The organism is uncultured Parasphingopyxis sp. (assembly GCF_937129435.1).
Classification (GTDB): Bacteria; Pseudomonadota; Alphaproteobacteria; order Sphingomonadales; family Sphingomonadaceae; genus Parasphingopyxis.
This window is the reverse complement of sequence record NZ_CAKZNF010000017.1, coordinates 1-56,002: the sequence shown is the minus strand read 5'-3', so window position 1 is coordinate 56,002 and position 56,002 is coordinate 1. Positions and strand designations below refer to the sequence as shown.

The window sequence follows — 56,002 nt, the reverse complement described above, 5'->3', positions numbered from 1 at the left end:
ATTTGCCGAAAAACTCATCCCGTTGTGCATCACGCGGGCGCTGTCGGGCGGCGAGCTGCCGATCTATGGCGACGGGCAGCAGGTGCGCGACTGGATCCATGTCGGCGATCATTGCGCGGGGATCGCCGCGGCGCTCGATCGCGGGGAAAGCGGCCGGACGTACAATCTGGGCGGCGAGGCGGAATGGGCGAATATCGATCTCGTCGAAAGACTCTGCGCCGCCATCGATCGCGCCTTTGCCCGGAATGCCTCGCTAAGTGAACGCTTCCCGGATTGCCCCGCAGCGGGCGGCGATGCGTGCGCGTCGCTGATCCGGCATGTCGCGGATCGCCCCGGCCATGATCGCCGCTATGCCATCGATGCGAAACGGGCGAGAACCGAGATCGGTTTCCGTCCGGCAACCGAATTCGAGACCGGACTGGAAGCAACGGTGGCGCATTATCTCGCCCGGGCCGAATCTCGATCGATCTAACGCAATCGGATTGGCAACCGGTCAGCTGTCCTGCTTGCGCCGTCCGCGAAACTCCCGATTGTACATCGCGACGGACCGGGCCGGCAGGTTGGTGAAATCCGACAGCCATCGCTGCTCGAGAATGTCGATATAGTCGCGGGTCATGGCTTCGATCCGCTCGCGCACCGGCGCTGCCGGGTCGCCGGTTTCGATGGCCGGGCAGATATCCATCGCGATCGCGCCATCTTCCTCGCAATGCATGAAGACCGGCAGGCACCGCGCGCCCGAGGCGATCGAGAGGAAGGCGAAGCTGTCGGTGAAAGGCCGCTCGGACTCCAGAAACGGATAGACGTCCTTGCCTCGGCCGCGCAGCCCGTCGCCGGTGGTGGTCACGATCCCGCCCGCCTGCAATGCCTGTCGTGCCGCACCCAGCGGTGCCAGCCCGGCATTGCCCGCCAGCGCGACGACGTCGATCCGGTCGCCGCAATCGACGCCGATCATCGGCAGGAAATCGTGCGGTGCCAGCGACGTTACCTGCCAGCCGAGCCGCGCCACGATCAGCGGGACCAGCCGGCCCGGTCCGATATGGCTGTTGAGCAGCAGCACGCCTTCGCCCGCCGCAAGGGCATCTTGCACGAGGTCTGCCCCGGTCACCGAGACGCGCGTATCGAATTCGGCATCGGGCATCGCCGATAGCGCGCGCAGCAGATAGAGCTGCATGATCCGGTCGGTCAGAATGCGCCGCGCGGCGAGCGCATCGGCGTCCGGCTCGTCCTCGATCATCGCGCGCAGGGCGCTGTCGTCGATCTCTTGTACTGCCATGAAAGGATAGGCGGGCCGGCCGGCGGCGGCCTCGCGGACGATTGCCGTCACCGCGTCATAGGGCCTATCGAGCAGCGCGAGGAAATCGTCGCGCTCGACGCCCGCGACCTGCATCATGCGATCGAATTCGGGATCGATTTCCTCGGGATCGCGGCCGAGCGGCCGGACCGTAGGCGCGAAGGACGCACGAGGCGTTCGGTTCACGCCGCCATTTTCCCGGATTTCGCCAAAAGGTCGCGCATCAGCCCGACGGCTTCGATGTCGCGGACATTCTCGCTGTAGAGCCGGCCGGAGAAGATCTCGGCGATGTCGCCGCGATGGCTGAAATGGGCGAGGCGCAGGAAGACGAGCGGAAATTCCCAGAAGGTGCGGATGACATATTCGACGACCGCTTGGGCGCGGCTCACCGCTTCGGCATAATCGTCGAGCGGCGCCATTTTCGCCGGTGCGTCGAGCCAGCGATTGAGCGCCGTGGCGGCGAGCTTCGCCTCCTGCAGCGCGATCAGCACACCGAACGAGAAGATCGGATCGAGGAAGCGATGCGAATCGCCGACGCAGATAAAGCCCGGCCCGGTGAAATCGCGGACATGGTAGGAATAGTTGGAGATCGCATGGACGTCCGACACGATTTCGGCATGCTGCGTCCGCGCGATCAGTTCGGGGTTCACGAGCGACAGGCTCTCGGCGAACTGCTCGGCCTTCGACCGGTCGTTCCGGTCAAGCTTTCCCTTGGGCAGCACGATGCCGACGCTGGTCACTTCGTCGTCGAGCGGGATCGACCAGGCCCAGTGATGACGGCGGCCGTAGAAGATATGCGTGCTGCCGTCATTGGGTTCGGGATCGCGGCGCATGCCCTTCACCTGCGCGAACAGCGCGACCTGATTCTCGTATCCCGTCCGGTCCTTCGGGCCGATCACGCCCTTGCGGCAGAGAAAGCCGTGCTGGCCCGAACAATCGGCTACGGCGCGCGCTTCGATATTCCGCGTCGTTCCGTCCGCCTCGCGTATCGTGACGCCGCAGACGCGATTCCCTTCGCGCAGCACGTCGACGCATTCGCCTTTAATGTGGAGCGCACCGCGTTCGACTGCCGTATCGAGAAGCTTCGCGTCGAATTCGTCACGCCGCACCTGCCATGTCGTCGCGGGAAAACGCGTCCCGTCCCCGGCCAGACCTTCGACCGGCACCCAGAATTGCGCCGTCGCGCTGGCGCCGCTAACCATGACGCCGCGTTTCACCGGGAAACCGGCCCCGTGCATGAAATCGCCGAGGCCAAGTTCATCCAGCAGGTTCGCGCATTCGCCCGTCAGCGATTCACCGATATGGTAGCGCGGGAAATCCTCCTTCTCGACGATCAGCGGCCGCCTGCCGAGCGCCAGCAACCGCAGCGCGAGCGAAGCGCCTGCCGGCCCGCCGCCGACAATGGCGACGTCGACGGGACCGTCGGGCGAAAGCGTGGTCACGCGGCCCGCTCACGGGCGCGTTCGACGAGCGCGACCACACGGTTCACATCGGCAAAATTCTCCTCGACCAGTTCTTCAAGCGGAATGCTGATGCCAAAAGCGGATTCCAGCTCCATAACCAGCTGAAGCAGCTCGACCGAATCGAGCAGCTGGCGTTCGAGCAGCGGCGTGTCCGGTGTCAGTTCGGTGTCGCCGTCCACCGCCTTGCCGACATGGCGGACCTTCTCGATCACCACGGGTTCGATCGTATCGCTCATGCGTCTGTCCCGCCGGCGCATTCCGCAAGCGCTTGCATGTCGACCTTGCCCGACGAGGTTGTCGGAAACGCTTCGTGCATTTCGACACGGTCGGGAAGAGCATAGCGGGGCAGGCGTTCGGCGAGCGCCCGGGTCAGCGCCGATGGGGCGAAGGCCTTCGGATCGTGCGCGACCACGTGGAGGCAGAGCGCGCCGTCCGCGACCGTCGCCGCGGCGCCTTCGACCAGTCCGGTGTCCATTGCCGTCAACTCCACTTCCTCCAGCTCGACGCGATAGCCGCGCAGTTTCGCCTGCCGATCGCGGCGGCCGAGATATCGTAAATCGCCCGCTTCGTCGAAATAGCCATAGTCGCCCGTATGATACAAGCGATCCGGCGCATCGGAAAAGGCCGATGCGGTCAAATCGGGACGCCGCCAATAGCCCTGCGTTACCGTCGGCCCGGCGACGCAGATTTCGCCTGTCTCGCCCGTGGCAAGTTTGTTCCCATGCTCATCGCGGATCGAAATATCGCTGTGTGGGCACGGCAACCCGACATTCGGCTTCTCGCCAAGTTCTGGCGCGGCGTCCAGCAGCTTGCACGACACGACATTGGTTTCGGTCGGGCCGTAGAGATTGGCGTAGCCCGGCTCCGGCACCGCCTCCATCAGCGCGGCGAGTACCGGGGCGGGGAAGACCTCGCCCGCGAAGAGCAGCCAGCGCAGCGCGCCGAGGTCGCGATCCGCCAGCCCGCCATGGCTGAGCAGCCGTTGGAGCGTGGTCGGGACGCTATAGAAGACGGTCGCGCGCTGCCGCTCCAGCGCCATGGCGACGGGGCCGGGAAACAGCGCCTCGGTCTCGCCGACGAGATAGACGGACGCGCCGAGCCGCTGGCTCGTCAGCACGTCGAGCAGCGACAGGTCGAAATGCAGCGGCGCGAGGCTGAAGAAGCGATCCTCGCGCGTCAGGCCGAATTGCCCGATCGCCCAGTCGGAAAAGGCCGCGAGATTGCCATGGGTGAGCACGATGCCCTTGGGCGTTCCCGTACTGCCCGACGTCATCAGGATCATCGCGGGATCGTCTTCGCCGATGGCTTTGCGGGCCAGCGGATCGCCGCCGGGTTCGCTCCCTTCCATCGCATCGGTCACCACGACGCGGCTCCGCTCGACCGCGCCGCCCGCCAGCATGTCGCGCCGCTTGCCATCGGTGACGAGCATCGCCGGTCCGATCTCTCCGAGGACGGCGGTCGCCCGCGCGGCGGGAAAGCCGGGATCGATCGGGACGGCAATCGCGCCGTTGATCATCACCGCGAACAGGGTCTCGACGGTGGCTGGCCCTTTGGGCAGCCAGATTGCGACACGGTCGCCTTGGGCGACGCCGGACCTGCTCAGCGATTCGGCGCGTCCTGCCACGCCGTCCCAGAAGCGGCGGCCCGGGATCGCGCCGTCTTTCCAGGCCAGCGCCGCCTCGTCCCCCGCCGCCTGGGCGCGGGCGATCAGATCGTCGACGATCCGGCTCACAGTTCGCGCTGGAGCTGCGAATAGATCATGTTGAGCTGCGCCTCGCTCGTGCCCGAAGCGGAGAGCGTGCCGATCGCATCGTTCAGCGCTTCGGCAAGCCCCAGCCCGCCTGTCCAGCCATGGCCGGCGGCGAGCCGCTGCAGTGCCAACCCGCATTCGACGAGCGTCTCGCTTGTCGCCAGCTTGCTCATCGCCGCAAAGATCAGCGATCCGCCATCGCCGTCGAGCTCCGCCGCCGCCCGGTACATCAGCCAGCGCGCGCTCTCGATCTCGACCCGGACGCGCGCCAGCGCATGCGACACGGCCTGGAATTGCGCCGCCGCCTTCTCCGCACTGCCACGGCTTTCGAGATAGCCGGTCGTCGCGACGAGGTCGCGTTCGAGCGCGCCGAGCAGCCCGGCGAGAATGCAGCTGCGTTCCCAGCGCATGATGTCGAGCAGCACGGCCATCCCGCCGCCGACGCGCCCGAGAACGGCATCCGCGGGCAGACGGCAATCGGTCAGTGTAATCCGCGCGGGGTGCGTCTGGTGCAGGCCCGTGACCCCCTGCAGCGGCTCGATGGCCAGCCCGTCCGTGTCGCGCGGCACCAGTACGACCGACAGGTTGAACGGCGGCTTGCGGTCATCGGATGCGGCGAGCACGACAAAGACATCGGCATGGGCACCGTTGGTGACGAAGGTCTTGCTGCCGTCGAGGCGCAGTTCGTCGTCCTCGACGCGGATCGCCGTTGCGCATGCGTCGAGATTGGAGCCGCCGCCCGGATCGGTAAAGGCCAGCGCGCCGACCGCCTCGCCGGCGGACAGGCGGGGGCACCAGTTCTCGCGCTGCGCGTCGCTGCCGTGCCGGGCGATCCCCACCGTGCAACCGAACAGATGCGCGCCGACGGCGAAAAGCTGCCCGCGCGGCACACCGGCCCGGCCCATCGCCTCGAACGTCAGCACCGTCGACAGCGCATCATGGCCCATGCCGCCCAGCGCCTCGGGGATGCAGGCACCCAGCCATCTCTGCTCGCCCCAAAGCGTCCAGAGGTCGCGGGGCATATCGCCAGCGTAGTCGGTCTTCGCCGACAGCTCGGCGGCGAAAGCATTGGCGGCGCCGACAAGCGCCTTTTGATCGTCGGAAAGCCGGAAATCCATCGCCTCGCCCTGTCCTCCCGCGCCACCGTTGGCAGATGTGCCTACCCGCTGTCGATGCCTTGCGTTTAAGCGCGTTGGCTTTCGGCGAAGGCCATGGCGGCGCCGTAGAGGCCGGGCTCGGGATGAGTGATGAGTTTGACGGGCAGCGACCGCATCAGCGACTGGTAGCGCCCCTTGGCCGCGAACCGTTCGGCAAAGCCCGATTGCGGTAGTGCGTCCGCGAGCCGCAGGCCGAGCCCGCCGGCGATGACCACGGGCCCCGGCCCCTGCGTCAGCGCGATATCTCCGGCGACCGCGCCGAGGCATTGGCAGAAGCGTTCGAGCGCGGCGGCGGCGAGGCTGTCGCTCCCATCGAGCGCGGCCGTCCAGAGCGCGCGGTCGTCGCCCTGCGGCATCTCCCGCCCCTCGATTTCCGCCAGCACGGCATAGATCGTCCGCAAGCCCGGTCCGGCAACGACGCGTTCGACCGACACGCGGCCATGCTGTTCGCGCAGCCGCGCCAGCACCCGGTCCTCGATCCCGTCGAGCGGGGCGAAGTCGCTATGCCCGCCCTCGGTCGGGATGACGATGTTGCGCCCGCCGCGCCGGACGAGCTGCGCGACGCCGAGCCCGGTGCCCGGCCCGATCACGCTGACGACGCCATCATTGGGCAGCGGCTCGTCCGGCCCCGTGACGGGGATGAAATGCTCCGGCCCCGCGCTGCCCACGGCATGGGCGACGGCTGCGAAATCGTTGATCAGGACATGGCTGTCGAGGCCGAGTTGCCGGTCGAGCTGCGCCGGCTGCACCGTCCAGGGGTTGTTCGTCATCTTGATGACCGTGCCGCGGATCGGCGCGGCGATCGCGATGGCGGCGGCGCGGGGAAGGTCGCGGCCGAGCGTCCGGCCGAATGCCTCCCAGGCGGTCTGCAGGCTGGCATGATCGGCCGTCGCGAGCTTGACGGGTTCGCCGAGCGCCGCCACGCGCCCGCCCTCGATCGTGGCGATCGCGAAGCGGGCATGGGTGCCGCCGATATCCGCCGTGACAATCTCCATCGCGTCCTTATTCCATCGCTGTAGGCAAGCTCTGTGCGGGCCATATCACGAATCCCCGGCTGGACAATCGAGGCGGCCGGTGGAGCGGGCGTTCGTGTCCGGTCCCAAAACTGTTGGGGCACCAGTTTCGCGGTCAGGCGCTAGGCCAGCCCGATCTCGCGCAGCCGCTGCTGCAGATAGTCCTGCGCGGTGACCGGTTCGGGATAGCGGTCGGGCTGCTGCGGGGCGATACATTCGGGCAGCGTCTCGATGAGGTAATCCGGACGGAAATGCAGGAAGAAAGGCATCGAATAGCGAGCGCTTCCGCGCCGCGCCTCGGGCGGATTGGCCACTCGGTGGGTGGTCGAGGGGAGGCGGTGGTTGGTCAGCCGCTGCAGCATGTCGCCGATATTGACGACAAGCTCGCCCTCATCGGGCGATACGGGGATCCAGCGTCCGTCGCGGGTCCGCAGTTCGAGCCCCGCCTCTTCCGCGCCGAGCAGCAGCGTGATCGGATTGATGTCCTCATGCGCCGCCGCGCGAACCGCCTCTGCGCCGTCGGGCACGGGCGGATAATGGAGCAGGCGCAGCACCGAATTGCCGTCCTTCACCGTGTCGTCGAAGAAATCGGGCGCGAGGCCGAGATAGCGCGCGATCGCGGTCAGGATCCGCAGCCCCGTCTGCTCGAACGCCGCGTACAGCGCCAAGAACGTTTTGCGAAAGCCCGGCACCTCGCCGGGCCATATGTTGGGGGGCATCACGCTCGCGAACCGGTGCCCCTCGGGCAGCGGGCGGCCGACATGCCAGAATTCCTTCAGGTCGCGGGTCGTCGCGTCCCGGGCCTGCTCGATGCCGAAGGGCGTATAGCCGCGCGCGCCGCTTCCGCCCTCGACATGATAGGCACGTTTCGCCGCTTCGGGCAGCGCGAAGAATTTGCGCATCTTCGCCTCGGCCTCCTCGATCAGCGCGGGATCGATGCCATGATCGGAAACCACGGCGAAACCGTAACCGGCGAATGCGGACCCGATCCGGTCCGCAAATCCCTGCGGATCGTCATCGGCGGAGGAAAGCGGGACGGCGGAGAGCATGTCGGTCATGCGGCCATCCTAGCGGCGGTAGATGATGGGGTCATGACAGATCGGTCCGGGCGAGATGGGTTCGGACGGGTAGGGACACGAGGATCCGGTGGCGGTCCCGGCGGAGCGGCCTTGCAGTTGAGTTTGCGCGAGAAAACCCCATATATCGGCAGTCTCCACTCCTAGCACAAAGCACCGACCCCCATGGCTCGACAACGGCGTCTCCCTCCCCTGAATTCGCTCAAGGCATCCGATGCCGCCGGGCCAGGTGGCGGATTGCCGGCTGCCGGGTTGGAGCAGTCGGCCAGGCCAATATCGTCATGGGCGGGAACGCCATGGTGAGACAGCCGATGCTGCACCAGGTCCGCAAGATCGAGCCGGATGCACGATATGGTCGAGACTGATTTTCGTCTGGCGATGCGCCGGCTTGCGGCCACGGTGACGATCCTCACTCTCGAGGATCAAGGGCGGCCTATGGGCATGGCCGCCACCGCGGTCTGCTCGCTGTCGATCGATCCTCCCAGCATTCTGGCGTGTATCAACCAGGCGGCGCGGTTGCACCCGCTTTTGGTCGGGGCCGATCGGTTCGGCCTCAACATCCTTGCCGATGACCAGGACGACATCGTTCGCCGCTTTTCCGATCCCCGCTTTCGTAAAACGCGGTTCGACGATGTCGACTGGCATTTCGAGAGCGGCGATGTTCCGGTCATTGCCGGCTCGCAGGCGTCGCTGGTCTGCGCGCGGAGCGAAGTCCTCCAGCATGCAAGCCACTCCATCGTGATCGGCGAAGTCATCAGTGCGAACGTGTGCACCGACATCCGCCCCTTGCTGTATGTCGACGGCGGTTTCGCCCGCCATGTGCGTGCCGATAGCTAGGCCGGTGCGGAAGCGCCTGGGCGCCGAGGGTTCCCGGGGGGTGTCCAGCATAGACCATCTCGCCGTTCAGCTTCGCCAATATCTCGTCGAGATGTCAGCGCCGCTGCCGTAAGCCGCGCATCCCAGGGTTTTGCTATCTTTTGTCGCTGATGGGTTCTCGCCAGTCCTGATTTTCGCGGTCAAAATGCTCTGTTTGTCCAGCTGTCAGGTTCGGCAGATTGTCCCAGCCGTGCAACCGCTATGAAGCCCCGATAAGCAATGGCTCCTGCGACCGTTTCGGGCGGAATCCCGAGTTCCTGCTGGCGCTTTTCAATCGTGTTTCGAATATCGGCGTCACCGATGGTTTTACTGAAACCGGTTGCGACAAAACCAGGCGACACTTCAGTAACCCGAACATTGGGACTTTCTTGTCGCAACGCCTCACTCACCGTGCGGACCGCGTTTTTTGTTGCGCCATATCCTGCCAAGCAGCTCGATGAGCTGCTGCCGTGGAACTGGAAAGCTGAGAACACCGTCAAGCGATAGCGATGTGCAGCGGCCGTACGCTTACGGGAGTGATGCTGTGATGAGCGGGGTGCTGACGGTCATTGATGAGTATACCGTACGCTTCGGGCCGCTCAGTCGGGCGACCACAACTATCGGAACGCTAACCTAACCGGTGGACCACCCAAATGGGGAGGTCCCAAAAATTGGGGATGTCAGAAGTCTCTCAATGCTTTTCCTTTCGACAGTAGGGTTTCGTGTCTCGCGCTCCAAAGCGGGCGCATTGGTCTTATTGTCTGGCCGCCCCGATCTCGGGCCAGTAGAGCGCCATCGGGTTGTCTACGAGGAGCAGCTCTTGCGCCTCTTCGGTCGGAGCGATGCGCGGAATGATGTCGACGAGGCTTCCGTCGTTGGGCAGCACGTCCTGCTGGTTTGGATGCGGCCAATCGGTGCCCCAAAGGACGCGCGTCGGATAGTCGGCGACGAGCGGGCGGACCGCTTCGACGAAGGCGTCATAGGGCGGGCCGGCGGGGTCGAGCCGGTCGGGGCAGGTGACCTTGGTCCAGATATCCTCGCGGCTGCCGAGCAGCGCCCGGAAGGCGCGCATATCGGCGCCGTCGGGCCCCTGCGTCACGTCGGGCCGGCCCATATGATCGATCACGATCGGAACCGGGATCGCGTCGACGAAGGGGCGCAGTTCCTCGAGGATATCGGCCTCGAAATAGATGACGACGTGCCAGCCTTCGGGCAGCCGTCGGCTCAGCGCGAGGAAGCGGTCCTTGGGCGCATCGTCGACGAGGCGCTTCAGGAAATTGAAACGCACGCCGCGCATCCCGCCCTCGTGCAGCCGCGCGAGATCGTTTTCCGAAATCGCCGGGTCGACGACGGCGACGCCCCGCGCCCTGCCGCCGGACCGCGCGATCGCATCGAGCGTCGCGGCGTTGTCGGTGCCGTGGCAGCTCGCCTGGACGATGACGTTGCGCGCAAAGCCGAGCTTATCGCGCAGCGCGAAGAGCATCTCCGGCCCCGCATCTTTGGGCAGATATTTTGCCTTGGCACTGAACGGGAAGCGCGCCATCGGGCCGAAGACATGGCAATGCGCATCGACCGCGCCCGGCGGCGGCGTGTAGCGGGGTGTCGACGGGTCGGCATGCCAGGAGACGATCCGCTCAGGCATAGACTTCTCCGGTCATCAGCTTGCGTGCGGTGCGCAGCAGCGCAGCCGAGACGACATCGCCGGCATCGCCCACTTCGAGGATGCAGCTCATCTCGCCGCTCGGATGTTCGATGCTGATCGTCTTGCGCTTGCCCTCGGGCAATATCGCGACCCCGGCGGCGGGCGATCCGTCGATCAGGCAGGCGGTCGCGGCGGTGACGGCGCCGAGAACGCCGATCGAGGCGTGCGCGCGGTGCGGGATGAAGACGCGCACGCTGATCGCGCCGCCATCCCTGGGCGGGGCGACGAGCGTCATCTTCGGCACCGAAGCGTCGGCGACATCGCCCAGCTTCATCATCGGCCCGGCGGCGAGGCGGATCGCCTCGATCCTTGCGCGGATCGGCGCATAGGCTTCGCTCTCGAGCTCCTCGCGGGTCTCATGGCCGGTGGCGCCGACATCGCTCGCCCTGAAGACGGCGCAGGGCATGCCGTTGTCGATCAGCGTGCAGGCAACGCCCTCGACCTCATCGACCGGATTGCCCGTCGGCAGCAGCGCGCCGCAGCTCGATCCCGCCGTGTCGCGAAATTCGAGCGGGACGGGCGCGTGCGTCCCGGTCACCCCGTCGATCCGTGCATCGCCCGCATAGGTGACGATGCCGCCCGGCGTTTCGACCGTTGCGATCCCGGTCTGGCCGGTATTTTCCATGTGGATCGCGACGCGCGTTCGATCGCCGGTCGGCGCGACGAGGCCGCGCTCGATCGCAAAGGGGCCGACCCCGGCGAGGATGTTGCCGCAATTCTGCTGGTCCGAGACGATCGCCTGATCGACGAAGACCTGGAGGAAGAGATAATCGACATCGATGCCTGCGCGCACCGATGGACTGACGATGGCGACTTTGCTCGTCAGCGGGTCGGCGCCGCCCATGCCGTCGATCTGGCGCGGGTCGGGGCTGCCCATGATGCGCAACAGGAACGCGTCGCGTTCGGCCCGGTCGGTCGGCAGGTCGTCGGCGAGGAAATAGGCGCCCTTCGACGTGCCGCCGCGCATCCAGATCACGGGTGCCGAGGCTTGCATCAGACGTATTTCAGCCCTTCGGCCTCGAGCCGTTCGCGCATCGCGTACATGTCGAGACCGAGGACGCCCGAGGCGAGCGTCTCGCGCTTCTTGGCCTCGTTCGCCGCGCGCGCGCGGGCCCTTTCGAGGACCGAGGCCGCATCGGCGCATCTGACGACGCACACGCCGTCATCGTCGGCGACGACGACATCGCCGGGTGAGACCGTCGCGCCGGCGCACACGACCGGCACGTTGACGCTGCCGAGCGTGTTCTTGACCGTCCCCTGTGCGAAGATCGCCTTCGACCAGACGGGGAATTGCATTTCGGTGAGGTCGCGCACGTCGCGCACCCCGGCATCGATGATCAATCCGCGACAGCCATGCGCCTTGGCGCTCGTCGCGAGGAGATCACCGAAATAGCCGTCCTCGCAGGGGCTCGTCGGCGCGAGCAAGAGCACATCGCCCGGCTGCAGCTGCTCGATCGCGACGTGCAGCATCCAGTTGTCGCCGGGCGGGGCGCTGATCGTGACGGCGCTTCCGGCAATTCGAGCGCCGGGGTAAATCGGCCGCATATGGCTGGCGAGCAGACCGGCGCGGCCCTGCGCCTCGTGCACCGTGGCGACGCCGCATTCGGCCAGACCGTCAATCACGGCGGCGTCGGCGCGCTCGATATTCTGCACCACGATGCCCATTCGTCCTTGCCTCCGATCGGCCGTTCCGCGTTCGGATCGCTGCATGCGACGACCGCGCGAGGGCCGCCAATGCAAAGATATGCCGGGACATAAATATTTGCTAATCGAACCGCGTGATCGACCAGCTTCCGAATATCCGGCACATCGCCGCCGTCGCCGCGACGGTGGCGCACGGATCGGTGACGCGCGCGGCGCGGGCGGTCAACCTGACGCAGCCTGCGCTGACCCAGGCGATTGCGCGACTGGAAAAGGATCTCGGCTGTCAGCTCTTCGATCGCGAGCCGGGGGGCATGCGACCGACCGAGTCGGCGCTGCTGCTCGCCCCGCGCGCCGAACGAGCGATCGCCGAGATCGGCTCGCCGCGCGTCACCGCAACGCAGATCCGCGCCTTCCTGTCGCTGTCGCGCGCCGGCAGCTATGCGTCCGCCGCGCAGCGAACCGGGCTCAGCGCCGCCTCGCTGCACCGGGCTGTCAACGATTTGTCGCTGGCGCTCGGCGAGCGGCTGGTCGAGCGCCGGGGCCGGCATATCGCGCTGACGCCGAAGGGCGAAGCGCGCGCGCGGCGCTTCGGCATCGCCATTGCCGAGCTGCGCAGCGGCTTTGCGGAGGTTTCGCTCTGGCTCGGCAAGGCGGGCGGCAAGATCGTGATCGGCGCGATGCCGCTGTCGCGCGCACGCTGGCTGCCGCTGTCGATCGCGCGCTTCGCCGCCGATCGGCCCAATGTCGACATCGCCGTGATCGAGGGCAGCCATAGCGAGCTTGCCGGGCCGCTGCGCGATGGCGAGATCGATTTCCTGCTCGGCGCGCTGCGTGAGGAGGAGGCGCTCGACGATCTCGAACAGGCGGCGTCGTTCGAGGATCGGCCGCAGCTCGTGATGCGTCAGGGCCACCCGCTATCCAAGGCGCGAACGATCGGCGTCGCCGACCTGCACCGATATCCCTGGATCCTGCCGTCGCTGCACACGCCGCTGCGCGGCTATTGGCGCGGCATGATGGGCGGAGAGCACGCCGATCTGCCGCATGTGTCGATCGAGTGCGGATCGGTGCTGACGATCCGCGAGCTGATCCGCGAAAGCGATGCGCTGACCTTGCTCTCGCCCGATCAGCTGCGCGTCGAGATCGAGGCCGGGCTGCTGATCGGCCGGGCGCCGCCGGTGCCTGTCCGCCGTACGATCGGCATCACGACGCGGCGCGACTGGCGGCCGACGGCGCCGCAGCGCGAGATGATCGCCATCCTGCAGGATATCGCCCAGCAGATTTCGTAAAAAATTATCGCATCGCCGCGCTATTCATTGGAGGCCGGCCGGGGCGCGGGGCAAGAGGGCCGGATGAACAAGCAACTGGCGCTGATCGGCTTCGGCGAGGCGGGCGAGACGTTCGCGACCGCCGCGCAATGGGGCAAAACGGCGGTTGCGTTCGACATCGATCGCGCGCGCGAGCACGCGATCGAGGCTGCTGGACTGTCGGTGGCCGGCGATCGCGCGGCGGCGCTCGGGGGGACGCCGCTCGCGTTTTCGTTGGTGACGGCGGACAGCGCGCTCGCGGCGGCACACCAATGCGCGGCCGAAATGGGAGCGCAGGCCCTCTGGTGCGACATGAACTCGGTCGCGCCCGACACCAAGCGCCGCGCGGCGAAGGCCATCGAGGCGGCGGGCGGACGCTATGTCGACGTCGCGATCCTGGCGCCGGTGCGGCCCGGCGCGCTGCAGGTGCCGCTGCTCGTATCGGGGGCTGCGGCGGAGGATGCGTGCGCGCGGCTGTCCGATCTCGGCTTCGCGAATGTGCGCGCGGTCGGCGATGCGGTCGGCCAGGCATCGGCGATCAAGATGATCCGATCGGTCATGGTCAAGGGGATCGAGGCGCTGACCGACGAGATGATGGCCGCGGCCGAAGCGGCGGGCGTTGCCGAAGAGGTGCTCGCCTCGCTCGACGCGAGCGAGCGCGGCGATGGCTGGGCGACGCGCGCGGCCTATAACCGCAAGCGGATGCGCGTCCACGGGGCGCGGCGCTCGGCCGAGATGGAGGAGGCGGCGGCGACGCTGAGCGCGCTCGGCGTCGATCCGGTGATGACGCGCGGCACCGTGGCGCGTCAGCGGGCCGCGGCCGGCGGCAAGCGCGAGGAAAGGGACGCGGCATGACGCTCGTGATCGATTGCCACGGCCATTACACGGTGCTGCCAAAGGCGCATGACGCCTGGCGCGAAGAGCAGAAGGCGGCGTACGACGCGGGCCGCGAGCCGCCGCCCTATCCCGAGATTTCCGACGACGAGATCCGCCAGACGATCGAGGACAACCAGCTGCGGCTGATCCGCGAACGCGGCGCCGATCTCACCATCTTCTCGCCGCGCGCATCGGCGATGGCGCATCATGTCGGCGACCAGCAGGTCAGCGCGACCTGGGCGACGCATTGCAACGACCTTATCCATCGCGTGACGCAGCTGTTCTCGGAGACCTTCGCGGGCGTGTGCATGCTGCCGCAGAGCCCCAACGCCGATCTCGCCGCGAGCGTGACCGAGCTGCGCCGCTGCGTCGAGGAACTGGGCTTTGTCGGCTGCAACCTCAATCCCGATCCAGGCGGTGGCCGGTTCGATCATCCGCCGCTCACCGATCCCTATTGGTTCCCGCTCTACGAAGCGATGTGCGATCTCGACGTGCCGGCGATGATCCACGTGTCGGGCAGCTGCAACCCGGCGATGCACGCGACCGGCGGCTTTTATCTCGCCGCCGACACGGTCGCCTTCATGCAATTGCTGCAGGGCGACCTGTTCGCCCGCTTCCCCACACTGCGCTTCATCATCCCGCATGGCGGCGGCGCGGTGCCCTTTCACTGGGGCCGCTATCGCGGGCTCGCCGACATGCTCGGCCAGCCGAGCCTCGACACGCATCTGATGAACAATGTGTTCTTCGATACCTGCGTCTATCACCAGCCGGGGATCGACCTGATGGCCGAGGTGATCGATACCAAGAACATCCTGTTCGGCAGCGAGATGGTCGGCGCGGTGCGCGGCATCGATCCCGAGACCGGCCACTATTTCGACGACACCAAGCGCTATATCGACGCGCTCGACATCGGCGACGAACAGCGCCACGCGATCTTCGAGGGCAATACGCGGCGCGTCTTCCCGCGGCTTGATGCGCAGCTGAAGGAGAGGGGGCTGTGAGCGGCCCGCGCGACATCCATTCCTATCTCGCCGAGTTCGAGGATATCCCCGGGACGCGCGTCTACACCGCCAAGCGTGCCCGCGCGGGCTATCACCTCAACCAGTTTGCGATGAGCCTGATGAAGGCGGAGAACCGCGAACGCTTCAAGGCCGATGAGCGCGGCTATCTCGACGAATGGCCGATGAGCGAGGCGCAGAAGCAGGCCGTACTCGATCGCGACTATAACCGGCTGCTCGATCTTGGCGGCAACATCTATTTCCTCGCCAAGGTCTTCTCGACCGACGGGCTGAGCTTCGTCGAGGCGGTCTCGACGATGACGGGGATGAGCGTCGAGGCCTACCAGGCGATGATGCAGGCCGGCGGCCGTTCGCCCGAGGGCCAGCGATCGAAGAAGGAGGGGCGCTGACATGGCGCGGATCACCGCAGGCATCGCCTGCAGCCACATCCCCGTGCTCGGCTATGCCGCCGATCAGGGCAAGGCCGACGAGCCCCCTTTCAAGCTCGCTTTCGACGGGTTCGAATGGACCCGCAAATGGATCGCCGAGGAGGGCCGGCCCGATGTCGTCATCCTCGTCTACAACGATCACGCCTCGGCGTTCGACATGAACATGATCCCGACCTTCGCCATCGGCTGCGCCGAGCGCTTCGGCATCGCGGACGAAGGCTTCGGACCGCGACCGGTGCCCGATGTGATCGGCCATCCCGATCTTGCCTGGCATATCGCGCAGAGCCTGATCCTCGACGAATTCGACATGACGATCATGAACGACATGGCGGTTGATCACGGGCTCACCGTACCGCTGACGATGATGTTCGGCGCGGGTGTCGAGGCTTGGCCGGTCAGGGTCGTCCCGCTTGCGGTCAACGTCGTCACCTATCCGCCGCCCTCGGGCAATCGCTGCTGGCTGCTCGGTGAGGCGATCGCGCGCGCGGTGGCGAGCTTCGATGAGGATCTGAAGGTCCATGTCTGGGGCACGGGCGGGATGAGCCACCAGTTGCAGGGGCCACGCGCCGGGCTGATCAACCGTCAATGGGACAATGACTTCCTCGACCGGCTGATCGGCGACACGCAGGCGCTGCGCCACGTCCAGCATATCGAATATCTGCGCGAGGCGGGCAGCGAGGGAATCGAGCTCGTCATGTGGCTGATCATGCGCGGCGCGCTGGGGCGCGAAACGCGCGCGCTGCACCGCCATTATCACGTCCCCGTCAGCAATTCGGCGCTCGGCCATCTGGTGCTCGACCCGGTCGATCCGACCGTCCCGCCCTCGCCGACGCTCGAAGGCAATAACGAAGCCGCGCAGGCGGCCATCCGGTAAGCGCAGCGCGCCCTAGGGCGCCGCGCCGCACGCAACAGACACAGGAGAATTCACATGGTTCGCATCGCACTGGCCGGGGCAGGCGCCTTCGGGGAAAAGCATCTCGACGGGCTTGAAAGGATCGACGACGTCGAGGTCACCTCGATCATCAGCCGCACGCGCGACCAGGCCGAGGCCGCGGCGAAAAAGTACGGCGCTGGGCATTTCGGCACCGAACTCGGCGAGGTTCTCGAGCGTGACGATGTCGACGCGGTGATTCTGTGCACCCCGACGCAGATGCACGCCGAGCAAGCGATCGCCTGCATGGATGCGGGCAAGCATGTCGAGGTCGAAATCCCGCTCGCCGACAGCTGGGCCGATGCGCAGGCGGTGATGGACAAGCAGCAGGAGACCGGTCTCGTCTGCATGGTCGGCCACACCCGCCGCTTCAACCCGAGCCATCAATGGGTGAAGAAGCGGATCGAGGCCGGCGAGTTCACGATCCAGGCGATGGACGTCGAGACCTTCTTCTTCCGCCGCCAGAACATGAACGCCAAGGGCCTGCCGCGCAGCTGGACCGACCATTTGCTCTGGCACCATTCGGCGCACTCGATCGACATCTTCCAGTATATGACCGGCAGCAAGGTCGTGAAGGCGAACATCCTGCAGGGGCCCAGGCATCCCGATCTCGGCATTGCGATGGACCAGTCGATCCAGATGAAGACCGAGGACGGCCAGATCCTGACGCTGGCGCTGTCGTTCAACAATGACGGGCCGCTCGGCACCTTCTTCCGCTATATCGGAGACACCGGCACCTATATCGCGCGCTACGACGACCTCGTCGACGGGCGCGAGCAGCCGATCGACGTGTCGGACGTCGATATCAGCATGAACGGTATCGAGCTGCAGGACCGCGAATTCGTCGCCGCGATCCGCGAAGAGCGCGAGCCGAACAGCTCGGTCGCACAGGTGCTCGATTGCTACCGGGTCATCGGCGAACTCGCCGAGAGCCTCGAGGCGCAGGACGGGTGGAGCTGATGAAACGCCAAATGGCGGGATGCGCGGTCTGGCCGGTCCGGCTGCGTTACCCGGCTGGTTCCTGAGCCGTTGCGGCTGGCGCCTCCGTACCGGAGTCGCGAGCAGCGCGCTCCTCGGCGGAAATATTGCGATCCTTCCAATCCTCGCCCTTGGGCACCATGCCCTGGAACGACATCAGCGTCGCTTGCGGGACCACGCTGCCCACCGTGCCGATGGCTGGCTCGCCCTTTTCGACGGCCTGCGCGGCGCGATACATAAGCGTGCGGAAGGTGAAGATCGCCTTGTCGCTGGTGCCCAGATTGTCCTCGCTGCGATCGGCGATCGTGCCCATCGATTCCCACATCGCCATGTCCTGCGCGGGGATGCCGTAGATGCCGGTGAAGTCGCCGGCCTTCATCGCCGCGCGATCCTGCAGATAGTTGTTCTCGTAATTGCGCATCTTCTTGAAGGTCACGGGCTCGACATCCTTGCCGATCTCGGCGCCGCAGAATTTGCGCCACGCGTCCTGGTCGATGCCCTTGTCGGCATCGCTATGCCAGGCGATCCAGTAGAAGGACGTGTTCTCGTCGTCGATCGGGATCAGCAACTGGCTGAGATGATATCGGTCGTTCGACGGGATGACGACGGTGAACGGCGCGATGAACAGCGTTGTGCGGACATAATCCTGCTTGTCGGCATCCTGGATCGGCTTGCGGATCGCGGCATAGCGGAAGCCGAAAGACGTCTTCTGCACCTCGATGCGCGGCGATTTGTCGGCCGAGGGGCGCAGCCAGGCGGTCTCGGTCGCGGTCGATCCGCTAACAGTATCGGCGGTCGGCATGTTGGTCGAATGCAGGCTCGAACTGTGCGAGGAATCGATCGATCCTTCCAGGATCTGCGCCCAGTTGCACGCGCCGTGCATCTTCACGATCGCGATCTTGTCGGCCGGTGCGCTCGACCAGTTGGGCGCATTGAACGCGCCGACATCGTCGGGATCGCCCATCCAGACCCAGACGAAGCCCGCCGATTCGATCGCCGGGAAGGCGCGCGCCTTCACCTTGCCGCGCATGTGCGAATCCTCGGGCTCGGACGCCATTTCCAGCACATTGCCGTCAACGTCGAACTTCCAGCCATGATAGAGGCAGCGCAGCCCGCATTCCTCGTTGCGGCCGAAGACGAGCGAAGCGCGCCGGTGCGGGCACAGCTCGTCGAGCACGCCGATCCGCCCCTCGCTGTCGCGAAAGACGACCATGTTCTCGCCGAGCAGACGCACGCGCAGCGGCGTGCAATCGGGATCGGCGACCTCCTCGATCATGCAGGCCGGGATCCAGTGCTGCCGCATCAGCTTGCCCATGGGGGCATCGCCCTCGACGCGGCACAGGAGGTCGTTCTGTTCAGGCGTCATGCCGGCCTTTCCCGTTCACATTGCCTGCGGGTCGGACGCAGGCTTCATACCATCGGGACCGGGAAAGCCCCAGTTGCAATTACTTCTATACCGAAGTATCTTTCGATGCAAGCGAGCATCTCGGCCTTGAGCCCGAGCGGATGAATGGCGGGCGATGGAAACGATCAACCTCGGAATTGTCGGCCTAGGACGCGGCTTCATGCTCACGCTGCCGGCGCTGCGCGACAATCCGGCGATCCGGCTGCGCGCGGCCTTCTCGCTACGGCCCGAGCCGCGCGCGCACTTCGCCGAACAGTTCGACGCCCTCGCCTACGACAGTTTCGACGATCTGCTGGCCCGCGGCGATATCGACGCCGTCTATGTCGCCACGCCGCATGAGCTTCATGCCGAGCACACGATCGCGGCTGTGAACGCGGGCAAGCATGTGCTCGTCGAAAAGCCGATGGCGATCGGCCTTGAAGACTGCATGGCGATGGACGCCGCGGCGCGGCGGGCGGGCAAGGTCATCATCGTCGGCCCCAGCCACGGCTTCGATGCGCCGGTGCAGAAGGCGGCCGATCTCGTCGCTTCGGGCGATTTCGGCGCGATCAGGATGATCACGACCTTCAACTTCACCGATTTCATGTATCGCCCGCGCCGCCCCGAGGAGCTCGATACGGCGCGCGGCGGCGGCGTCGTCTACAGCCAGGCCGCGCACCAGATCGATCTCGTCCGCCGGATCGCCGGCCTGCCGGTCGCATCGATCCGCGCGACCGCCGGAAACTGGGACGAACGCCGCCCGAGCGAGGGCGCCTATTCGGCGCTGATGACCTTCGAAGGCGGCGCCTGGGCGACGCTCAGCTATAGCGGTTATGCGCATTACGATGTCGACGAACTGGTCGGCTGGATCTCCGAACTGGGGTTCGAAAAGGACCCGGAGGCCTATGGCGCGGCGCGGCGCAAGCTTGCCGGCATGACGCCGGAGGACGAGATCGCCGCGAAGATCGGCCGCACCTACCGCCCCGGCAGCGAAACCGACAGCCCGCCGCGCGCCCCCCATCACGAACATTTCGGCTTTCTCCTCGTCAGCTGCGAGAAGGCCGATTTCAAGGTCTCGCCTACGCAGATCACCGTCTATGGCGATACCGAGCGGCGCACCGTCGCCATCGCGCCGCCCCGGCTGCCGCGTGTCGAGGTGATCGACGAATTCGTCGGCGCCATCGCCGGCGACCGGCAGCCCGTCCATGACGGGCGCTGGGGCGTCGACACCATGGCCTGCTGCGAGGCCCTGCTGCAATCGAGCCGGACGCAGCGCGACGTCGCGCCGGCATCGCTCATCGACGCCATATTGGAGAAGAACCGACCGTGACCCGCCTCAACCTTTCGCTCGCCTGCTGGGCCTATGACCGCACCGAAGCGCTGCAAACGGGCGCGGTGCGGCCCGACGGCATCGATCTCAATTTCCAGGCGCTCGAGGTCGAGGAAACCTTTTTCCGCATGGCGAAATTTCAGGAATTCGACGTCTCCGAAATGTCGATGTCCTCCTATTGCGTCACGCTCGCGCGCGACAATCCCCCCTTCATCGCGATCCCCGTCTTCCCGTCGCGCTTCTTCCGCCATTCGTGCATCTTCGTCTCCGCGAAGAGCGGCATCGAACGGCCCGCGGATCTGGTCGGCAAGCGGATCGGCGTCCCCGAATATCAGATGACGGCGCCGGTCTGGATCCGCGGCATCCTGCAGGACGAATATGGCGTCGATCCGTCGTCGGTAACCTATGTGACCGGCGGCGAGGAATCGCCGGGACGCGACGAGAAGCTCAAGCTCGACCTACCCGACAAGTTCCGGGTCGAACCGGTCGGCCCGACGCAGACGCTGACGCGGATGCTGGCCGATGGCGGGATCGACGCGCTGCATACCGCGCGCGCCCCCTCGACCTTCTACAGCGAGCCCGACAAGGTCCGGCGGCTGTTCCCCGACTTCGTCGATGTCGAAAAGGCCTATTATGCGAAGACCGGCATCTTTCCGATCATGCACGTCGTCGCGATCCGCCGCGAAGTGTATGAGCAGAACCGCTGGATCGCGCAGGCGCTCTACAAGGCGTTCGTCGAGGCGCAGCAGCAGACCTATGAACAGCTCAAGGTCTCGGCCTCGCTGAAGACGATGCTGCCCTGGCAGATCGCGATGGTAGAGGACACGATCGCGACGATGGGGTCGAACTGGTGGCCCTATGGCGTCGAACCCAATCGCGCGGTGATCGAAACCTTCACCCGCTATCACCACGAACAGGGGCTCTCCGGCCGGCGACTGACCGTCGAAGAGATGTTCGCGCCAGAAACCTTCGCCGAATTCGTGATCTGAGGCGATGGCCGATCGAGTCCGGACAATACCGCCGTCGTCCAGCCCCACGCCCGTCAGCCCGGAAGCGAGTGCGGGATATCAGGTCCGCCGGGCGCACCGGCGCTTCGACCGATTTCTCAATGCCTGTCTTTCGCGGCAGGGGGTCAAGAGCGGCTTCTGGTATTATCTGCGTGTCTTGTGGATTCGCGACGGCGTGAGCCAGAAATATCTGAGCGATATGACGAACGTCGCCGAGAACACCACCGCGACGATCGTCAATTCGATGGTCGAGGACGGACTGGTGACCCGCAAACGCGATACCGAAGACCGGCGCCGCTTCAGTGTCCTGCTCACCGATCGGGGAAGGGCGCTCGAAAAAAAGCTGATGCCCTATGCCGCAGAGATCAACACGGTCGCGACCGAGGGCATCGCCGAGGCCGATCTCGAGCTGTGCCTGTCGGTGCTGAAGCGGATGTCCGAGAACCTTGCACTGGGCTTCGACGAGCACGACAAGCGGCCGTCCGAAAAGGCATAGCGTTCGCCGCGCCGGTCAACCGTCCGTGGTCCAAGGCTGGCTGGATCGCGCGAAGCGCTACTGTTTCAGTTCCTCGCGCACCAGCGCGGCGCCCTCGGCCATCGCGGCCAGCATGGCGAAGGCGTTTTCGCGGCTGTGATATTTCATGCCGCAATCGGGCGCGGCGATCAGCCGCTCGGCATCCATGTGGTCGAGAGCCTCGCGCAATCGCGCGGCCACCTGTTCGGCCGTTTCCACTTCGGGGTCGTTGAGATCGAGAACGCCGTACATGATACGCTTGTCGGGAAGCTTCCGCAGGATCGAAGGATCGAGATCGGGCTGGGCGGCCTCGATCGAGATGATGTCGATGCGCGACACGTTGAGTTCGGGCAAAAAGGCGTAACCGCCCGGTTTTGCCGCGCCACGATGGACATGGGCATAGCCGAAACAGATGTGCAGCGCGGACAAGCCGTCGGTACCTTCAAGCGCGCGGTCGATGGCGGGAATGGCATATTCGCGGGCGGCGTCGGGCCGCGCCTGGAGATACGGTTCGTCGAGCTGGACGATATCGATACCGGCGGCGAACAGTTCGCGAATTTCCTCGTTCAACGCTTCGGCATAGGCCATCGCCAGCGATGCTTCGTCCGGATAGTGATCGTTCTGCGCCTGCTGCGTGAGCGTGAAAGGGCCGGGGAGCGTGATCTTGATGACCTCGTCCGTGCGAGCGCGAAGCTCCCGCGCCTCGTCGACCTCGATGGAGCGGGCGCGGCGGATTGCGCCGGTGACACGCGGCACCGGATTTTCGGCACCGGTCCGGTCGATCGCGGTCCCCGGGTTGTCGATGTCGATCCCGTCGAGCGCATTGGCGAGCCTGTTCGAATAGCTTTCGCGGCGAATTTCGCCATCGCCCAGAATATCGATCCCGGCAGCCTTCTGGTCGCCGATCGCAAGCATCGTCGCTGCATCCTGGGCTTCGGCCAGATCTTCGCCTTCGAGCCGCCAGAGCTCGTCCGCGCGGGTGCGCGGCGGCAGCCGTTCGCCCAGCCGCTGCCGGTCGATGAGCCAGCCGGGCTGCGGATAGCTGCCCACAATGGCCGTCGGGATTTGCGGCAGGGACGAAAAGCGCGAGGCCATTGATTTCTCCAGAATCCTTAGTGTTCTAATCTATTGTCGTTGCTTAGGCGCTGGTCAAGTGCGATGCAATGCGCTTCGACACACACAAACGGGCGACGTAAAACGGACGCCCTTGTCACAGGAGAGACGTTGGTGATCGATCATTCCAGGATCCGCTTTTTCGGGGATATTCCCTATGCACAGGAGGAACTGCGGGGCGACAGGCCGGGGCTCGAAAGCGGCGACCGGCGCTGGACCTTCGCGCAACTCGCCGATCGCACGCGCCGGACGATTACCGCCCTGAAGGCTGTCGGCATTGGAGAGGGGGACCGCGTCGCGTGGCTTGGTGCGGGCGGCCTGCACTGGTTCGAGGCCTTTTTCGCCACAGTGGGGCTGCGCGCATGTTTCGCGCCTCTGAACTTGCGTCTCGCGCCGGCCGAACTGGCATTCATCCTGGACGACAGCGAAGCCTCGCTGCTGCTCGTGACCGAGGATCAACTGGCGTTGGCGAAGGCTGCGGTGGCGGAAATGGAAAGCCCGGTCCGCATCGTCACGATCGGCTTCTCGCATCCCGATCATGACCGGCTCGGCAATGACGACGCCGCACCCTCAGAGCCGCTCGCGCAGCGGCCCGAAGACGACATCTTCCAGCTTTACACCAGCGGCACGACCGGGCTGCCCAAGGGCGTGCGCCTGACCAACGCCAATTACGAGGCGTTCCTCAAATACAGCCCGCAGGTCGAGGGGTTCGATTACGACGCCAGCGAAACCGCGCTGATCGTCATGCCGATGTTCCATGTTGCGGGGACGAACGTGTCGCTTGCCGCGCTGGCGCATGGCTGCCGCACGATCATCGAACCCGCCTTCGATCCGGCGAGCGTCCTGCGCAGGATCGGCGAGGAGCGGGTTGCGCAGATATTCCTTGCGCCGACGCTGATCCAGATGCTGCTCGATGCGCCGGGCGCCGGCGATGCCGATTTTTCGAGCCTCCGCACCGTCAGCTACGGCGCATCGCCGATCCCCGAAGCGCTGCTGCGCCGCGCGCAGGAGACGATGCGCTGCCAGTTCGTGCAATATTACGGGATGACCGAGAGCGCGGGCGCGGGCACCTATCTCGCGCCGAGCCAGCACCAGCCCGATCTATTGCGGTCATGCGGCAAGGCCTGGCCCGGCATGGAAGCCCAGGTGCAGCGCGACGACGGCAGCGAGGCCGATGTCGGCGAAGTCGGAGAGATCGTGCTGCGCGGTGCGATGGTGACGCCCGGATACTGGAAGCGCGAAGAGGCGAGCGCCGATGCGCTCGAGGGCGGCTGGCTGCACACCGGCGATGCGGGCTTTCGCGACGCCGACGGCTATTTCTACGTCCATGACCGGATCAAGGACATGATCGTGACCGGCGGCGAAAACGTCTATCCGGCCGAAGTCGAGAACGCGATTTCGGGCTGCCCCGGCGTCGTCGAGGTCGCGGTGATCGGCGTGCCGTCCGATCGCTGGGGCGAGGAGGTCAAGGCGATCGTCGTCTGCGCCGGCGATCCGGTCGATCCCGACAGCGTCATTGCCTGGACGAAGGAGCGGATCGCCGGGTTCAAGGCCCCCAAATCGGTCGACATCATCGATGCGCTGCCGCGCAACCCCTCGGGCAAGATCCTGCGGCGCGAACTGCGCGCGACCTATTGGGAGGGCCGCGACCGGACCGTGGGCTAGGGCTGCTCGTCCGAACCGTCATTGCGAGGAGCCGAAGGCGACGCGGCAATCCAGGGCCACAAGCGTTGTCCTGCTTGGCTCTGGATTGCTTCGCTCCGCTCGCAATGACGCAGAGGGTCGATTCGCGTCTCAGCCCGTCTTGACCGCAGGCCCCGCAAGGCCGCTGACCGGCGTCCCGTAGTGCGCCGGCTCGAGCAGCATCGTGTCGCCCGCGAAATGCAGCGGCCCGCCATAGGTCTGGCGTTCGTGCAACCGCTGGTGGCCAATATCGGGGTCGCGCTGATAGGCGCTCATCGCCGCATCGCGCGCGTCGAAACTGTCCCAGGCAAGGAAATAGACGAGCTGCGGCGTCGTCCAGCCGAACCAGACCTGGAACACGCCGAGCACCTCGGCGCCGCGCGATGCGAGGAAGGGCAGGTCGATCTCGCCGAAAACGCGCTGTCCCTCGGCCGCGTCCTGCGTGTTCAGGGGCAGGAAGCAGAGCTCGTGCAATCCGCCGACGGGTTCGGGCTCGCCCTCGGGGCGATGCGCGTCCCAGGCGGGGGAGGGGCGCAGGAACATGATGTCGGCGCGGTCGATCATGTGCTCGCCCGCGTTGCTCGCGATTCGCTGCGCATTCCAGTCGGGGTCGGCGTAGAATTTGCCGAACGCCTCGAACCGTTGATCGAGGCTGTCCCAGCGATGCAGATAGACATAGGCCGGCGCGAACGGCCCGGCATGGCCTTCCCAATAGCCGAGCGGCCGGGTGGCGCCGTGCTTGTCGAACAGCGGCCGCGCCTCGAAGCCGAACCGGTGGTGGAGATCGGCCATGCGGCCCGGCGTGCCGCGATAGATGCGCAGCTCGTAATAATCGTCGAAGCCGCTCATGCCGCGACTCCCTCGGCGGCGAGACCGAAATTGGGCAGCGGCTTGCCATAGTCGAGCGGCTTGAGCAGCGTCTGTTCGACATGGCGGATCGGCGAATCGCCGAGTTCCTCGCGCCATTGCCGCCGCCGCTCGCGCACCCGCGGCTCGAGCTCGAGGCGCCGCGCCGCGGCCTGCTGCGTTTCATAGTCGGGCCAGCCGATGAAGCTGATGATCGCGGGGATGTCGGGGCCGATCTTGACGTCGAACACGCCGATTACGCGCCCGCCCATCACCTCCATCTGCCGGTGCTCGATCTCGGCGAGATAGGCGGTGACGTGATGGCCGTCGCCGGCCATACAATGGTGGATCCGCATCTCGTGCAGCCCGCCGATCGGCTCGCCCTCGCACCCGCCCGACCGGTCCCAGGCCGCATTGGGGCCGATCACCCAATTGTCGAAATGATCGACCAGTGTGAAGCCCGCATTGGTCCGTTCGCGGACCTCGGCCCATTCGGGCCCGGTCCAGAAGGCGGGAAAGGCGGTGTCGCGCTGCGCGAAGCTGTCCCATTGCAGGATATAGCCGAAGACCGGCTTGCGCCGTCCGGCGACCGACGACCAGGCGCCGATCGGGCGCGGGATGCCGTATCTGTCGAAGACGCTTTCCTCGCCGCCCTTCCAGCCGGCGATCGCGACCTCCTCCATCCGGTCGATTTCCTCGGCGAGCCGGCCGGGCGCGCATTCGTACCAGCGATATTCGAAGAACATCGGCGCTACTCGCCGGCGCGCACGACGCGGTTCTCGCCGGCGCACGCATCGTCCTCGACCAGCCCGACGACGCCTGCGGCCAGCGCCGAGGGCGGCAGCGCCTCGTTGTCGCGCAGGATGCGCTCCATCCAGTCGGCCTTGCCGCCATCGCCGGTCGTGTTGACGATCGGCGTGTCGACGAGCCCGGGAAGCACGCTGCACACGCGCACGCCATGGCTCTGCTCGAGCTGCGCGCAGGCTGCGGTGAAGCCGAAGACTGCGGCCTTGGTCGCGATGTAGAGGATGTCGGGGAAGGTGGTGCTGTTGTACGAGGTCGAGCCGGTGTTCACCACGACCCCGCCGCGCCCCTTCATATGGTCGATGGCAAAGCGGGTTCCGGCAAAGACCGCGTTGATGTTGATGTCGGTCATCGCCTCGATCCGCGAGACCGGGCCGTCGGGAAACAGCGGCGCGCCGGTGACGATGCCCGCATTGTTGTAGACGATGTCGAGCGGGGTTGCCGCATTGGCATCGGCGAAGGTGGCTTCGAGTGCGGCGAGATCGCCGACATTGCAGACATGGACCGTGCACTCGGTGCCCTTGTCGCGGCACAGCCGGGCGGTCTCCTCGAGCCCCTCGGCATTGACGTCGACGAGATGGATATGCGCGGCGCCCTTGTCCGCAAAGGCCTCGCACGTGGCGCGTCCGATGCCGCTTGCCGCGCCGGTGACGAGCGCGTTCTTTCCCGCGATATCCATAGTCTCTCCCTTTCGAATGATCGGCGTTGCGGTGCTACTCCCGCGGCCCGGAAATGACGGCGGGCGGCGGCAGGTCGTAATCGGGCAGCCGGTCGCGGATCAGCTTCTTGTCGATCTTGCCCGTCGCGCCGAGCGGCACCTCGTCGACGAAGACGACCGCGTCGGGCATCCACCAGCGCGCGATCTTGCCTTCGAGGAAATCGAGGAATTCCTGCGGCTCGGCCTCGACCCCGGGCTTGAGCTCGACGAGCAGCACGGGGCGCTCGTCCCATTTCGGGTGGGTGACGCCGATCACGGCGGCGAGATGCGCCTTGGGGTGGCCGACGGCGATATTCTCGATATCGATCGAGCTGATCCATTCGCCGCCCGACTTGATGACGTCCTTGGCGCGGTCGGTGATCTGCATGACGCCGTCGGGCGTCAGCGTCGCGACGTCGCCGGTATCGAAAAAACCTTCGGCGTCGAGCGCGTCCCCGTCCATGCCGTAATAGCCCGACGCGATCGTCGGCCCCTTGATCATCAGCTTGCCCGGCGTCTGCCCGTCGTTCGGCAGGCGGTTGCCCTCGTCGTCGACGATCTTGAGGTCGATATTGGTGATAAGGCGGCCCTGCTTCAGCTTGAAGCCCATCTGCTCGTCGAGGCTCTTGCCGTACAGTTCGGGCCCCGGCGCGGCGAGCGTCGCCAGCGGCGACGTTTCGGTCATCCCCCAGCCCTGGATCACGTCGACGCCATATTGCTCGCCGAAGACGCGGATCAGCGATTCGGGGCAGGCGGCGCCGCCCACCGTCACGCGTTCGAGCGTCGTGAAGGTGTTGCCGCTTTCCTGCAGATAATCGAGCAGCATCTGCCAGACGGTCGGCACGGCGGCCGAATAGGTGACGCCTTCCTGTTCGATCAATTCGTACAGCGATTCGCCGTCGAGCCGCTGCCCCGGCAGCACGAGCTTCGCGCCGACCAGCGGCGCCGAGTAGATCACGCCCCAGGCATTGGCATGGTACATCGGCACGACGAGCAGCACCGTGTCGCGCTTCGCCAGGTTGAGCGCGTCGGGCTGCAGCGTCTGCATCGCGTGGATATAGTTGGAGCGGTGGCCATAGAGCACGCCCTTGGGATTGCCCGTCGTGCCGCTCGTATAGCAAAGCCCCGCCGCGCTATGCTCGTCGAAGTCGCCCCAGGCGCATTCCTCGCTCCGATCGGCGATCCAGCTCTCGTAATCGCTCGCGTCGTAACCGTTGTCGGGCATCCCCGCGGCGTCGGTCAGGAAGATCACCTTCTCGACGCTCGGCGTCTGCGGCAGGATGTCCGCGAGCAGCTCGGCGCAAGCCGGATCGGCAAGGATCATCCGGTCTTCGGCATGGTTGATGATATAGACGATCTGCTCGGGAAACAGCCGCGCATTGAGCGTGTGATGGATCGCGCCGATGCCGACCGTGCCGTAGCAGGTTTCGAAATGGCGCGAGCCGTTCCAGGCCATCGTCGCCACGCGGTCGCCCGCCACGACCCCTTCGTCGATCAGCGCGTTCGACATCTTCTTCGCACGCGCATGGAGCTCGCCATAGGTCGATCGGACGATCTCGCCATTGTTGCGGCGGGTGACGACCTCGCGATCGGCGTGCCATTTGGCGGCGTGATCGAACAGCCGGTCGATCGTCAGCGGATAATCCTGGATCAGCGCTTTCATTTGTGTTCGCCCGTCAGTCCTGGTTCCAGGCGCTGCCCGCCCAGTCGGCCGCGAGACCGCCGCCATCGGGCGCCGGCACCTCGCGGATCCGCTCCTCGACATTGTCGTATTCGAGCTTCAGCGCGCGGCACATCGTCGCATGGCCGACATAGCCGATGACGTGATAGGTGAATTCGAGGATGTTCTCGTCCGACAGCGCCTTCTTCACCGCCGCGAACAGCCCGTCGGACACGCGGCCGCGCTCGAGCACGATCGCATCGGCATAAGCGAGCAGCGCGCGCTCGTTCTCGTCATAGACGTCCGACACCTGCCAGTCGGTCACGTCGCGTATCTTCTCTTCGGAGAGCCCGTTCTTCCGCGCCGCCTTGCAATGCTGCGAGAAGACGAACTGACTGCCCGCGACGTAGCCGGCGCGCAGGATGCCGAGCTCGCGCACGTCGCCGGGCAGCGTCGAGACATTCTCGTTCGAAAACATGCCGAACATGCCGAAATGCGACACCGCATGCTCGAAGACATGCGGGGAGAGCGCATAGGTCGTCCACCAGTCGCCCGGCGTGCCGGTGGCCGTGCCCGGCTCGGCGACCGGGTCGCGATCGCCGAACAGCCGGTCGTAATAGGGAAGCACGCTCTCATCGGCTTCGGCGCGCGAAACCTGTCTCAGCCTCGGCATGATATCTCTCCTTTTCGGCCGCGGGCGTCAGGCCCGTTCGGCGATCCAATCGGCCATCAGATCGGCGACGGCGTCGCGCTCCTCGACCGAATCCTCGAAATAATGCTGACCCTTGACCATCTCGAGCTGCTTGTCCTCGCAGCCGAGGAAATCGTAGAGCGCCTGCGCATCGCTCGGGAAGACGCCGGCATCGCCGAGCCCCTGCACCACGAGCGACGGGTTATCGAACTTGGCGAGCTGCCCGCCGCCCTGGCATTTCGAGGTTTCCAGGCTCCACATCGACAGCCACGCCTTCAGCATGTTGAACCGGCCGATGCTCGGCGACTTGTTCGCCTGGGGCGGATAACCGCGATAGCAATGCTGCGGCTTGCGCTCGGACGGGTCGATCGCGGGATCCATGAAGCGAAGATCGCCCCAGCATCGGAAGAGCGGGAAGAGTCGATCGGGAATGCCGGCGTCGTTGACGCGCTTCAGCTCGGCCTTGGCCCAGTCGGTGATCTTCTGGTTCCGCGCGCGCTGCGCCTTGCGATAGCGGGCGATGAATTCGTCCGAATAGGGCGGGCCGTTGTCGGGGTTGAAGGGGTTGAGCGATTCGTCGGTTTGCACCGGGTCCCACTCGTCGACCACAGAGGCATCCATCCACGCGGTCAGCACTTCGGGCCGGCCCTGGTGCGCATTGAGCGCGATATAAAGGTCGGCCTTTCCGAGATTTGTGATAACCTCGGCGCCGGGCCCTTCCATATCCTTGTCGAGCGTCGGTGCGATCGCCTCGGCCTGATAGGCGCCCATCAGCGATCCGCCGCCCGAATTGCCGAGGATGACGAGCGTCTCGACGCCCTGCTCGCGCAGCCAGTCGACGCCGACGCCGATATCGATCAGCGCATGTTCGAGCGCGAACAAATCCTCGAACCCGCGATAGCGTGTGTTCCAGCCGAGAAAGCCGTAGCCGCGCGCGGCGAAATAGGGGGCGATATAATGTTCGGTGAAATCGACATTATAATGGGTCGCGATCAGCGCGACCTTGGGATTGGGGTTGCCCTTGGGCGTCCAGTAGATGCCCTGGCACGGATGGCCGCCGGCCTGGATCCGCGGCGCGGTGGGCGAGGGGAAACCGATGAAGCGACGCTCCACCTTGTCGAGGACGTGGCTTTCGTCGAGCATGTGCCGTCTCCTGTCTGGTGTGTTGGGCTCAGTCGAGCGGCTTGAGCAGGTCGATCTCGGGCGCCTTGGCGAGATGTTTACCGAACAGTTCGGCGAGCGGCTGGAAATGCGCGGTCTCGCGGTGCGCGGCGAGCGCGGCCTGGTCCTCATAGACCTCGAACACCTTGAACACATTGGGATCGTCGGCAAGCTGCGTCGGCTGGTAATAATGGCAACCGGGCTCGGCATCCGAACGGCAGGCCGGCGCGGCCTTGTTGAGCGCCGCGGCGACCTCGTCGGCGGCGCCGTCCTTGACGGTCAGGGTGGCGATAATCGCGATCATATGCTCTCCTCTCCTCCGGGCTGTGTGCCGCGTGATTTCAAAAACGCCTAGAATACTAATTATTTTGGCGCAACCTTGTCCCGCGGCTGGTGCGACGATAAAGTTAGAATGCTAAGCATGGGAGGAAGGATGCTCGATCGGCCGAGGCTCGAAGCGGCGTTGCGGACGCAGGGGCTGGCGAGTCCGGACGAGGAGATCGTCCTCGAACCGCTCGCCGGCGGGGTCTCGTGCGACGTGTTCCGCGTCGCGCTCGATTCGGGCGACTATTGCGTCAAATGCGCGCTTCCCAAGTTGCGGGTCGAGGCGGACTGGTTCGCCTCGCCGCGCCGGGCGCATGTCGAGGCGCAATGGATCGACACCGCGGCGCGGATCGGCGTGCCCGCGCCCGCGCTCGTTTTCGAGGATCGTGAGGCGAACTGCTTCGTCATGCGCTTCGTCGCCGATGCGCCCGTCTGGAAGGCCGAGCTCATGGCCGGCCGCGTCGATCCCGGATTCGCCGAAGCGCTGGGCCGCGTGCTGGGTCGGATGCACGCCGAAACCGCCGGCGACCTCGCCATCGCCTCGCGCTTCGCCAATGCCGACCTGTTCGAGGATCTCCGGATCGCCCCCTTCATCCTGTACTGCGCCGATCGGCATCCGGCGCACGCCGATCGGCTGCGCGCGATCGCAGATCTGACTCGCCAAAGCGCTGGCGCGCTGATTCATGGCGATTTCAGCCCGAAGAACATCCTCGTCACCGATGAGGGGCCGGTGATTCTCGACGCCGAGTGCGCGACCTGGGGCGACCCGGCCTTCGACGCCGCCTTCTGCCTTACCCACTTGCTGCTCAAGGCGCGGGCGCGGCCCGATAGCGCGACCGATCTCGTCGCGGCGGCGCGCCGTTTCGCATCGGGCCATGCGGCGGTCGCGGGCGACGACCCGGCGCGCGAGGCGCGCACCGTCGATCTCGTTTCGGCGCTGTTGCTGGCGCGCGTCGACGGCAAATCGCCGGCCGAATATCTGAATGAGCCCGCGCGGGCCGATGTCCGCGCGGCGGCGCTTGCCATGCTCGATGCGCCGCCCGCGAGCCTCGACGCGCAGCTGGCGGCATGGACGATCACCGAGGAGACTGCATGAAGACCGAAATCACGAACATCGCCGCGCGGCAGATCTGGGATTCGCGCGGCCGGCCGACGGTCGAGGTCGATGTTACGCTCGCCGGCGGCGGGCAGGGCCGCGCCGCGGCTCCCGCCGGCGCATCGCGCGGCGATCATGAGGCGATCGACCTTCGCGACGGCGGCGAACGCTTCGGCGGCAAGGGCGTCGACAGCGCGGTCGAGGCCGTGCGCACGATCCTCGCCCCGGTGCTGCTCGGCGCCGATGCCCTCGACCAGGCGGCAATCGACGCGGGGATTTCAGAGGCCGACGGCACGCCGAACAAGGCGCGCTGCGGCGGCAACGCCACCGTCGCGCTCTCGCTCGCGGTCGCCTGGGCCGCGGCCGCTGCCGAGGGGCTCCCGCTCTGGCGCTACCTTGCCGGCGACCGCCCCGTGCGATTGCCGATGCCCGAGATCCAGATTTTCGGCGGCGGCGCGCATGCCGGGCGGCGCACCGACGTGCAGGATTTCATGGTGATGGCGCCGCGCGCCGGTTCGGTTCGCCGCGCGCTCGAGATCACCGCCGACGTCTATCACGAGGCGGGCGCGCTGATGGAGGAAGCGGGGCTGCTTGCCGGCACCGCTGACGAGGGCGGCTGGTGGCCCAATTTCGACAGCAACGAACAGGCGCTCGACATGCTCGTCCGCGCGATCGACCGGTCGGGGCACGAACCCGGCGAGGACGTCTTCATCTCGCTCGATATCGCCGCCAACGAGCTGCGCAACGGCGATGGTTATCTGCTGCCGCTCGACGATGCGCGGCTCGACGGCGCGGCGATGGTCGATCGCGTCGTCGACTGGGCCGAACGCTATCCAATCCTCTCGATCGAGGATCCGGTCGGCCAGGACGATCTGCCGCACATGGCGCAGGCGACGCAGCGGCTCGGCGCGTCGGTGCAGCTGATCGGCGACGACATCCTCGTCACGAGCGCCGATCGCGTCGCCACGGCAGCGGCGGCCGGCGCCTGCAACGCGCTGCTCGTCAAGGTCAACCAGGCCGGCACCGTCAGCGAGGCGAAGGCCGCCTTCGATGCCGCACGCGCGCGCGGCTGGGCGACGATTGTTTCGGCGCGCTCGGGCGAGACCGAGGATCTGTCGATCGCGCATCTCGCGACGGGCTGGGACGCGGGGCAGATCAAGGTCGGCTCCTTCGCCCGCTCCGAGCGGATGGCGAAATGGAACGAGCTGTTGCGGATCGAAGAGGCGATGGGCGGCGAGGCCCGTTTTGCCGGTGCCGATGGGCTGCCGGCATCGGTGGCGGCGGCGCTGCGGCGATGAAGGCGCTGCTCCACTATCGGGCGAGTCCAGGCTTTCGGGCGGCAATCGAACGTGCCGCGCCCGATTGGCTAGAGGTGGCGATCGTGGATGAGGACCATACCGAGAGTTTTTCGGAGGAATTGCCGGACACCGCTGTGTTGCTGCACGTTCTCGAACCGGTGACGGCGGACATGATCGCCGCCGCACCCGAGCTCAAGCTGATCCAGAAAATCGGTGTGGGCGTGAACACCATCGACCTCGACGCGGCCCGATCGACGAACGTTGCGGTCGCCAACATGCCCGGCACCAACAGCCGGGCCGTGGCGGAAATGACGCTGGCGCTGATGCTCGGCGTCTTGCGGCGGCTGACTTATCTCGATCCGTTGACCCGTGCCGGCGATGGCTGGTCCCCCGATCCCGAGCAGATGGATGGCATCGGAGAGGTGGCGGGGCGCACCGTGGGCCTCGTGGGATTCGGCGAGATTCCGCAAAGGCTCGCACCGATCCTCGAGGCAATGGGCGCCGAGGTGATCTTCGCGGCTCGTGAGGACCGGGAAGGCGATCAGCGGCAGGTCGATCTGTCCGAACTCGTCGAACGGTCCGATATCGTGTCGCTCCATATCCCGCTGACCGCGGAAACCGAGCGGATGTTCGATGCCGAGATGCTCGCGCGGATGAAGCCCGGGGCGGTCCTCATCAACACGGCGCGCGGCGGGCTGGTCGACCAGCCGGCGCTGACCGAGGCGCTGGTCGAGGGCCGGCTCGGCGGCGCGGGGCTCGACGTGTTCGCGCGAGAGCCGGTCGAGGCCGGCGATCCCCTGCTGACACTGCCCAATGTCGTCGTTGCACCCCATATTGCCTGGCTGACTCCCGAGACGCTCGAGCGGAGCATGGGCGTCGCCTTCGAAAATTGCCGGCGCGTGCGCGACGGCGAACCGCTGCTGCACCGTGTCTGCTGAGGCGCTGCCGCTGGTGCTGGTGCATAGCCAGCTGCTCACGGCCGAACTGTGGCGCGCGGTGCGTCCGGCGTTCGAGACGCGCGGGCCGGTTCATTGCGCCGACGTGACCCGGGACGAAACGATCGGAGGGATGGCGGAGCGGTTGCTCGCCGATGCGCCGGAACGATTCGATCTCGTGGCGCTGGGCATGGGCGGATTCATCGCCTTCGCGGCTCTCCGCGAGGCACCCGAAAGAATCCGGCACCTTGTCCTCACCAGCACGCTGCCGGAAGCGGACAGCGACGCGCAGACACGGCGCCGCGCCGGCTATTCGGCGATGGTGGAGAGAGGCGAATTCGACGCGGTCGCCGAGGAGCGTATTCCGCTGCTCCTCGGCAGGGAGGCGCGCGATGGCGATATCGCCGCAGCCGTACGCGAGATGGCGCGTGCGGTGGGGCCGGAGGCGTTCTTACGGCAGCAGAGCGCGATCATGGCGCGGCCGGACAGCACGCCGATGCTTGCTGGCATTGTCCAGCCCACGCTCGTCCTGCGCGGCGAAGAGGACGGCATCATGTCCGACGCGCATTTCGAAATCCTGAGCGGCACGATTCCGAACGCGCGCGGTTTCGTCGTCCCGCATTCGGGCCATCTGATTCCGCTCGAGCGCCCCGAGGCCTTTGCCGATGCCGTGATCACGTGGCTCGATCGCAAGGATCGTGTGTAATGCACTGGTCAAGACGGTATCGGGCCGACTAGTCTGACCCTGAAGGAGTTCGAGCGCGCATGGCAAAAAGAAGAAAGAAGAAACCGGCATCCTATTACTCCGATCCCAATAACAGCATCGGCTACCTCGCGCGGGTCGCGTTTCGCTCCTTTTCGCGTCTGCTGGAAAAGAAGACACTCGAACACGGAGTCTCGGCCGGGCAGTGGCGTTTCTTGCGCCAGCTGTGGCAGAAAGGTGGCGTGACGCAGCGTGAGCTCAGCGAGATGGTCGGCATGCGCGAGCCGACGACGGTCATCGCGATCAAGAGCCTCGAAAAGAGCGGCTTCATACGGCGCGAGAAGAGTACGACCGACCGGCGCAAGATCCACGTCCACCTGACCGACAAGGCCAAGGGGCTCGAGGGTCGGCTCAATCCCTATGTCGAGGAAATTCACGCGATGGCGACGCGCGGCATGTCGGACGAGGAGGTCGAGCAGTTGCAGGCGCTCCTGCGCCGCGTGATCGACAACCTTGCCGAGGAACAGGAGAAGCTGACCGAGCTTTCCAACCCGACCGCCTGACGCGCCTTTACCCGGTGCCGTGCGCGCCCTAAATGCATAGCATGCTAAGAAAGTGGAAGAGGGCGAGATGGCGGTGAAGATCGGAATCATTGCGGGCAGCCTGCGGGAGGGGTCGTACAACGCCAAATTGGCGAATCTGGCGGCCGAAGATGCCCGGACGCTCGGCGCCGATGTCACGGCGATCGACCTCGCCGAATTCGATCTTCCCATCTATCATCACGCTATCGAGACCGACGCCTTTCCCGATGCCGCGCTGCGGTTGAAGGAGACGTTGAAGGCGCAGGACGCACTGCTCATCGCATCGCCGGAATATAATGGTTCGATTCCGGGCCTGTTGAAGAACACCATCGACTGGGCCTCCCGCCCCACCGACGGGGAAGGCCTGGTGGCGCTGAGCGCTTTTCGCGACAAGGCCGCGGGCATCATGTCGGCATCGATCAGCCCGTTCGGCGGCCTGCGCGGGCTTGCGCATCTCCGCCAGATCCTATCGACGATCCAGATGGTCGTGCATCCGGCCCAGGTCTCGGTCCCCGTCGCGCATCAGGCGTTCGACGGCGATCGCCTGGTGGACGATCTGCCGCGACAGCTGCTTGCCGACATGGTGGGCAAGGTCGCCGCGATGGCCGAGGGCCTGCGCGCCTCGAACTAGCCAGCGGGCCAATGTGCGCTATCGTTGGCAAAGTTGCGGTTGCCCCGCCCGGCCAAAACTGCAATAACTTAGAAAGCTAAGTAAATGAGCGGGCCGAAGTCCGCATGGGAGGTAGCGGTGCCGGGACCGTTGGCAGGACTTCGCGTCATCGAATTCGGTCAGCTTATAGCTGGACCCTTCTGCGCACAGCTGCTGGGCGACATGGGCGCCGATGTGATCAAGGTCGAGCCGCCGGGAGCGGGCGATCCGATGCGTCAATGGGGTCGCGGCGATCCGCCGGTCTGGTGGGAAGTGATCGCGCGCAACAAGCGCTCGGTCTCGCTCAACCTGCGCGAGCCCGAGGGGCAGGAGCTGGCCCGCCGCCTCGTCGCCGATGCCGATATCCTCATCGAGAATTTCCGCCCCGGTACGCTCGAACGCTGGAATCTCGCGCCCGAGACGCTGATGGCCGACAATCCCGGCCTCATCGTCGTGCGGATTTCCGGCTATGGACAGAACGGTCCCTATGCGCAGCGTACGGGTTTCGGCGGGATCGGCGAAGCGATGGGCGGCTGGCGCGGCCTGGTCGGCGACCCCGATCGGCCGCCTTCGCGCCTCGGCGTTTCGATCGGCGACAGCCTTGCCGGGACGTTCGGCGCGCTTGGCGCGCTCGCGGCGCTTCGGGAGAGGGAAAGCAGCGGCAAGGGGCAGGTCGTCGATTCGGCGCTTTACGAGGCGGTGTTCCAGATGATGGAAAGCCTCGTGCCCGATTATGACGCAACCGGGTTCGTGCGGGAGCGATCGGGCCCGATCCTGCCGGGCATCGCGCCGTCCAATGTCTATCGCTGCAGCGATGGCGAATATCTGATCGCGGCCAATCACGACCAGGTGTTCGCGCGGCTCGCCGCGGCGATGGGTCGCCCCGATCTTACCGACGATCCGCGCTATGCCACCCATGCCGCGCGCGGGCAGCATCAGGACGAGCTCGACGCGCTGATTGCCGACTGGACCCGCGACAGGACGGTTGCCGATGTCGAGGCGGTGATGACCGAGCACGCCGTACCCGCAGGCCGGATATTCACCGCCGAAGACATGCTCGCCGACGCGCATTTCAAGGCGCGCGAGGCGATCGTTTCGGTCATGACGAAAAACCATGGATCGCTGCAGATGCAGTCGGTCTTTCCGAAGCTGTCGCGAACGCCGGGCGCGGTGCGGGCGGCGGCACCGGCGAGCGTGGGCGCGGACAATGCCGAGATCCTCGGTGCGCTCGGCCTCGACGACGACGAGCGCGAGGCGCTCGCCGCCAAGGGCGTCATCTGAGGCCGTGTCCGGCCGGACGCTCTACGACAAGATCTGGGACAGCCGCATCGTCGCCGAGGATGCGGGCGAGACGCTGCTCTATGTGGATCTCCATCTGCTCCACGAGGTCACTTCGCCTCAGGCCTTCGAAGGGTTGCGGCTGGCCGGGCGATCGGTGCGCCGGCCCGAACGCACGCTGGCGCTCGCCGATCACAACGTCCCGACCGAGGGGCAATCGGCCGGGCTCGACGCGCTTTTCGATCCACTCGCCCGCGCACAGCTCGAAGCGCTGCGCGACAACAGCGCGCGTTCCGGCATCGAACATTATGCGATGGGTGATCCACGCGGCGGCATCGTCCATGTCGTCGCGCCCGAGCGCGGACGCACGCTGCCGGGCATGGTGATCGTGTGCGGGGACAGCCACAGCTCGACGCATGGCGCCTTCGGGGCGCTGGCTTTCGGTATCGGCACGTCGGAAATCGAACATGTGCTCGCGACCCAGACGATCCGCCAGAGCCGTGCGCGCAATATGCGCATTCGTGTCGACGGTGTCTTGCCGCACGGCATAGGCGCCAAGGACCTTGCGCTTCACATCCTGGCCCGGATCGGCGTCGACGGCGCACTGGATCATGTCGTCGAATTTTCCGGCAGGGCTGTTGCGGCGCTGTCGATGGAGGGCCGGATGACGCTCTGCAACATGAGCGTCGAGATGGGCGCACGAGCAGGGCTTGTCGCCCCGGACCGCGTGACGATCGACTATCTCGCCAATTGCCCAGACGCGCCGAAGGGTGGTACCTTGCATGCGAAGATGCGCAGTTGGAGCGAGCTGCATTCGGACTGGGATGCAGGCTTCGACAGGGAGGTCGTCATCGACGGGGCGAGGGTGAAACCGATGGTGAGCTGGGGCACCACGCCCGCCCAATGCGTTCCGATTGGCGAGTCGATTCCCGGCATCGAGGACTTTGCCGATGGGGCTGGACGGCTCCAGGCCGAGCGCGCCTTGCGCTACATGAACCTGGTGCCCGGCACGCCGATGACGAATATTCCCATCGATCAGGTATTCATCGGCTCCTGCACAAACAGCCGGATCGAGGATCTGCGTGCCGCGGCCGATATCGCGAGACGGGGCGTCGTGGCGGACAATGTCCGGGCGATCGTCGTGCCGGGTTCGGCCGCCGTCCGGCGGCAGGCCGAAGCGGAGGGACTCGATGTGATTTTCCGGTCGGCGGGATTCGAATGGCGCGATCCGGGTTGCTCGATGTGCGTCGGGATGAACGCCGACAAGTTGGGGGGAGGCGAGCGCTGCGCCTCGACATCGAACCGCAATTTCGAACATCGCCAGGGCCGCGATGGAAGGACGCACCTGATGGGGCCGGCGATGGCGGCCGCGACGGCCATCGCCGGCACGATCGCCGATCCGCGGCTGTTATAGCGCGCCGCGTTCGTACTGTTCGATCGCGGGAAGATGTGCGAGCGTGCGATCGATTTCGTCGCCGCCGGCGAGCAGCATCTTCCGGTCGATCTCCGATATGGCGAACCGGCAGAAGGGGGCGCCATCCATCTCGATCTCGCAGCGCTCGAGATTCACGGCCAGTCGGCAGCCGTCCTTGCCGACCGCCTCGCGCAGGGCGCTTCGGTCCGCCGCCGTTACGCGCGCAGCGACCAGCCCGTTCTTGCGGCAGTTGTTGGCGAAAATGGTTCCGAAACTCGTTCCGATCAAGCAGCCGATGCCTTGGTCGATGAGTGCCCAGACCGCATGCTCGCGCGAAGACCCGCATCCGAAATTTCCGCCGACGAGCAGGATCGCCGGTGGCTCGGCACAGTGACGGTTCAGCATGAACGCGGGGTCGGGTAACCCTGTCGAATCGAGGCGCAATCTTGCAAAAAGATGTGCGCCAAGCCCGTGACGGGACAATCCCTTCATATGATCGGCGGGCAGGATCTGATCGGTGTCGACATCGTCACGGTCGAGCGCAACGCATAGGCCGGAGACTCGCCTTACACCGCTCATTTCATGGGCCGCTGTCAGGCGTCAACGGTGACCGCGCTTCGCGGTTCGTGGGCGACATCCGCGTCGGTGAATTCCTTTGTCCACGCGGCGAATTCCAGGCAGATGCCGTCGGGGTCGAAGAAGTAGACCGAGCGCACATACACATCGTCGGTCACGGCCTCGTTCGAACCTGCGGGCGAATTGTCGTGATTCAGCTTCTTGGTGACCTCGATGCCCTTCTCGATCAGTCGGTCGTAATATTCGTCGAACTTTTCGGCCGGGACGTTGATCGCGATATGGTTCATCGAGCCATAGGCAGAAACGAACGATCCCTGCGTTGGCAACGCGGCAGGGGCCTGGATGCCGGGTTCGCCATCGGGCGCATCGGGGAACCAGAAAAAGGCGATGCAGTCGCCATTGCCTACGTCGAAGAAGAAGTGCTGGCCGAGACCGCGCGGCAGATCGATCGTCTTCACTAGCGGCATGCCAAGCTTGTCGCGGTAGAATTCGACGGTCTTCTTCATGTCGCGGCACACCAGCGCGAGGTGGTTGACGCCCATCAGTTCGAATTCGGGGTTCTTTTTGCTCTGCATCTCGATCTCCTTAGCTTTCAAAGTATATTCGACTCTCCGGGTTGGGTCAATGCGCTGGACGGGCCTGCCGCCTCTGCTATAGTTAGATAGCTAAGGATAAAAGGGCAGGGCGCGTCGATGACGTCGGCTCGAGCGAGCATAAAGGAGAATTGCGGAATGGACGAGGCTGCAATCCGGGCGCTGGCCCAGGGATTTTTCGATGCGATCGAACGCGGCGATATCGAAACGGTGCGCGACAGCTATACCGACGATGCCGTGATCTGGCACAATTTCGACGATGCCGAGCAGAGTAAGGCCGAAAATCTCGAAACGCTGAAGGGGATGGTCGGGCGGCTGAGCGATCGCCATTACGACAATCGCCGCGTCGAGGTGTTCGACGGCGGGTTCGTCCAGCAGCATGTCCTCCGGGGCACGCGCAAGGACGGTGCACGACTGGCGATGCCCGGCGCGCTGATCGTCCAGGTGCGTGATGGCAAGATTTCGCGGATCGACGAATATCTCGATTCGGCGCATGTCGCCGAATTCCGCAAGACGTTCGACTGACGTGCCCGCCCGGCAATGATCGAACTCCATTATGCGGCGACGCCCAACGGGCAGAAGATCGCGATCATGCTCGAGGAGACGGGGCTCGCCTATCGCGTGACGCCCTACGACATCTTCGAGGGCGATCATCTCGATCCGGCATTTGGCACGATCAACCCCAACCACAAGCTCCCTGCGATCGTCGATCATGCGCCGGTGGACGGCGGAGCACCTTTTGCCGTCTTCGAATCGGGCGCAATCCTGCAATATCTCGCCGAAAAGAGCGGCCTGTTGCTCGATGCCGAGGGGCGCGGGCGCAGTCTCGCGCTGCAATGGCTGACCTGGCAGGTCGCCGGGCTCGGGCCGATGGGCGGGCAGGCGAGCCATTTCCTCCGCTATGCACCCGACGGACAAGACTATGCCGTCGCCCGCTACACGCGCGAACTCGAACGGCTGCTCCGCGTTCTCGAAAACAGGCTCTCCGAAGCGCCATATCTTGCCGGCGATGCCTATTCGATCGCCGACATTGCGGTCTGGCCGGGCCGTGCCGCGTCGCATGTCATGGGGATCGGGTTCGAAGGCTATCCGGCCATCGCCGACTGGTTCGATCGCATCGCGGCCCGCCCCGCCGTTCGGCGCGCGATGAACGATCCGGTCTTCAAGGCGCCCGACAAATATATGGGACGCAACCAGCGTCTCTCCGATGACGAGTGGTCGAACATGTTCGGCGACCGGATGCACGGCGCGGTCCAGCGCTAAGGCGGCTCGGCCGGCATTATCGCGGGCGGTGCTGCCGGTCTCCCCAGAGGATTTCGCGGTGCTCGTCGGTGAACCCCTGCAGTCCGCCTTCGACGACTTCCTTGCGGGCGACGCCGACGGCCATTCCTTTCTCGACCGCCGGACGCGCCAGCATCGCCGTCGCCCAACGCTCGATATCGGGAAATTCGCCGCCGCGCTCGATCAGGATACGGCGAAGGAAGGGCAGGGTGGCGATGTCGGCGATCGAATAGTCTTGCCCCGCCAGCCATTCGGCCTCGCCCAGCCGGCCATTCAGCACCATCAGTAGCCGATCGACTTCACGGGTGTAGCGGGCAATGGGGTATTCGTGCCTTTCGGCCGCATAATGGGTGAAGTGCACGGCCTGCCCGAACATCGGCCCGATACCCGACATCTGAAACATCAGCCATTGGAAGCACCGCGAGCGGGCGCGCGGTTCATCGGGGATCAACCGGCCCGCCTTTTCGGCGAGGTAGATCAGGATCGCGCCCGATTCGGCGAGCACGAAGTCTCCGCCATCGGGCCCGTCATGATCGACGATTACCGGCGTCTTGTTGTTGGGATTGAGCGTGAGGAATTCGGGGGTGAGCTGATCGCCCTCCAGGATGTCCACCGGGTGGAGTTCCCATTCCATCGCCAGCTCGTAAAGCGCGATTCCGACCTTGCGTGCGTTCGGCGTCGGCCCTCCATATAATGTGATCATCGCTCGCTTCTCCCAGCCCTTGTGTTGCTCTTAGTGGCAGAGGTATCACACCTCTATTAGTTAGCAAACTAAGGGATTGACTTGCCCGACCCCGAAAGGCAGGACGGGCACAACGATAAAGCTCAGGAGAGGGATCACAATGAACGGCAAACTCCGCGATCTTATGTACGGCAGCGCCGCAGCGGCGCTGGCTATCGGGGCCCAGGCTCCGGCCCATGCGCAGGACGATAATGGCAGCGACCTCTCGGAGGTTACGGTTCGGCAGGCGTCGAGCACGAACGCTCCCATTATTGTGACGGCTCAAAAGCGCGAACAGGGTATCCAGGACGTGCCGATCTCGATGGAGGTCGTCTCCGGCGAAACGCTCACCGATTTCAACGTTAACGACTTTCGCGACATCTCCGCTTATGTGCCAAATGTTGCCGTGCAGACGACGGCGGGCAACGACGTCATCTATATTCGCGGCTTCGGCTCGCCGCCCTCCAACTTCTCATTCGACCAGGCAGTCAGCCTGTATATCGACGGCATTTATGCGGGTCGGAACCGCCAGGCTCAGGCGCCCTTCTTCGATATCGAACGTGTTGAAGTTCTGCGCGGGCCACAGGGCGCGCTATTCGGGAAGAACACCGCTGCAGGCGCCGTCAGCATCGTCTCGGCCGGTCCGACCGACGAGTTCGAGGCCGCGCTTACCGGCAGCTACAACTTCAGCTACGAAGGCTATGAGCTGAACGGCCACGTATCCGGTCCAATCTCCGATACACTCAGCTTCCGTCTGGCAGGTCGGCTCGTCGATCAGGACGGCTACATCGAAAATCTCGCGACCGGTCGCGACGACCCCTCGACCGAACAGCAGTTGATACGCGCCACGCTTCTTTGGGAGCCGTCGCCGATGTTCGACCTCACACTGCGCGCGGAATATGGCAATCAGGAAATCCGTGGCGGAATCTCCGTATCGGACGATGTCAACACGCGTCCGAACCTGCGGCAGGAGCGATTCCTCGAAACCGCAGCGCTCGGCGAAGAGGGTATCGATGGCGAAACGCTGATCTTGTCCGCCACCGCCAATGTCGAAATCGGCGATTACACGCTGACCTCGATCACCGGCTATTCCTGGTTTGACTCCAATATCGTCAATGGTTTCGATCAGCGGATCCCCGGCGGCGGGACCGTCAACAATTCGGTGTACAACAGTTTCCCGGAAAATTTCGATCAGTTCTCGCAGGAAGTCCGCCTGCTATCTCCGACCGGACGCCCGATCGAGTTCATCGTCGGCGCCTATTACGACACCTCAGACTATCATCTCGACCAGTTCGGCGGGTTCAACATCAACAACGCCGCGCTCAACTATTTCGGCCTGCTAAACACCATCTTCGACCAGGAATCGGAATCCTATTCGGTGTTCGGGCAGGCAACGTGGAACGCGACGGATGCGCTGCGTTTTATCGGCAGCTTGCGCTACACCCACACCAGCAAGGATGCGACGTTTGACGGCGATCTTATTTACGGCCCGTTTCCGCTGCGCCCGCTTACCCAGGCATCGGGTTCGCGGTCCGAAGACAATCTCGACCCGTCGATCACCGTCCAATACGACATTAGCGACGACGTGATGGTCTATGCGACCTATGGCCGGGGTTCGAAATCGGGAGGCTTCGTCAGCAACACCTACGGAACGACCGACGCGACTTTCCAGTACGAGCCCGAACGCTCGACCAACTACGAAGCTGGCGTGCGTGCGGTCTTCGGAGAGGCGACTTTCAATCTCTCGGTCTATGACACGCGGTTCAAGAATCTGCAGGTCTCTGTCTACAATCCGACCATCTCGACCTACCAGACGGGCAACGCCGCCAGCGCCGCATCGACCGGCGCCGAAGCGACCTTCATCTGGAATGCGAGCGAGAATTTCGATCTCCAGGTTTCGGCCGCCTATCAGGATATCCGCTATCTCGATTATCCGGGCGCTGCCTGTCTCGCGACGCAGCCGCTGAGCGAATGCAACCCGGCGGACCCGGCCAGCATTGCGGTGAACAACATCGCCGGTGCGCCCCTGCCCTATGTGTCCGATCTCTCAGCTACGATGCAGGGCCATGTCTGGCTGCCGCTGTCGCCGAACCTCGATCTCGATATTACAGGCATCATTTCGGCACGGTCGGGCTATTTCAACTCGGATAATCAGGATCCAAATTTCGGTTACCAGGAAGGCTATGCGAAGATCGACATGCGCGTGCAGGTAAGCGACGCGGACGATCGGTGGCATGTGGCGCTGGTCGGCCGGAACCTGACGAACGAATTGACGGCCGGCAGTTCCTTCCGCCTACCGTTCCCGATCACCAATGTGACGCGCTCGATCCATTATCTGGAACCGGCACGGAGCGTCGCGGTGGAAGCCGGGTTCCGGTTCTGATCGCACCGGCGCATTGCAGGATCGATGCATGAACCCCAAGGCGGCTTGGCCCGAGAGATCGGCCGAGCCGCTTTGGCTGTTATGACCTCTTCCCAATGCGAACCGTCGAAGACGCCCGGGGATATCGCCGATCGCGATACGCCGCTGCTTCGCAACCGTTGGTATGTGGCCGCGCGTGCTGGAGAGGTGGGTCGCGGCATTCCCCTGCTGCGGCAGTTCGCGAAGATGGCGGCGGACGAGCGGCAGGAGGCATGACATTGGACAAAGCAGATGACGTGAGCGCCGCCGATCGTGCGGCCTGCATCGACCTCGTCATGGACTATGCCGATCGCCTGGACGCCGGTGACTGGGACGGGTTTCGCGAGCTCTTCACCGACCAAGTCGACATAGACTACGCCGCCATCGGTTCGCTCAAAGCGCGAATTCCGGCCGCCGCCTGGGCCGAACGCTGCAAACTGCTCGGTTATTTTGATGCGACGCGGCACCGGCTCTCCAACATGCGCTATGCCCGCAGCGATGATGGCGCGACGGTCACCAGTGCCGTGGACGCCGCGCATTTCATCACGGCCGGCGGCACGACCCTCTTTGGCGATCTTGTCGGCGATTACCGGCATGAGCTGGTCCGCACTGGCCAGGGTTGGCGCATCGCGGCCTGCCGGCTGACGGTGGCCGGCTATCCGGCGGGCAAGGATGTCTTCGATCTCGTCTTCGCGAGCGCACGGGCAAAGCAGAACAAGGAGGCCGCATCATGATCGACGTCTATTTCACGCCCACGCCGAACGGGCACAAGGTTTCGATCATGCTCGAAGAGACCGGGCTCGAGCATCGTCTGATCAAGATGGACATGCTCGCCGGCGAGCATCTGACGCCCGAATTCCGGGAGGTGAATCCCAATGGCCGGCTGCCGGCCATCGTCGATCATGACCCCGTCGGCGGCGGACAGCCGCTGCCGGTGTTCGAATCCGGCGCCATTTTGCTCTATCTTGCCGAGAAATCGGGACAGCTCCTTCCCGACGATCCGCGCCGGCGGTCGCAGGCGCAGCAATGGCTGATGTGGCAAATGGCCGGCTTCGGGCCGATGCAGGGTCAAGCCCATCATTTCATCCGCTATGCGCCCGAGGGGCAAGACTATCCCGTCACCCGCTATCGCAAGGAGACCATCCGCCTCCTCCACGTCCTCGAACGGCGGCTGACCGAAGCCGATTTCCTCGCCGAGGAATATTCGATCGCCGATATCGCCACCTGGCCCTGGGTCCGGGCGATCCGCGCGATCGATTTCGATCTGGCGGACTTTCCCGCGATCCAGTCCTGGTTCGACACGATCGGCGCACGGCCGGCGGTCGAACGCGGAACCGATGTCAAGAATGCCGCCAATCTCTCGAGTGCCCGGCCGGTGCTGACCGACGAACAATGGTCGAACCTGTTCGGCGACAATCTGCACAAATCGGCCGCCCGGGCGAGCCAGGCCAGCCACCAAAAGGAATGAATCGATGACGCAAATCGCCGGAAAAACGGCCCTCATCACCGGCGCCGCGAGCGGCATCGGCCTGGCCATGGCGCATTCGCTGGCCGCACGCGGCGCGCGGCTGATCATCGCCGATATCAGCGCCGAGAGGCTCGAAGAGGCGGGCGCCGAATTGCGGCAGGCCGGCGCCGATGTTGCAACAGTCGCGTTCAATGTGGCCGAAGAGGCGGAATGGCAGAAGGCGGAAGAGGCTGCAGCATCTTTCGGGCATGTCGATATCCTGTGCAGCAACGCCGGGGTCGGCGGCGGCAGCGGCGCGCTGGAGGAATATGATCCGGACGTCTGGCGCTGGGCCTATGCGGTCAACGCGCACGCCCATCTTTATGCCTGCCGCAGCTTTCTCGGCGCGATGAAGCGGCGAGGCGAGGGGCATGTCGTGCTTACCGCCTCGATGGTCGGCATCGTGCCCCCGCCGGTCTCCGTCGCCTATTGCAGTTCGAAATTCGCGACGGTCGGCATTGCCATGTCGCTTCGCAACGAGCTTGCCGGGACGGGCGTCGGCATATCGATGCTGTGCCCCGGCATGTCCGCGACGCGGATCGTGCAGACGACGAAGGACTTGCGGCCGGGAGAGCAGGAGGCGGGCGTGGCGGCAAAGACGGCCGATGCGATGGGTGGGGTCCTCGCATCAGGCATGGATCCGCGGTGCATCGGCGATCGTGTCGCCGAGGCGATCTCATCCGATGAATTCTACATCTTCACCCACGAAGAATGGAAGCGGCTCGTCGAGCCGCAGGTCGCCGAGATGCTGGCCGCCTTCGGTCCGTCGGCCGACCCCGATTATGCGGGAGACGATATCGACTCGCTGCTAGCGGCGAACAACGCCACGGCCTTCGGAGCGGGGCGAACCGCCTCATAATTGCCTATGGCGTTGGCCGCCCCGGCGCGTTTCCCAAGCTCAGACGGGCGCGGCGACCCGCTCGTGATCGCGGACGACCGTCGTTGCGGCGATAAACAGCGTGATGGCGGTCAGGATCATGATCGGGACGAGGCTGATTATCATTGCGTAGCGCAGGCCGTCATCGCCCATTTCCCTGCTGAAATAGTCGCTGGCCATACCGACGACGAGCGGGCCCAATCCGATACCCACCAGGTTGAGCACCAGCATCAGCACGGCGGACGCTGTGCTGCGCGCTTCCGGCGGCGCAAGATTCTGTACGAGCGTCAGCGCGGGGGGAACGACGAAATTGATGAGCGCGATCGGCACGAAGCTCCAGAGGAGAACCATCTGCCAGGTGTCGGCGGTCAGCGCGAGGGCGAAGAGGGGCGCGCAGAGCAGCATGGCGATGGCAGGCACGATGGCGAAGGCGCGCAGCGATCTTTGCGCGAACCAGGAAATGATCGCGCCGCTCGAAAACAGTCCGATCATGAGCGAGATACCGATGACCGGGCCGTAATAGAGCGCGATATCCTGCCCGCTTGCGCCATATACCCGCATCAGAACGGCCGGCATCCATGTGATCAGGCCGTTTGCGATCATCGCGAAGAAGCCGCATGAGAGCGCCATCCAGCCCAGTGTCGGCAGCCGGAAGAACAGCGCGACGGTGGCCGGCAGCGACAGGGGTCGCCCCGGGGCGTCTTTCTCGTAATTGCCGCGCGGCGGTTCGGGCGCGAGCCAGATCAGGAGGGGTGCGGCGATGATCCCCAATATGGCGGCGAAATAGAAGACCGCGCGCCAGCCATATTCTGCCGAGATCAGACCGCCCGCCATGGCACCGGCCATGATCCCCATGGGCGATGCGCAGGTGAACAGCGAAATGGCGATAACCCGCCGTCTCGGCGTGAAATAGTCGCCCAGAATGGAGAGGGAGGGCGCGACGCCGCCGGCCTCTCCGAACGCGACGCCGATCCGTGCAATCGCCAGCGCGAGGAACGTCACCGCCAGTCCCGACAATCCGGTGAAGCAACTCCACAGGAAGCAACCTATCGCGATGATCCAGATCCGGTTCATCCGGTCGGCCAGCATCGCCACGGGGATGGTGATGATGCTGTAGAAGACCGCGAACAGCGTGCCCGTCAGCAGGCCGACCTGGGTGTCGGTGAGCGCGATGTCCGCCTTGATCGGCTCGATAAGGATCGCCAGGATCTGCCGATCCATATAGTTGAGGACGTAAATGACGGTCAGCAGACCGACGCCGAGCCAGCGGCCGGGAACGGGCAGCCCCCTTCCATCGCCCGGCGTGCCGGCGGAAGGCGGCGGTGCGTCGCTTGCGGTCGATTGTGCCAAGTGGCCTGCTCCCCTGATACCGTTCTGCGACGGCGATTGTGTGTCCGAAAAACTTAGATTACTAAACATTTTATGGCAACACGATTTGAAAGCCCCACCGACGAAGCGCTTCCCATGATCGAGATTGTGGAGGTTTCGCCGCGCGATGGACTGCAGAATGAGCAGACTCTGCTATCGACGGAGGACAAGGTCTCGTTGATCGAAAAGGCGATCGAAGCCGGCGCGCGCAGGATCGAGGCGACGAGCTTCGTCAATCCGAAAAAGGTGCCGCAAATGGCCGATGCGGAAAGCGTCATGACGCGCGTGCCGCGCCGCGATGACGTCACCTATATCGGTCTGGTCCTCAACCGGCGCGGTGCCGAACGTGCGATCGCGGCCGGGGTCGACGAACTTGGAACGGTGTGCGTTGCCAGCGACGAATTCGCCGCGCGCAACCAGGGGCAGAGCAGCGCCGAGTCGCTCGACATCGCCTGCGAGAATATCGCGCTGGCCAGCCGCGAGGGTTTGAGCGCGCAGATCACGATCGCGGCGTCATTCGGCTGTCCGTACGAAGGGACGGTTGAACCCGAACGCGTGGTCGAGATGGCAAAGGCGGCGGCCCAAGCCCATCCGCGTGAGATCGCGCTCGCCGATACGATCGGCGTCGCCGTGCCGCGGCAGGTGGAAGAGTTGATCGGACTGGTTCGCCGGGAGATCGGAGACATTCCGCTCAGGGCCCATTTTCACAATACGCGCAACACCGGGATCGCGAATGTCTGGGCTGCGGTCGAGGCGGGGGTGCGCACCATCGATGCGTCGCTGGGCGGTTTGGGCGGCTGCCCGTTCTCGCCCGGTGCCTCGGGAAATGTCGCGACCGAGGATGTCGCCTATATGCTCGAACGCAGCGGTTGCCGGAGCAACATCGATCTGGTCCGCGCGATCCAGGCCTCGCACTGGCTCGGCCGGGCGATGGACAAGACCCTGCCTTCGATGGTCGCGCGGGCACCGGCATTTGACGGCCTGGGAGCGCAGGGCTGACGCGGTTTCCTCACGCGCCAGTCCACGCGCCCCACCTGTCCAGAATCAGAAGGTGAACGACACGCTTACGCCATATGTTCGCGGCGGTTGATAGATATTGAGCTGCTGCGCGAAAGGCGCGAAGGCCACGATGTGGTTCCGGACGAGTTCGTCGGTCAGGTTCTTGCCCCAGATGGCTACTTCCCAATCGTCGTCCGCCGACCGCACGGCGAGACGTGCATCGAGCAGCGAATGGCCTTCCTGCACTTCGAGCGGCGTGTTTGACGCTTCGAAGAACACGCTCGACCGGTACGCCCAGGCTACGCGGCCCAGAATGTTGATCGAACCGGTGATCGGCGTTTCGTACTGTGCGGCGAGCGACAGTTGGTGTTCCGGCGCGCGGGGCAGCGTATTGCCCGTGAAATCGGCCGTGGCGCCGGTCGCGAAGCTCGTGAATTCGGCATCGAGCCAGCTATAGGCGCCGTCGATCCTGAAGCCGCGCCAGGGCGAAAGGCTGAGCTCGACCTCGAGCCCGTCGATCTGTGCATCTGCGGCATTGCCGATCACGACGCAGCATAGCGGTACGAGCTGCGATACCTGCAGATCGGTATAGTCGGTGTGGAAGGCAGCGACGTTGAGCTGCACACGATCGTTCCAGAAGCGGGACTTGACACCGATCTCATAGTTCCAGGCATATTCGGGGTCGTACGGTATGGCGGCGCTAGCGCCGTTGCCGGCCGTTCCCTGGAAACCGCCACTCTTGAAGCCGCGCGCGGCGCTCGCATAGAGCAGCACATCGTCGGCCGCTTCATATTCGAGCGCAAAACGCGGCGTGAACGCGTTCCAGCTTTCCGAGGCGGTGACATTGTAAGGCGTCGCAAGCGGAGGCGGCAGGCCCGGTCCCGAAAGGAGCCGGCCCTGCAGTTGCGCATCCTTCGACTCCCACGTCATTCGGGCCCCGATCGTGGCGGTGAAGCCGGGGAAGATCTCGAACCCGGCCTGACCGAAAATGGCGTAGCTCTCGGAATCGACGACCTGCGGGAATGACCCGACACCGGTCGATGCGGGCACGGGGAAAAACTGTTCGAGGATTTCCTCGCGCTCGATATGCTCGTCGAGCATATACAGCCCGACGACGCCCGAAAGGCGGTCATCGAGCAGGTCGAATGCCAGCCGCACCTCCTGACTGAACTGGTGCGAACTCTCGATATTCTCGTTGATCGATTCAATCTGTGCAGGCGGATTGATGGGATTGCTGAAGAAGGCATCCCGGTGCGCATAGGTCGCTTGGCGATATGCCGTAATCGATGTAATTTCGCCGAACGGTGCATCGATCGTGAGCTGGCCGGTGATACCGCCGACCTCGCGATCCAGATAGCCGTCGTCCACGGCGTTCACGATGCGCGGATCCGGATTGACGCCGGCGCAATGGACGCCGCCATCCACCGAGGCATCGCAGACGTTGTCGCGCGGCTGACCGCGCTGATTCTGCTCGGTATAATCGCCGGTCACTACGATATCGACCGTACTTGACGGGCGGACACGGACAGACAGGCGTCCGCCGGCGGCTTCTTGATCGTCGACATCGTTGCCGGTCGTCTGGTTGAAGGAATAACCGTCGCGATTGACATAATGTACGGCGCCGGAGACGGCTGCCATATCGCCCAGCGCATAGTTGAAGCGGCCCGTCAGTTCGAGCCGGTCGTAATTGCCGTAGGTTGCCGTGCCGCTGACGAACTCGTCGGAGAAGTCGGGAAGGCGGCTGACAAGGCTGATCGCGCCGCCGACGACATTCTTGCCGAACAGCGTACCCTGGGGGCCGCGAAGCACTTCGACCCGTTCGAGGTCGTAAAGCTCCAGATTCGATCCGCCTCCGCGTCCGATATAGACGCCGTCGACGAACATCACGACCGAGGGATCGCCGCCGGCATTGGAGTTGATCCCCTCGGTCCCGATGCCGCGGATCGAGAAGTTCGGTTCGCCGGGATTGACCTCTGTCGCGGTGAAGCTCGGAGTGAGCTGGGCGATGTCCTGGATCGAATTGGCGCGGCTGTTGCGGAGTTGTTCGGCGTCGAACGCGGTCACGGCGATCGGCACGTCCTGCAGATTTTCCTCAACGCGCTGTGCGGTAACGACGATCACCCCGAGACCCGGGTCCGGGTTTGTTGCAGCGGCGGTCGGGGCGGGCGCAGGTCCTTGCTGAGCGATCGAAGGCGTGGCAATGGCGGCGGCAATCGCCGCGCAAGAAACACGAATTGTCAAAGGCTTGCGGTGCATAGCCATATCGATATCCTCCCATGTCCGACGGCCTTGTCGCGACCGTTCCTTAGTTCGGCATTGCACAAAAATAGTAAGAAGTCTAAGGGAATCATGAGCACTCTAAGGATTTCGAGAACAGGGGTGCCGCGATCAAAACAGGGAGGAAGAACGGCCTATGCAACCGATGGTGTTGGAAAGCCGCCCTCTTTGCCGGGTCTCGATCATCCTGGAGTCGGGTGCGCCCATTGAAGTGGGGCGCACACCTTGGCGGAACCGTCGGATCAGCCATATTACCGGCGGCACGTTCGAAGGGGACCGGATGTCGGGCCGCGTCGTGCCGGGCGGGGGTGACTGGTCGGAACTTGCGATGTCCGGAGAAGGCGACGCGCAGACGCTGCTCGATGTCCGGGCGTTGTGGGAGACCGGCGATGGCGCGAGAATCTACGTCACCTATGCCGGCCGGCTGGTGATTCCCAACGACAAGCTCGCAGCATTTCGCGATCCCGAGGCTTTGGCCGCGCTCGGCCCGGGTGACTATTATTTCCGAATCGTGCCGCTCTTCGAGACCGCCGCCGAACGCTATGGCTGGCTTAATAGGATCGTCGCTGCCGGGATCGGCCGGCGTACGGCCGACGGCGTCGACTATGACATTTTCGAGATCGTCTGAAGACGATGGACGCCAGTCAGCAAGCAAGCGGCGAGCAGCCTTGGCCGCGTCAGGATTACGCCTGGTACGTGGTCGCCGTTCTCCTTCTCGCCTATACCTGTTCGTTCATCGACCGGATGATCCTGACGCTGCTGGTGGCGCCCATTCGCGCGGACCTCGGCATCTCCGACACGCAGATGAGCCTGCTAGTCGGCTTCGCCTTTGCAGTGCTCTATACCGTCATGGGGTTGCCGCTGGGGTATCTGGCGGACAGAGGCAATCGCCGCCGTCTGATGACGATCGGCATCACCATATGGAGTGCGATGACGGCGGCCTGCGGCCTTGCCCCCAATTACGCTCTGCTTTTCCTTGCACGGATCGGCGTCGGGATCGGAGAAGCCACGCTGTCTCCGGCAGCCTATTCGCTGATGTCGGACTATTTCCCCAAGGATCGGTTGGGTCGCGCAGTAGCGGTCTATTCGATCGGCGTCCCGCTCGGTTCGGGGATCGCCCTCGTCATTGGAGGGATGATCGTCGACATGGCAACGCAATCGCCGGCCTATTCACTGCCGGGGATCGGCGAGGCGGCGCCGTGGCGCCTCGTTTTCTTTCTGGTCGGGCTGCCCGGTCTTGCGATCGCGCTGCTGATGCTCACCGTGCGCGAGCCCGTTCGTCGCGGTGTGACAAACGTCGCGACGGCGCGTCGCTTTCGCGACTGTTTCACTTATGTATTAGCCTATCGCCGTGCCTATTTCTCGCATTTTCTCGGCCTGTCACTCCTCACGCTGGTCATTTACGGGGCTATGGCGTGGATCCCGACCTTTTTTGCGCGGACATACGGAATGGATCCGGCGACGGCAGGCTTTTATTTCGGGATCATTCTGGCAGCATGCGGCGCGGCGGGGCTGCTGCTCGGCGGAGCGCTTGCTGACCGGCTGTTTCGTGCGGGCCGCAAGGATGGGCATTTGTTGACGATTGTGATTGCGATCCTAGGCGCGGCGCCGTTCCTGATCGCCGCGCCGCAAATGCCGACGGCGACGCTTGCCTTTGCCTGTATCGCGCCAGCATTCCTCGTCGCATCGATGCATGGCGGCGTGGCCGGCGCGGCGTTGCAGCTCATCACACCCAATCGGTATCGGGCGCAGGCAACGGCGCTCTATTTCTTCGTCGCCAACCTGATCGGATTCGGCCTCGGTCCGACCGCGGTGGCCCTGATCACCGATTACGGCTTCGGCGAGGACGGCGCGTTGCGCCACTCGCTCTCGATCGTGGCGTCGATCGTTCTACCGCTTTCGGCGATCATCGTCATGTCGAGCATGGCTGCCTTTCGCCGTGCGGTCGATGCTGCGGCCGAAGCGGAATAGCCGCCTAGGGCTCTTCGGAAACCTGGACGATCAATTTACCGCTGTGATCGCCCGTGAACAGCAGCTTCAATACGTCCGGCGCATTTTCGAGACCCTGACGAATGTCGACTCGATACTGCAATAGTCGCGTCTCGAGCCACTGGCCGATTGCCGCGAACGCTTCGGGATAGCGCCGAAGAAAGTCGCTGACGATAAATCCCTGTATTGTGGCCCGCTTCATCAGCACGTTGCGGAACATGGCGGGGCCGTCGCCGCCCTGTTCGAGATCGTTGTAGGTCGAGATCAGACCGCAGACCACAATACGTGCATTTAGGTTGATCAGCGTTAGCACCGCGTTGAGCATCGCGCCGCCGACATTGTCGAAATAGACGTCGATTCCGCCGGGACAGGTTTCTCGCAGCGCCTTTATGAGGTCACCGTCCTTGTAGTTGATCGCGGCATCGAAGCCGAGATCGTCGACCAACCAGGCGCATTTTTCCGGCGAGCCCGCCGTCCCGACGACCCGGCACCCCATGATCTTGGCCATTTGGCCCACCAATGAGCCGACCGCGCCGGCGGCGGCCGACACGACGACGGTCTCGCCGGGCCGCGGCCGGGCGATTTCGAACAGTCCGAAATAGGCGGTGGCCCCGATATTCCCGAGCGGACCCATATAAGCCGAGAGCGGCAGGTTGGACGCGCGATCGATGCGGCGAACCATCTTTGCCGATATGGCGACATAATCCTGCCATCCGCCCTGGCAGGCGACGATATCGCCGGGCGAAAAGCCTTCGGCGTTGGACCTATTAACGACGCCGATCGTACCGCCACGCATCGGTTCGCCGATCTCGACCGGATCCATGTACTGGTCGATCTCCGACATCCAGATGCGGTGCGTCGGATCGATCGAGAGATAGATGTTCCGGACCAGCAACCCGCCCTCGGGCGCCGAAGGAACAGCTTCGGTTTCCAATTCGAGTGCGTCGTCGATGCGGTCGCTCTCTGGTCGGGCGGTGAGCCGCCATACCCGATTGGCCTGGTCGCTCATACGATCTTCCTGCTCTTGAGGAGGCTTTTCCTTAGAGTCCTAATTAATGATGTGTCTCAGAAGATCAATTGCGATCGATCGTTGACACAGATGGCTTTGCGGACATGAGCCCTCGGACTGCGCGATTGCGGTCCAGAAAGGCCAGCAATCCCCCAAGGGTGCGCGGGCTAAGCATATTTGTCATAATCGCCATTATCGGGATTCGAGCGTTGACGAAGATTGTCGTTTAAAACGTCGACGGCCGAGATTTCGCACGTCGGGTTTCAGACGTGCAACTGCGACGCCTTGCCGACTGCAACTGGTTGGAAAGCGGACGCACCGCCCATCTCCCAAGTTTGCCCGCTCGCCGACGTTGCGGCTCGCCAGTTTCCCTACTGACACTCTCCCAGCCGCTGCATTGATACGGTGCCGGTCAGATTCAACCGCCCAAATTCAGGGTGGTGTGCCCGAACTTCTAGTTCGCTGACAGAGCTTGTGCGCGTGTAGGTACCATTGACAAAAATGCGGCTCGGCTCATCAACATCGAACTCAGGATTGTCGCATTGCGCTCGCATAGTAATATTGCCGTTTGCAAAGCGTGACTCTGTGACCTGACAGTCGTAGCCCGATTCGCCGCTGTTTATCGTACGGATCATTTCGAGGCTCGGATCCGCAGCCTGGTCGTGGGACAAACATATTGTGTAATCTAACCGATGATTGGTGAGCAAAAAGCCAAGCGTTGCGGCCTGGGACGGCGCATCCGGTAAATCCACGTCGTCATAATCAACGGTAAACATCCAGCTTCCCGGTTCGAGCGCGGTCTGTTCACCTGGTGGCAAAACCATAAACCAGATCAACGCGGCAATTCCAGCAAGTACAGCCGCCGCTACCGCTATCAGGACAGGTCGGCTTGCAGGCTGAAGTCCCGAGTTCAAGCGTGCGGGCGTCGGCGGCCGAACGGCCGGTGCTCCACCCGTTTCATCTGCATTTTCAGTTTTTCCTGTCTGAGGCGCGTTTCCCCTTTTCGCGATCTGCCGTCTTATTGCCCCGACCAAAGTTTCGACGGACCCGTCCTGCCCGTCGTTCCAGTCCAGCCATTGGTAATCCTTGAGCCAGTAAGCAAGGCCCTGGGCTGCGACGTCTTCCAGACGAACCGGGAAGATTGACCGGTTACTGTCTTCGGCAAGCATCAGTTCGCGTTTGACATGGCGCGACTGATCGGACCGCCCGCAAAACAACAAGATAACCGCGTCGGATTGCTCGATTTGCGCGACGATTGCATCATCGAAAGACATGCCCGGATCGATATCATCGGGTGCCATCCAACCATCGATACCGTTCTGGTCCAGAATCGCCTTTAGGTGCCGCGCAGTCTCCGCTTCGCTACTGTGATGGCTGATGAAAACGACCGGCCGGTTATCGTTTCCCTGGTTAGACAAGAGCCCCCCTTTGTGGCCACGAACCATGATCAACCTCGATGGACTCGTCAATTGCCAGGGCGAAACGCGATGAACTGTTTCAAATCAGTTAGTGTCCGCAATTGGTCCGATTGCGGACCGTCCGCTTTCGATTGACCGACGCGGAAAAGCCGACCCTCGGCTGCGACCCAATTTCAGACATTCGTCTCCCGCCCCGCCAACAGGGAGCGGCGAGCGTGTAGCCGCCCCCTGGCCGGTCACGGGATTGCGTGTGTGACCGGCGGGATCAGAACTCCCATCCGATGGTGACGGAGCCGGCGATGCTGTTCTCGTCGCCGCCGACAAGCGCGCG

The 56,002-nt window shown here is 64.7% G+C and carries 57 protein-coding genes (1 of these 57 cut by a window edge); 30 read left to right on the top strand and 27 right to left on the bottom strand.

The window, feature by feature from the left end:
* Positions 1–472, top strand: partial view of a dTDP-glucose 4,6-dehydratase gene (gene rfbB / locus Q0139_RS03690; protein WP_298017484.1) — the 3' portion only. Its footprint begins 569 nt before the window's first position; the window shows 472 of its 1,041 coding nt (coding positions 570–1,041); its start codon lies beyond the left edge, outside the window; its stop codon occupies positions 470–472.
* A gap of 21 nt (positions 473–493) precedes the next feature.
* Here the strand turns inward: rfbB and Q0139_RS03685 are convergent, their stop codons facing one another.
* The 7 genes from Q0139_RS03685 to Q0139_RS03655 form a co-directional block, all read right to left on the bottom strand.
* The gene (locus tag Q0139_RS03685; RefSeq protein WP_298017482.1) at positions 494–1,477 is read right to left on the bottom strand and encodes a hypothetical protein; all 984 of its coding nucleotides are present in this window, start codon (positions 1,475–1,477) and stop codon (positions 494–496) included.
* Positions 1,474–2,733: a tryptophan 7-halogenase gene (locus Q0139_RS03680; protein WP_298017479.1), complete on the bottom strand. Its 1,260-nt coding sequence runs from the start codon at positions 2,731–2,733 to the stop codon at positions 1,474–1,476. The genes Q0139_RS03685 and Q0139_RS03680 overlap by 4 nt, the downstream gene beginning before the upstream one ends.
* Positions 2,730–2,990 (bottom strand): acyl carrier protein, encoded by a 261-nt coding sequence (locus tag Q0139_RS03675; RefSeq protein ID WP_298017476.1) that lies wholly within the window; start codon positions 2,988–2,990, stop codon positions 2,730–2,732. The genes Q0139_RS03680 and Q0139_RS03675 overlap by 4 nt, the downstream gene beginning before the upstream one ends.
* Positions 2,987–4,486 (bottom strand): AMP-binding protein, encoded by a 1,500-nt coding sequence (locus Q0139_RS03670; protein ID WP_298017471.1) that lies wholly within the window; start codon positions 4,484–4,486, stop codon positions 2,987–2,989. Before Q0139_RS03670 ends, Q0139_RS03675 begins: the two co-directional genes overlap by 4 nt.
* Positions 4,483–5,622: an acyl-CoA dehydrogenase family protein gene (locus Q0139_RS03665; RefSeq protein WP_298017468.1), complete on the bottom strand. Its 1,140-nt coding sequence runs from the start codon at positions 5,620–5,622 to the stop codon at positions 4,483–4,485. The genes Q0139_RS03670 and Q0139_RS03665 overlap by 4 nt, the downstream gene beginning before the upstream one ends.
* Positions 5,623–5,687: 65 nt before the next feature.
* On the bottom strand, positions 5,688–6,656 hold the full coding sequence (gene glk, locus Q0139_RS03660) for a glucokinase (protein ID WP_298017466.1): 969 nt from the start codon (positions 6,654–6,656) through the stop codon (positions 5,688–5,690).
* 140 nt (positions 6,657–6,796) lie between these two features.
* Positions 6,797–7,732: a 2-oxoglutarate and iron-dependent oxygenase domain-containing protein gene (locus Q0139_RS03655; RefSeq protein ID WP_298017464.1), complete on the bottom strand. Its 936-nt coding sequence runs from the start codon at positions 7,730–7,732 to the stop codon at positions 6,797–6,799.
* Positions 7,733–8,092: 360 nt separating this feature from the next.
* On the opposite strand from Q0139_RS03655, the gene Q0139_RS03650 reads away from it, so the two are divergent.
* Complete coding sequence (locus tag Q0139_RS03650) at positions 8,093–8,587, top strand: flavin reductase family protein (protein WP_298017460.1); 495 nt, start codon at positions 8,093–8,095, stop codon at positions 8,585–8,587.
* 179 nt (positions 8,588–8,766) lie between these two features.
* Here the strand turns inward: Q0139_RS03650 and Q0139_RS03645 are convergent, their stop codons facing one another.
* From Q0139_RS03645 to ligK, 4 genes are all read right to left on the bottom strand, one after another.
* Positions 8,767–9,099 (bottom strand): SDR family NAD(P)-dependent oxidoreductase, encoded by a 333-nt coding sequence (locus Q0139_RS03645; protein WP_298017517.1) that lies wholly within the window; start codon positions 9,097–9,099, stop codon positions 8,767–8,769.
* Positions 9,100–9,359: 260 nt separating this feature from the next.
* The gene (locus tag Q0139_RS03640; protein ID WP_298017457.1) at positions 9,360–10,247 is read right to left on the bottom strand and encodes an amidohydrolase; all 888 of its coding nucleotides are present in this window, start codon (positions 10,245–10,247) and stop codon (positions 9,360–9,362) included.
* The gene (locus Q0139_RS03635) at positions 10,240–11,301 is read right to left on the bottom strand and encodes a 4-oxalomesaconate tautomerase (RefSeq protein WP_298017454.1); all 1,062 of its coding nucleotides are present in this window, start codon (positions 11,299–11,301) and stop codon (positions 10,240–10,242) included. Before Q0139_RS03635 ends, Q0139_RS03640 begins: the two co-directional genes overlap by 8 nt.
* Positions 11,301–11,972 (bottom strand): 4-carboxy-4-hydroxy-2-oxoadipate aldolase/oxaloacetate decarboxylase, encoded by a 672-nt coding sequence (ligK, locus tag Q0139_RS03630; protein WP_298017451.1) that lies wholly within the window; start codon positions 11,970–11,972, stop codon positions 11,301–11,303. Before ligK ends, Q0139_RS03635 begins: the two co-directional genes overlap by 1 nt.
* A 113-nt stretch (positions 11,973–12,085) precedes the next feature.
* On the opposite strand from ligK, the gene Q0139_RS03625 reads away from it, so the two are divergent.
* The 6 genes from Q0139_RS03625 to Q0139_RS03600 all read left to right on the top strand — a co-directional run bounded on the left by Q0139_RS03625 (position 12,086) and on the right by Q0139_RS03600 (position 17,469).
* Positions 12,086–13,237 carry a LysR family transcriptional regulator gene (locus Q0139_RS03625; RefSeq protein WP_298017448.1) on the top strand — a complete coding sequence of 384 codons (1,152 nt, stop codon included), beginning with the start codon at positions 12,086–12,088 and terminating at the stop codon, positions 13,235–13,237.
* A gap of 63 nt (positions 13,238–13,300) precedes the next feature.
* A complete protein-coding gene (locus Q0139_RS03620) occupies positions 13,301–14,110 on the top strand; it encodes an NAD(P)-dependent oxidoreductase (protein ID WP_298017445.1) in 810 nt (269 codons plus the stop codon).
* Positions 14,107–15,132 carry an amidohydrolase family protein gene (locus Q0139_RS03615; RefSeq protein WP_298017442.1) on the top strand — a complete coding sequence of 342 codons (1,026 nt, stop codon included), beginning with the start codon at positions 14,107–14,109 and terminating at the stop codon, positions 15,130–15,132. Before Q0139_RS03620 ends, Q0139_RS03615 begins: the two co-directional genes overlap by 4 nt.
* Entirely contained in the window at positions 15,129–15,539 is a 411-nt protein-coding gene (ligA, locus tag Q0139_RS03610; protein WP_298017439.1) for a protocatechuate 4,5-dioxygenase subunit alpha, read from the top strand. The genes Q0139_RS03615 and ligA overlap by 4 nt, the downstream gene beginning before the upstream one ends.
* Before the next feature lies 1 nt (position 15,540).
* Entirely contained in the window at positions 15,541–16,452 is a 912-nt protein-coding gene (locus Q0139_RS03605) for a class III extradiol dioxygenase subunit beta (RefSeq protein WP_298017436.1), read from the top strand.
* A 54-nt stretch (positions 16,453–16,506) separates the two neighbouring features.
* On the top strand, positions 16,507–17,469 hold the full coding sequence (locus tag Q0139_RS03600) for a Gfo/Idh/MocA family oxidoreductase (RefSeq protein ID WP_298017434.1): 963 nt from the start codon (positions 16,507–16,509) through the stop codon (positions 17,467–17,469).
* Positions 17,470–17,515: 46 nt separating this feature from the next.
* Here the strand turns inward: Q0139_RS03600 and Q0139_RS03595 are convergent, their stop codons facing one another.
* Positions 17,516–18,853, bottom strand: a complete 1,338-nt coding sequence (locus Q0139_RS03595; protein ID WP_298017431.1) for a Rieske 2Fe-2S domain-containing protein — start codon at positions 18,851–18,853, stop codon at positions 17,516–17,518.
* Positions 18,854–19,007: 154 nt separating this feature from the next.
* On the opposite strand from Q0139_RS03595, the gene Q0139_RS03590 reads away from it, so the two are divergent.
* Genes Q0139_RS03590 through Q0139_RS03580 form a run of 3 tightly spaced genes read left to right on the top strand, consistent with a single transcriptional unit; the run spans position 19,008 to position 21,704 of the window.
* Positions 19,008–20,201 (top strand): Gfo/Idh/MocA family oxidoreductase, encoded by a 1,194-nt coding sequence (locus tag Q0139_RS03590; protein ID WP_298017428.1) that lies wholly within the window; start codon positions 19,008–19,010, stop codon positions 20,199–20,201.
* Positions 20,198–21,190, top strand: coding sequence for an ABC transporter substrate-binding protein (locus Q0139_RS03585; RefSeq protein ID WP_298017426.1), 993 nt, complete (start codon positions 20,198–20,200; stop codon positions 21,188–21,190). Before Q0139_RS03590 ends, Q0139_RS03585 begins: the two co-directional genes overlap by 4 nt.
* Positions 21,191–21,194: 4 nt before the next feature.
* Positions 21,195–21,704 carry a MarR family winged helix-turn-helix transcriptional regulator gene (locus tag Q0139_RS03580; RefSeq protein WP_298017423.1) on the top strand — a complete coding sequence of 170 codons (510 nt, stop codon included), beginning with the start codon at positions 21,195–21,197 and terminating at the stop codon, positions 21,702–21,704.
* Between the two features lie 57 nt (positions 21,705–21,761).
* Here Q0139_RS03580 and Q0139_RS03575 read toward each other — a convergent pair whose 3' ends face one another.
* A complete protein-coding gene (locus Q0139_RS03575; RefSeq protein ID WP_298017420.1) occupies positions 21,762–22,817 on the bottom strand; it encodes a 5-methyltetrahydropteroyltriglutamate--homocysteine methyltransferase in 1,056 nt (351 codons plus the stop codon).
* Between the two features lie 132 nt (positions 22,818–22,949).
* Here Q0139_RS03575 and Q0139_RS03570 point away from each other — a divergent pair, with 132 nt between their 5' ends.
* A complete protein-coding gene (locus Q0139_RS03570) occupies positions 22,950–24,500 on the top strand; it encodes a long-chain-fatty-acid--CoA ligase (RefSeq protein ID WP_298017417.1) in 1,551 nt (516 codons plus the stop codon).
* Positions 24,501–24,629: 129 nt separating this feature from the next.
* Here the strand turns inward: Q0139_RS03570 and Q0139_RS03565 are convergent, their stop codons facing one another.
* Genes Q0139_RS03565 through Q0139_RS03535 form a run of 7 tightly spaced genes read right to left on the bottom strand, consistent with a single transcriptional unit; the run spans position 24,630 to position 30,681 of the window.
* Complete coding sequence (locus Q0139_RS03565) at positions 24,630–25,367, bottom strand: NIPSNAP family protein (protein ID WP_298017414.1); 738 nt, start codon at positions 25,365–25,367, stop codon at positions 24,630–24,632.
* Entirely contained in the window at positions 25,364–26,110 is a 747-nt protein-coding gene (locus Q0139_RS03560) for an NIPSNAP family protein (protein WP_298017410.1), read from the bottom strand. Before Q0139_RS03560 ends, Q0139_RS03565 begins: the two co-directional genes overlap by 4 nt.
* Positions 26,111–26,115: 5 nt before the next feature.
* Positions 26,116–26,847 (bottom strand): SDR family NAD(P)-dependent oxidoreductase, encoded by a 732-nt coding sequence (locus Q0139_RS03555; protein ID WP_298017407.1) that lies wholly within the window; start codon positions 26,845–26,847, stop codon positions 26,116–26,118.
* Between the two features lie 34 nt (positions 26,848–26,881).
* Positions 26,882–28,528 (bottom strand): long-chain-fatty-acid--CoA ligase, encoded by a 1,647-nt coding sequence (locus Q0139_RS03550; protein ID WP_298017404.1) that lies wholly within the window; start codon positions 28,526–28,528, stop codon positions 26,882–26,884.
* Positions 28,529–28,541: 13 nt separating this feature from the next.
* On the bottom strand, positions 28,542–29,198 hold the full coding sequence (locus Q0139_RS03545; protein ID WP_298017401.1) for a carboxymuconolactone decarboxylase family protein: 657 nt from the start codon (positions 29,196–29,198) through the stop codon (positions 28,542–28,544).
* A gap of 27 nt (positions 29,199–29,225) precedes the next feature.
* Positions 29,226–30,359, bottom strand: a complete 1,134-nt coding sequence (locus Q0139_RS03540) for an alpha/beta hydrolase (protein ID WP_298017399.1) — start codon at positions 30,357–30,359, stop codon at positions 29,226–29,228.
* Positions 30,360–30,387: 28 nt separating this feature from the next.
* The gene (locus tag Q0139_RS03535; RefSeq protein ID WP_298017396.1) at positions 30,388–30,681 is read right to left on the bottom strand and encodes a putative quinol monooxygenase; all 294 of its coding nucleotides are present in this window, start codon (positions 30,679–30,681) and stop codon (positions 30,388–30,390) included.
* A 129-nt stretch (positions 30,682–30,810) separates the two neighbouring features.
* Between Q0139_RS03535 and Q0139_RS03530 the strand changes: the two genes are divergently transcribed.
* From Q0139_RS03530 to leuC, 8 genes are all read left to right on the top strand, one after another.
* A complete protein-coding gene (locus tag Q0139_RS03530) occupies positions 30,811–31,797 on the top strand; it encodes an aminoglycoside phosphotransferase family protein (RefSeq protein ID WP_298017393.1) in 987 nt (328 codons plus the stop codon).
* On the top strand, positions 31,794–33,095 hold the full coding sequence (gene eno / locus Q0139_RS03525; protein ID WP_298017391.1) for a phosphopyruvate hydratase: 1,302 nt from the start codon (positions 31,794–31,796) through the stop codon (positions 33,093–33,095). Before Q0139_RS03530 ends, eno begins: the two co-directional genes overlap by 4 nt.
* Positions 33,092–34,033, top strand: a complete 942-nt coding sequence (locus tag Q0139_RS03520; RefSeq protein ID WP_298017389.1) for a 2-hydroxyacid dehydrogenase — start codon at positions 33,092–33,094, stop codon at positions 34,031–34,033. Before eno ends, Q0139_RS03520 begins: the two co-directional genes overlap by 4 nt.
* Entirely contained in the window at positions 34,023–34,736 is a 714-nt protein-coding gene (locus tag Q0139_RS03515) for an alpha/beta hydrolase (protein WP_298017386.1), read from the top strand. Before Q0139_RS03520 ends, Q0139_RS03515 begins: the two co-directional genes overlap by 11 nt.
* 59 nt (positions 34,737–34,795) lie before the next feature.
* The gene (locus tag Q0139_RS03510; protein ID WP_298017383.1) at positions 34,796–35,296 is read left to right on the top strand and encodes a MarR family transcriptional regulator; all 501 of its coding nucleotides are present in this window, start codon (positions 34,796–34,798) and stop codon (positions 35,294–35,296) included.
* Positions 35,297–35,363: 67 nt separating this feature from the next.
* The gene (locus Q0139_RS03505) at positions 35,364–35,945 is read left to right on the top strand and encodes an NADPH-dependent FMN reductase (protein ID WP_298017380.1); all 582 of its coding nucleotides are present in this window, start codon (positions 35,364–35,366) and stop codon (positions 35,943–35,945) included.
* Between the two features lie 84 nt (positions 35,946–36,029).
* Positions 36,030–37,244 carry a CoA transferase gene (locus tag Q0139_RS03500; RefSeq protein WP_298017376.1) on the top strand — a complete coding sequence of 405 codons (1,215 nt, stop codon included), beginning with the start codon at positions 36,030–36,032 and terminating at the stop codon, positions 37,242–37,244.
* A 4-nt stretch (positions 37,245–37,248) separates the two neighbouring features.
* Positions 37,249–38,655, top strand: a complete 1,407-nt coding sequence (leuC, locus tag Q0139_RS03495) for a 3-isopropylmalate dehydratase large subunit (RefSeq protein WP_298017373.1) — start codon at positions 37,249–37,251, stop codon at positions 38,653–38,655.
* Here leuC and leuD read toward each other — a convergent pair.
* Positions 38,650–39,234, bottom strand: coding sequence for a 3-isopropylmalate dehydratase small subunit (gene leuD / locus Q0139_RS03490; protein WP_298017371.1), 585 nt, complete (start codon positions 39,232–39,234; stop codon positions 38,650–38,652). The two genes, leuC and leuD, sit on opposite strands and share 6 nt — an antisense overlap.
* 14 nt (positions 39,235–39,248) lie before the next feature.
* Positions 39,249–39,806 carry a VOC family protein gene (locus tag Q0139_RS03485; protein ID WP_298017368.1) on the bottom strand — a complete coding sequence of 186 codons (558 nt, stop codon included), beginning with the start codon at positions 39,804–39,806 and terminating at the stop codon, positions 39,249–39,251.
* A gap of 156 nt (positions 39,807–39,962) precedes the next feature.
* Between Q0139_RS03485 and Q0139_RS03480 the strand changes: the two genes are divergently transcribed.
* The gene (locus Q0139_RS03480) at positions 39,963–40,349 is read left to right on the top strand and encodes a nuclear transport factor 2 family protein (protein WP_298017365.1); all 387 of its coding nucleotides are present in this window, start codon (positions 39,963–39,965) and stop codon (positions 40,347–40,349) included.
* Positions 40,350–40,364: 15 nt separating this feature from the next.
* The gene (locus tag Q0139_RS03475) at positions 40,365–41,087 is read left to right on the top strand and encodes a glutathione binding-like protein (protein WP_298017362.1); all 723 of its coding nucleotides are present in this window, start codon (positions 40,365–40,367) and stop codon (positions 41,085–41,087) included.
* Between the two features lie 16 nt (positions 41,088–41,103).
* On the opposite strand, the gene Q0139_RS03470 is transcribed toward Q0139_RS03475, so the two are convergent.
* Positions 41,104–41,808 (bottom strand): glutathione S-transferase N-terminal domain-containing protein, encoded by a 705-nt coding sequence (locus Q0139_RS03470; protein ID WP_298017359.1) that lies wholly within the window; start codon positions 41,806–41,808, stop codon positions 41,104–41,106.
* A 139-nt stretch (positions 41,809–41,947) separates the two neighbouring features.
* Here Q0139_RS03470 and Q0139_RS03465 point away from each other — a divergent pair, with 139 nt between their 5' ends.
* From Q0139_RS03465 to Q0139_RS03445, 5 genes are all read left to right on the top strand, one after another.
* Complete coding sequence (locus Q0139_RS03465; RefSeq protein WP_298017356.1) at positions 41,948–44,209, top strand: TonB-dependent receptor; 2,262 nt, start codon at positions 41,948–41,950, stop codon at positions 44,207–44,209.
* Positions 44,210–44,290: 81 nt separating this feature from the next.
* Positions 44,291–44,464 carry a hypothetical protein gene (locus Q0139_RS03460; RefSeq protein ID WP_298017354.1) on the top strand — a complete coding sequence of 58 codons (174 nt, stop codon included), beginning with the start codon at positions 44,291–44,293 and terminating at the stop codon, positions 44,462–44,464.
* Positions 44,465–44,466: 2 nt separating this feature from the next.
* Positions 44,467–44,961, top strand: coding sequence for a nuclear transport factor 2 family protein (locus Q0139_RS03455; RefSeq protein WP_298017352.1), 495 nt, complete (start codon positions 44,467–44,469; stop codon positions 44,959–44,961).
* A complete protein-coding gene (locus Q0139_RS03450; protein WP_298017349.1) occupies positions 44,958–45,695 on the top strand; it encodes a glutathione S-transferase N-terminal domain-containing protein in 738 nt (245 codons plus the stop codon). The genes Q0139_RS03455 and Q0139_RS03450 overlap by 4 nt, the downstream gene beginning before the upstream one ends.
* A gap of 4 nt (positions 45,696–45,699) precedes the next feature.
* Positions 45,700–46,593: an SDR family oxidoreductase gene (locus tag Q0139_RS03445; RefSeq protein WP_298017347.1), complete on the top strand. Its 894-nt coding sequence runs from the start codon at positions 45,700–45,702 to the stop codon at positions 46,591–46,593.
* Positions 46,594–46,632: 39 nt separating this feature from the next.
* On the opposite strand, the gene Q0139_RS03440 is transcribed toward Q0139_RS03445, so the two are convergent.
* Complete coding sequence (locus Q0139_RS03440; RefSeq protein WP_298017345.1) at positions 46,633–47,961, bottom strand: MFS transporter; 1,329 nt, start codon at positions 47,959–47,961, stop codon at positions 46,633–46,635.
* 114 nt (positions 47,962–48,075) lie between these two features.
* Between Q0139_RS03440 and Q0139_RS03435 the strand changes: the two genes are divergently transcribed.
* Positions 48,076–48,978, top strand: a complete 903-nt coding sequence (locus tag Q0139_RS03435; protein WP_298017342.1) for a hydroxymethylglutaryl-CoA lyase — start codon at positions 48,076–48,078, stop codon at positions 48,976–48,978.
* 45 nt (positions 48,979–49,023) lie between these two features.
* Here Q0139_RS03435 and Q0139_RS03430 read toward each other — a convergent pair whose 3' ends face one another.
* Entirely contained in the window at positions 49,024–51,099 is a 2,076-nt protein-coding gene (locus Q0139_RS03430; RefSeq protein WP_298017338.1) for a TonB-dependent receptor, read from the bottom strand.
* A 292-nt stretch (positions 51,100–51,391) separates the two neighbouring features.
* Here Q0139_RS03430 and Q0139_RS03425 point away from each other — a divergent pair, with 292 nt between their 5' ends.
* On the top strand, positions 51,392–51,883 hold the full coding sequence (locus Q0139_RS03425) for a DUF3237 domain-containing protein (RefSeq protein WP_367180718.1): 492 nt from the start codon (positions 51,392–51,394) through the stop codon (positions 51,881–51,883).
* A 5-nt stretch (positions 51,884–51,888) separates the two neighbouring features.
* On the top strand, positions 51,889–53,226 hold the full coding sequence (locus Q0139_RS03420; RefSeq protein WP_298017335.1) for an MFS transporter: 1,338 nt from the start codon (positions 51,889–51,891) through the stop codon (positions 53,224–53,226).
* A 4-nt stretch (positions 53,227–53,230) separates the two neighbouring features.
* Here Q0139_RS03420 and Q0139_RS03415 read toward each other — a convergent pair whose 3' ends face one another.
* Positions 53,231–54,253: an NADP-dependent oxidoreductase gene (locus Q0139_RS03415; protein ID WP_298017332.1), complete on the bottom strand. Its 1,023-nt coding sequence runs from the start codon at positions 54,251–54,253 to the stop codon at positions 53,231–53,233.
* Between the two features lie 371 nt (positions 54,254–54,624).
* Positions 54,625–55,698 carry a TIR domain-containing protein gene (locus Q0139_RS03410; RefSeq protein ID WP_298017329.1) on the bottom strand — a complete coding sequence of 358 codons (1,074 nt, stop codon included), beginning with the start codon at positions 55,696–55,698 and terminating at the stop codon, positions 54,625–54,627.
* Between the last annotated feature and the right edge of the window lie 304 nt (positions 55,699–56,002).

What these genes read in the sequence shown, in the direction of transcription:
- Q0139_RS03580 (WP_298017423.1), top strand. Translation starts at nt 21,195, where the DNA reads ATGGCCGATCGAGTCCGGACAATACCGCCGTCGTCCAGCCCCACGCCC.
- Q0139_RS03600 (WP_298017434.1), top strand. Translation starts at nt 16,507, where the DNA reads ATGGTTCGCATCGCACTGGCCGGGGCAGGCGCCTTCGGGGAAAAGCAT.
- Q0139_RS03650 (WP_298017460.1), top strand. Translation starts at nt 8,093, where the DNA reads ATGCACGATATGGTCGAGACTGATTTTCGTCTGGCGATGCGCCGGCTT.
- Q0139_RS03450 (WP_298017349.1), top strand. Translation starts at nt 44,958, where the DNA reads ATGATCGACGTCTATTTCACGCCCACGCCGAACGGGCACAAGGTTTCG.
- Q0139_RS03465 (WP_298017356.1), top strand. Translation starts at nt 41,948, where the DNA reads ATGAACGGCAAACTCCGCGATCTTATGTACGGCAGCGCCGCAGCGGCG.
- Q0139_RS03590 (WP_298017428.1), top strand. Translation starts at nt 19,008, where the DNA reads ATGGAAACGATCAACCTCGGAATTGTCGGCCTAGGACGCGGCTTCATG.
- Q0139_RS03550 (WP_298017404.1), bottom strand. Translation starts at nt 28,528, where the DNA reads ATGAAAGCGCTGATCCAGGATTATCCGCTGACGATCGACCGGCTGTTC.
- Q0139_RS03435 (WP_298017342.1), top strand. Translation starts at nt 48,076, where the DNA reads ATGATCGAGATTGTGGAGGTTTCGCCGCGCGATGGACTGCAGAATGAG.
- Q0139_RS03665 (WP_298017468.1), bottom strand. Translation starts at nt 5,622, where the DNA reads ATGGATTTCCGGCTTTCCGACGATCAAAAGGCGCTTGTCGGCGCCGCC.
- Q0139_RS03535 (WP_298017396.1), bottom strand. Translation starts at nt 30,681, where the DNA reads ATGATCGCGATTATCGCCACCCTGACCGTCAAGGACGGCGCCGCCGAC.
- Q0139_RS03505 (WP_298017380.1), top strand. Translation starts at nt 35,364, where the DNA reads ATGGCGGTGAAGATCGGAATCATTGCGGGCAGCCTGCGGGAGGGGTCG.
- Q0139_RS03555 (WP_298017407.1), bottom strand. Translation starts at nt 26,847, where the DNA reads ATGGATATCGCGGGAAAGAACGCGCTCGTCACCGGCGCGGCAAGCGGC.
- ligK (WP_298017451.1), bottom strand. Translation starts at nt 11,972, where the DNA reads ATGGGCATCGTGGTGCAGAATATCGAGCGCGCCGACGCCGCCGTGATT.
- Q0139_RS03605 (WP_298017436.1), top strand. Translation starts at nt 15,541, where the DNA reads ATGGCGCGGATCACCGCAGGCATCGCCTGCAGCCACATCCCCGTGCTC.
- Q0139_RS03420 (WP_298017335.1), top strand. Translation starts at nt 51,889, where the DNA reads ATGGACGCCAGTCAGCAAGCAAGCGGCGAGCAGCCTTGGCCGCGTCAG.
- Q0139_RS03445 (WP_298017347.1), top strand. Translation starts at nt 45,700, where the DNA reads ATGACGCAAATCGCCGGAAAAACGGCCCTCATCACCGGCGCCGCGAGC.
- eno (WP_298017391.1), top strand. Translation starts at nt 31,794, where the DNA reads ATGAAGACCGAAATCACGAACATCGCCGCGCGGCAGATCTGGGATTCG.
- Q0139_RS03635 (WP_298017454.1), bottom strand. Translation starts at nt 11,301, where the DNA reads ATGCAAGCCTCGGCACCCGTGATCTGGATGCGCGGCGGCACGTCGAAG.
- Q0139_RS03530 (WP_298017393.1), top strand. Translation starts at nt 30,811, where the DNA reads ATGCTCGATCGGCCGAGGCTCGAAGCGGCGTTGCGGACGCAGGGGCTG.
- Q0139_RS03510 (WP_298017383.1), top strand. Translation starts at nt 34,796, where the DNA reads ATGGCAAAAAGAAGAAAGAAGAAACCGGCATCCTATTACTCCGATCCC.
- Q0139_RS03560 (WP_298017410.1), bottom strand. Translation starts at nt 26,110, where the DNA reads ATGTTCTTCGAATATCGCTGGTACGAATGCGCGCCCGGCCGGCTCGCC.
- Q0139_RS03540 (WP_298017399.1), bottom strand. Translation starts at nt 30,359, where the DNA reads ATGCTCGACGAAAGCCACGTCCTCGACAAGGTGGAGCGTCGCTTCATC.
- Q0139_RS03595 (WP_298017431.1), bottom strand. Translation starts at nt 18,853, where the DNA reads ATGACGCCTGAACAGAACGACCTCCTGTGCCGCGTCGAGGGCGATGCC.
- Q0139_RS03545 (WP_298017401.1), bottom strand. Translation starts at nt 29,198, where the DNA reads ATGCCGAGGCTGAGACAGGTTTCGCGCGCCGAAGCCGATGAGAGCGTG.
- Q0139_RS03640 (WP_298017457.1), bottom strand. Translation starts at nt 10,247, where the DNA reads ATGCCTGAGCGGATCGTCTCCTGGCATGCCGACCCGTCGACACCCCGC.
- leuD (WP_298017371.1), bottom strand. Translation starts at nt 39,234, where the DNA reads ATGAGCGGTGTAAGGCGAGTCTCCGGCCTATGCGTTGCGCTCGACCGT.
- Q0139_RS03655 (WP_298017464.1), bottom strand. Translation starts at nt 7,732, where the DNA reads ATGACCGACATGCTCTCCGCCGTCCCGCTTTCCTCCGCCGATGACGAT.
- Q0139_RS03485 (WP_298017368.1), bottom strand. Translation starts at nt 39,806, where the DNA reads ATGCAGAGCAAAAAGAACCCCGAATTCGAACTGATGGGCGTCAACCAC.
- Q0139_RS03460 (WP_298017354.1), top strand. Translation starts at nt 44,291, where the DNA reads ATGACCTCTTCCCAATGCGAACCGTCGAAGACGCCCGGGGATATCGCC.
- Q0139_RS03500 (WP_298017376.1), top strand. Translation starts at nt 36,030, where the DNA reads ATGAGCGGGCCGAAGTCCGCATGGGAGGTAGCGGTGCCGGGACCGTTG.
- Q0139_RS03425 (WP_367180718.1), top strand. Translation starts at nt 51,392, where the DNA reads ATGCAACCGATGGTGTTGGAAAGCCGCCCTCTTTGCCGGGTCTCGATC.
- Q0139_RS03675 (WP_298017476.1), bottom strand. Translation starts at nt 2,990, where the DNA reads ATGAGCGATACGATCGAACCCGTGGTGATCGAGAAGGTCCGCCATGTC.
- Q0139_RS03565 (WP_298017414.1), bottom strand. Translation starts at nt 25,367, where the DNA reads ATGAGCGGCTTCGACGATTATTACGAGCTGCGCATCTATCGCGGCACG.
- Q0139_RS03520 (WP_298017389.1), top strand. Translation starts at nt 33,092, where the DNA reads ATGAAGGCGCTGCTCCACTATCGGGCGAGTCCAGGCTTTCGGGCGGCA.
- Q0139_RS03615 (WP_298017442.1), top strand. Translation starts at nt 14,107, where the DNA reads ATGACGCTCGTGATCGATTGCCACGGCCATTACACGGTGCTGCCAAAG.
- Q0139_RS03475 (WP_298017362.1), top strand. Translation starts at nt 40,365, where the DNA reads ATGATCGAACTCCATTATGCGGCGACGCCCAACGGGCAGAAGATCGCG.
- Q0139_RS03620 (WP_298017445.1), top strand. Translation starts at nt 13,301, where the DNA reads ATGAACAAGCAACTGGCGCTGATCGGCTTCGGCGAGGCGGGCGAGACG.
- Q0139_RS03480 (WP_298017365.1), top strand. Translation starts at nt 39,963, where the DNA reads ATGGACGAGGCTGCAATCCGGGCGCTGGCCCAGGGATTTTTCGATGCG.
- Q0139_RS03470 (WP_298017359.1), bottom strand. Translation starts at nt 41,808, where the DNA reads ATGATCACATTATATGGAGGGCCGACGCCGAACGCACGCAAGGTCGGA.
- Q0139_RS03415 (WP_298017332.1), bottom strand. Translation starts at nt 54,253, where the DNA reads ATGAGCGACCAGGCCAATCGGGTATGGCGGCTCACCGCCCGACCAGAG.
- glk (WP_298017466.1), bottom strand. Translation starts at nt 6,656, where the DNA reads ATGGAGATTGTCACGGCGGATATCGGCGGCACCCATGCCCGCTTCGCG.
- Q0139_RS03410 (WP_298017329.1), bottom strand. Translation starts at nt 55,698, where the DNA reads ATGGTTCGTGGCCACAAAGGGGGGCTCTTGTCTAACCAGGGAAACGAT.
- Q0139_RS03575 (WP_298017420.1), bottom strand. Translation starts at nt 22,817, where the DNA reads ATGGCCTCGCGCTTTTCGTCCCTGCCGCAAATCCCGACGGCCATTGTG.